Origin of the sequence: Roseobacter sp. HKCC-CH-9208, assembly GCF_037805125.1 — a bacterium.
GTDB lineage: Bacteria > Pseudomonadota > Alphaproteobacteria > Rhodobacterales > Rhodobacteraceae > M30B80.
The window spans coordinates 514,274-570,800 of sequence record NZ_JBBLYK010000001.1 but is presented as its reverse complement, the minus strand read 5'-3'; the positions used below and the strand labels follow the sequence as shown (position 1 = coordinate 570,800).

At 55.9% G+C, this 56,527-nt stretch carries 56 protein-coding genes and 1 riboswitch (2 of these 57 cut by a window edge); of the genes, 35 read left to right on the top strand and 21 right to left on the bottom strand.

Annotation, left to right across the window (positions count from 1 at the left end; translation table 11 throughout):
• The 7 genes from glyS to mgtE all read left to right on the top strand — a co-directional run.
• Positions 1-1,070 carry the 3' portion of a glycine--tRNA ligase subunit beta gene (glyS, locus tag AAC621_RS02835; RefSeq protein WP_340252032.1) on the top strand. It extends 1,009 nt beyond the left edge of the window, so the window shows 1,070 of its 2,079 coding nt (coding positions 1,010-2,079); the start codon falls outside the window, past its left edge; its stop codon occupies positions 1,068-1,070.
• Positions 1,071-1,153: 83 nt separating this feature from the next.
• Entirely contained in the window at positions 1,154-3,685 is a 2,532-nt protein-coding gene (locus AAC621_RS02830) for a putative PEP-binding protein (RefSeq protein WP_340252030.1), read from the top strand.
• 179 nt (positions 3,686-3,864) lie between these two features.
• The gene (locus AAC621_RS02825; RefSeq protein ID WP_340252028.1) at positions 3,865-4,569 is read left to right on the top strand and encodes a cell wall hydrolase; all 705 of its coding nucleotides are present in this window, start codon (positions 3,865-3,867) and stop codon (positions 4,567-4,569) included.
• 115 nt (positions 4,570-4,684) lie between these two features.
• Positions 4,685-5,611, top strand: a complete 927-nt coding sequence (locus AAC621_RS02820; protein WP_340252025.1) for a dihydroneopterin aldolase — start codon at positions 4,685-4,687, stop codon at positions 5,609-5,611.
• 50 nt (positions 5,612-5,661) lie between these two features.
• Entirely contained in the window at positions 5,662-6,681 is a 1,020-nt protein-coding gene (gene folP / locus AAC621_RS02815; RefSeq protein ID WP_340252023.1) for a dihydropteroate synthase, read from the top strand.
• Between the two features lie 4 nt (positions 6,682-6,685).
• Positions 6,686-8,029 carry a phosphoglucosamine mutase gene (gene glmM, locus AAC621_RS02810; RefSeq protein ID WP_340252021.1) on the top strand — a complete coding sequence of 448 codons (1,344 nt, stop codon included), beginning with the start codon at positions 6,686-6,688 and terminating at the stop codon, positions 8,027-8,029.
• A 108-nt stretch (positions 8,030-8,137) separates the two neighbouring features.
• Positions 8,138-9,526, top strand: coding sequence for a magnesium transporter (mgtE, locus tag AAC621_RS02805; protein ID WP_340243090.1), 1,389 nt, complete (start codon positions 8,138-8,140; stop codon positions 9,524-9,526).
• Here the strand turns inward: mgtE and AAC621_RS02800 are convergent.
• From AAC621_RS02800 to AAC621_RS02790, 3 genes are all read right to left on the bottom strand, one after another.
• Positions 9,523-11,265: a hypothetical protein gene (locus AAC621_RS02800; protein WP_340252019.1), complete on the bottom strand. Its 1,743-nt coding sequence runs from the start codon at positions 11,263-11,265 to the stop codon at positions 9,523-9,525. The genes mgtE and AAC621_RS02800 overlap by 4 nt on opposite strands.
• Positions 11,266-11,410: 145 nt before the next feature.
• Positions 11,411-11,992, bottom strand: a complete 582-nt coding sequence (locus tag AAC621_RS02795; RefSeq protein ID WP_340252017.1) for a hypothetical protein — start codon at positions 11,990-11,992, stop codon at positions 11,411-11,413.
• A gap of 897 nt (positions 11,993-12,889) precedes the next feature.
• Entirely contained in the window at positions 12,890-14,182 is a 1,293-nt protein-coding gene (locus AAC621_RS02790; protein WP_340252015.1) for an O-acetylhomoserine aminocarboxypropyltransferase/cysteine synthase family protein, read from the bottom strand.
• 161 nt (positions 14,183-14,343) lie between these two features.
• Between AAC621_RS02790 and AAC621_RS02785 the strand changes: the two genes are divergently transcribed.
• Genes AAC621_RS02785 through AAC621_RS02775 form a run of 3 tightly spaced genes read left to right on the top strand, consistent with a single transcriptional unit; the run spans position 14,344 to position 15,892 of the window.
• Positions 14,344-14,721, top strand: coding sequence for an NADH:ubiquinone oxidoreductase subunit NDUFA12 (locus AAC621_RS02785; RefSeq protein WP_445322478.1), 378 nt, complete (start codon positions 14,344-14,346; stop codon positions 14,719-14,721).
• A gap of 39 nt (positions 14,722-14,760) precedes the next feature.
• Complete coding sequence (mlaD, locus tag AAC621_RS02780; protein ID WP_340252013.1) at positions 14,761-15,213, top strand: outer membrane lipid asymmetry maintenance protein MlaD; 453 nt, start codon at positions 14,761-14,763, stop codon at positions 15,211-15,213.
• Between the two features lies 1 nt (position 15,214).
• A complete protein-coding gene (locus AAC621_RS02775; RefSeq protein WP_340252011.1) occupies positions 15,215-15,892 on the top strand; it encodes a DUF2155 domain-containing protein in 678 nt (225 codons plus the stop codon).
• Here AAC621_RS02775 and aat read toward each other — a convergent pair.
• The 3 genes from aat to accB form a co-directional block, all read right to left on the bottom strand.
• Positions 15,856-16,512 carry a leucyl/phenylalanyl-tRNA--protein transferase gene (gene aat, locus AAC621_RS02770; protein WP_340252009.1) on the bottom strand — a complete coding sequence of 219 codons (657 nt, stop codon included), beginning with the start codon at positions 16,510-16,512 and terminating at the stop codon, positions 15,856-15,858. The two genes, AAC621_RS02775 and aat, sit on opposite strands and share 37 nt — an antisense overlap.
• Before the next feature lie 74 nt (positions 16,513-16,586).
• Complete coding sequence (accC, locus tag AAC621_RS02765) at positions 16,587-17,939, bottom strand: acetyl-CoA carboxylase biotin carboxylase subunit (protein WP_340252007.1); 1,353 nt, start codon at positions 17,937-17,939, stop codon at positions 16,587-16,589.
• 13 nt (positions 17,940-17,952) lie between these two features.
• The gene (gene accB, locus AAC621_RS02760) at positions 17,953-18,450 is read right to left on the bottom strand and encodes an acetyl-CoA carboxylase biotin carboxyl carrier protein (protein WP_340243073.1); all 498 of its coding nucleotides are present in this window, start codon (positions 18,448-18,450) and stop codon (positions 17,953-17,955) included.
• Between the two features lie 330 nt (positions 18,451-18,780).
• On the opposite strand from accB, the gene AAC621_RS02755 reads away from it, so the two are divergent.
• From AAC621_RS02755 to AAC621_RS02705, 11 genes are all read left to right on the top strand, one after another.
• The gene (locus AAC621_RS02755; protein ID WP_340252005.1) at positions 18,781-20,106 is read left to right on the top strand and encodes an aspartate aminotransferase family protein; all 1,326 of its coding nucleotides are present in this window, start codon (positions 18,781-18,783) and stop codon (positions 20,104-20,106) included.
• A gap of 77 nt (positions 20,107-20,183) precedes the next feature.
• Complete coding sequence (locus AAC621_RS02750; protein ID WP_445322477.1) at positions 20,184-20,465, top strand: hypothetical protein; 282 nt, start codon at positions 20,184-20,186, stop codon at positions 20,463-20,465.
• A 64-nt stretch (positions 20,466-20,529) separates the two neighbouring features.
• Entirely contained in the window at positions 20,530-21,885 is a 1,356-nt protein-coding gene (locus AAC621_RS02745; protein ID WP_340252003.1) for a short-chain fatty acyl-CoA regulator family protein, read from the top strand.
• A 113-nt stretch (positions 21,886-21,998) separates the two neighbouring features.
• Positions 21,999-22,403 carry a response regulator transcription factor gene (locus tag AAC621_RS02740; protein WP_340252001.1) on the top strand — a complete coding sequence of 135 codons (405 nt, stop codon included), beginning with the start codon at positions 21,999-22,001 and terminating at the stop codon, positions 22,401-22,403.
• Positions 22,404-22,739: a hypothetical protein gene (locus AAC621_RS02735; RefSeq protein ID WP_340251999.1), complete on the top strand. Its 336-nt coding sequence runs from the start codon at positions 22,404-22,406 to the stop codon at positions 22,737-22,739. It begins immediately after the preceding gene.
• On the top strand, positions 22,739-25,423 hold the full coding sequence (locus AAC621_RS02730) for an ATP-binding protein (RefSeq protein ID WP_340251997.1): 2,685 nt from the start codon (positions 22,739-22,741) through the stop codon (positions 25,421-25,423). The genes AAC621_RS02735 and AAC621_RS02730 overlap by 1 nt, the downstream gene beginning before the upstream one ends.
• A gap of 288 nt (positions 25,424-25,711) precedes the next feature.
• Positions 25,712-26,239, top strand: coding sequence for a FliM/FliN family flagellar motor switch protein (locus tag AAC621_RS02725; RefSeq protein WP_340251996.1), 528 nt, complete (start codon positions 25,712-25,714; stop codon positions 26,237-26,239).
• Between the two features lie 158 nt (positions 26,240-26,397).
• Positions 26,398-26,571 (top strand): RSP_7527 family protein, encoded by a 174-nt coding sequence (locus AAC621_RS02720; protein WP_317655971.1) that lies wholly within the window; start codon positions 26,398-26,400, stop codon positions 26,569-26,571.
• Positions 26,572-26,946: 375 nt separating this feature from the next.
• Positions 26,947-27,441, top strand: coding sequence for a DUF6778 family protein (locus AAC621_RS02715; RefSeq protein ID WP_340251995.1), 495 nt, complete (start codon positions 26,947-26,949; stop codon positions 27,439-27,441).
• A 47-nt stretch (positions 27,442-27,488) separates the two neighbouring features.
• Positions 27,489-28,697: an RSP_2647 family RNA methyltransferase gene (locus tag AAC621_RS02710; protein WP_340251993.1), complete on the top strand. Its 1,209-nt coding sequence runs from the start codon at positions 27,489-27,491 to the stop codon at positions 28,695-28,697.
• Positions 28,694-29,239 (top strand): RSP_2648 family PIN domain-containing protein, encoded by a 546-nt coding sequence (locus AAC621_RS02705; RefSeq protein ID WP_340251990.1) that lies wholly within the window; start codon positions 28,694-28,696, stop codon positions 29,237-29,239. Before AAC621_RS02710 ends, AAC621_RS02705 begins: the two co-directional genes overlap by 4 nt.
• Here AAC621_RS02705 and AAC621_RS02700 read toward each other — a convergent pair.
• Genes AAC621_RS02700 through AAC621_RS02680 form a run of 5 tightly spaced genes read right to left on the bottom strand, consistent with a single transcriptional unit; the run spans position 29,236 to position 32,031 of the window.
• A complete protein-coding gene (locus AAC621_RS02700) occupies positions 29,236-29,934 on the bottom strand; it encodes a M48 family metallopeptidase (RefSeq protein ID WP_340256269.1) in 699 nt (232 codons plus the stop codon). The two genes, AAC621_RS02705 and AAC621_RS02700, sit on opposite strands and share 4 nt — an antisense overlap.
• Before the next feature lie 57 nt (positions 29,935-29,991).
• Positions 29,992-30,165, bottom strand: coding sequence for a hypothetical protein (locus AAC621_RS02695; protein ID WP_340251987.1), 174 nt, complete (start codon positions 30,163-30,165; stop codon positions 29,992-29,994).
• Positions 30,166-30,187: 22 nt separating this feature from the next.
• Positions 30,188-31,393 (bottom strand): DUF2927 domain-containing protein, encoded by a 1,206-nt coding sequence (locus AAC621_RS02690; RefSeq protein WP_340251984.1) that lies wholly within the window; start codon positions 31,391-31,393, stop codon positions 30,188-30,190.
• A gap of 7 nt (positions 31,394-31,400) precedes the next feature.
• A complete protein-coding gene (locus AAC621_RS02685) occupies positions 31,401-31,595 on the bottom strand; it encodes a hypothetical protein (protein ID WP_340251982.1) in 195 nt (64 codons plus the stop codon).
• Entirely contained in the window at positions 31,585-32,031 is a 447-nt protein-coding gene (locus tag AAC621_RS02680; protein ID WP_340251980.1) for a GNAT family N-acetyltransferase, read from the bottom strand. Before AAC621_RS02680 ends, AAC621_RS02685 begins: the two co-directional genes overlap by 11 nt.
• Before the next feature lie 356 nt (positions 32,032-32,387).
• Between AAC621_RS02680 and dksA the strand changes: the two genes are divergently transcribed.
• The gene (dksA, locus tag AAC621_RS02675) at positions 32,388-32,810 is read left to right on the top strand and encodes an RNA polymerase-binding protein DksA (RefSeq protein ID WP_317656682.1); all 423 of its coding nucleotides are present in this window, start codon (positions 32,388-32,390) and stop codon (positions 32,808-32,810) included.
• Between the two features lie 78 nt (positions 32,811-32,888).
• Positions 32,889-34,046, top strand: coding sequence for an FAD-dependent monooxygenase (locus AAC621_RS02670; protein ID WP_340251978.1), 1,158 nt, complete (start codon positions 32,889-32,891; stop codon positions 34,044-34,046).
• On the opposite strand, the gene AAC621_RS02665 is transcribed toward AAC621_RS02670, so the two are convergent.
• The 3 genes from AAC621_RS02665 to AAC621_RS02655 are packed head-to-tail and all read right to left on the bottom strand — an operon-like array spanning position 34,036 to position 35,776.
• Positions 34,036-34,458, bottom strand: coding sequence for a hypothetical protein (locus tag AAC621_RS02665; RefSeq protein ID WP_340251975.1), 423 nt, complete (start codon positions 34,456-34,458; stop codon positions 34,036-34,038). The genes AAC621_RS02670 and AAC621_RS02665 overlap by 11 nt on opposite strands.
• 52 nt (positions 34,459-34,510) lie before the next feature.
• Positions 34,511-35,476, bottom strand: coding sequence for a DUF2927 domain-containing protein (locus AAC621_RS02660; protein WP_340251973.1), 966 nt, complete (start codon positions 35,474-35,476; stop codon positions 34,511-34,513).
• Between the two features lie 9 nt (positions 35,477-35,485).
• A complete protein-coding gene (locus AAC621_RS02655; protein ID WP_340251971.1) occupies positions 35,486-35,776 on the bottom strand; it encodes a hypothetical protein in 291 nt (96 codons plus the stop codon).
• A gap of 240 nt (positions 35,777-36,016) precedes the next feature.
• Positions 36,017-36,095: riboswitch (SAM riboswitch) on the top strand.
• Positions 36,096-36,132: 37 nt separating this feature from the next.
• On the opposite strand from AAC621_RS02655, the gene metZ reads away from it, so the two are divergent.
• The 3 genes from metZ (at position 36,133) to AAC621_RS02640 (ending at position 40,313) form a co-directional block, all read left to right on the top strand.
• Positions 36,133-37,371, top strand: coding sequence for an O-succinylhomoserine sulfhydrylase (gene metZ / locus AAC621_RS02650; RefSeq protein ID WP_445322476.1), 1,239 nt, complete (start codon positions 36,133-36,135; stop codon positions 37,369-37,371).
• A 168-nt stretch (positions 37,372-37,539) separates the two neighbouring features.
• Positions 37,540-38,637 carry a GTP cyclohydrolase FolE2 gene (folE2, locus tag AAC621_RS02645; RefSeq protein ID WP_340251969.1) on the top strand — a complete coding sequence of 366 codons (1,098 nt, stop codon included), beginning with the start codon at positions 37,540-37,542 and terminating at the stop codon, positions 38,635-38,637.
• A 227-nt stretch (positions 38,638-38,864) separates the two neighbouring features.
• The gene (locus AAC621_RS02640) at positions 38,865-40,313 is read left to right on the top strand and encodes a TrkH family potassium uptake protein (RefSeq protein WP_340251967.1); all 1,449 of its coding nucleotides are present in this window, start codon (positions 38,865-38,867) and stop codon (positions 40,311-40,313) included.
• Here the strand turns inward: AAC621_RS02640 and AAC621_RS02635 are convergent.
• Both AAC621_RS02635 and AAC621_RS02630 read right to left on the bottom strand, forming a co-directional pair.
• Positions 40,288-41,502: a BaiN/RdsA family NAD(P)/FAD-dependent oxidoreductase gene (locus AAC621_RS02635; RefSeq protein WP_340251965.1), complete on the bottom strand. Its 1,215-nt coding sequence runs from the start codon at positions 41,500-41,502 to the stop codon at positions 40,288-40,290. The genes AAC621_RS02640 and AAC621_RS02635 overlap by 26 nt on opposite strands.
• The gene (locus AAC621_RS02630; protein ID WP_340251963.1) at positions 41,503-42,138 is read right to left on the bottom strand and encodes a DnaJ domain-containing protein; all 636 of its coding nucleotides are present in this window, start codon (positions 42,136-42,138) and stop codon (positions 41,503-41,505) included.
• Between the two features lie 77 nt (positions 42,139-42,215).
• Here AAC621_RS02630 and AAC621_RS02625 point away from each other — a divergent pair, with 77 nt between their 5' ends.
• Positions 42,216-42,488: a BolA family protein gene (locus AAC621_RS02625; RefSeq protein ID WP_340251961.1), complete on the top strand. Its 273-nt coding sequence runs from the start codon at positions 42,216-42,218 to the stop codon at positions 42,486-42,488.
• Between the two features lie 6 nt (positions 42,489-42,494).
• On the opposite strand, the gene gatB is transcribed toward AAC621_RS02625, so the two are convergent.
• On the bottom strand, positions 42,495-44,009 hold the full coding sequence (gene gatB, locus AAC621_RS02620) for an Asp-tRNA(Asn)/Glu-tRNA(Gln) amidotransferase subunit GatB (RefSeq protein ID WP_340251959.1): 1,515 nt from the start codon (positions 44,007-44,009) through the stop codon (positions 42,495-42,497).
• 133 nt (positions 44,010-44,142) lie between these two features.
• On the opposite strand from gatB, the gene AAC621_RS02615 reads away from it, so the two are divergent.
• Both AAC621_RS02615 and AAC621_RS02610 read left to right on the top strand, forming a co-directional pair.
• Positions 44,143-44,760 (top strand): transglycosylase SLT domain-containing protein, encoded by a 618-nt coding sequence (locus tag AAC621_RS02615; protein WP_340251957.1) that lies wholly within the window; start codon positions 44,143-44,145, stop codon positions 44,758-44,760.
• On the top strand, positions 44,757-45,488 hold the full coding sequence (locus tag AAC621_RS02610; RefSeq protein ID WP_340251955.1) for a heparan-alpha-glucosaminide N-acetyltransferase: 732 nt from the start codon (positions 44,757-44,759) through the stop codon (positions 45,486-45,488). Before AAC621_RS02615 ends, AAC621_RS02610 begins: the two co-directional genes overlap by 4 nt.
• Here AAC621_RS02610 and pepN read toward each other — a convergent pair.
• From pepN to AAC621_RS02590, 4 genes are all read right to left on the bottom strand, one after another.
• Complete coding sequence (gene pepN / locus AAC621_RS02605) at positions 45,476-48,103, bottom strand: aminopeptidase N (RefSeq protein ID WP_340251953.1); 2,628 nt, start codon at positions 48,101-48,103, stop codon at positions 45,476-45,478. The two genes, AAC621_RS02610 and pepN, sit on opposite strands and share 13 nt — an antisense overlap.
• A gap of 79 nt (positions 48,104-48,182) precedes the next feature.
• Positions 48,183-48,797, bottom strand: a complete 615-nt coding sequence (locus AAC621_RS02600) for an NUDIX hydrolase (protein WP_340251950.1) — start codon at positions 48,795-48,797, stop codon at positions 48,183-48,185.
• Positions 48,787-49,218: a DUF983 domain-containing protein gene (locus AAC621_RS02595; protein WP_340251948.1), complete on the bottom strand. Its 432-nt coding sequence runs from the start codon at positions 49,216-49,218 to the stop codon at positions 48,787-48,789. The genes AAC621_RS02600 and AAC621_RS02595 overlap by 11 nt, the downstream gene beginning before the upstream one ends.
• Before the next feature lie 33 nt (positions 49,219-49,251).
• Complete coding sequence (locus tag AAC621_RS02590; RefSeq protein ID WP_340251946.1) at positions 49,252-49,626, bottom strand: hypothetical protein; 375 nt, start codon at positions 49,624-49,626, stop codon at positions 49,252-49,254.
• Positions 49,627-49,890: 264 nt separating this feature from the next.
• On the opposite strand from AAC621_RS02590, the gene AAC621_RS02585 reads away from it, so the two are divergent.
• The 6 genes from AAC621_RS02585 to AAC621_RS02560 form a co-directional block, all read left to right on the top strand.
• Positions 49,891-50,988 carry an ABC transporter ATP-binding protein gene (locus AAC621_RS02585; protein WP_340251944.1) on the top strand — a complete coding sequence of 366 codons (1,098 nt, stop codon included), beginning with the start codon at positions 49,891-49,893 and terminating at the stop codon, positions 50,986-50,988.
• A gap of 80 nt (positions 50,989-51,068) precedes the next feature.
• On the top strand, positions 51,069-52,190 hold the full coding sequence (locus AAC621_RS02580) for an extracellular solute-binding protein (RefSeq protein ID WP_340251941.1): 1,122 nt from the start codon (positions 51,069-51,071) through the stop codon (positions 52,188-52,190).
• A gap of 165 nt (positions 52,191-52,355) precedes the next feature.
• Positions 52,356-54,023 (top strand): ABC transporter permease, encoded by a 1,668-nt coding sequence (locus tag AAC621_RS02575; RefSeq protein ID WP_340251938.1) that lies wholly within the window; start codon positions 52,356-52,358, stop codon positions 54,021-54,023.
• A 4-nt stretch (positions 54,024-54,027) separates the two neighbouring features.
• Entirely contained in the window at positions 54,028-55,248 is a 1,221-nt protein-coding gene (locus AAC621_RS02570) for an ABC transporter permease (RefSeq protein ID WP_340251935.1), read from the top strand.
• A 103-nt stretch (positions 55,249-55,351) separates the two neighbouring features.
• The gene (locus AAC621_RS02565; RefSeq protein WP_340251932.1) at positions 55,352-56,242 is read left to right on the top strand and encodes a LysR family transcriptional regulator; all 891 of its coding nucleotides are present in this window, start codon (positions 55,352-55,354) and stop codon (positions 56,240-56,242) included.
• Positions 56,243-56,369: 127 nt separating this feature from the next.
• A protein-coding gene (locus AAC621_RS02560; protein WP_340251930.1) for a formate dehydrogenase subunit gamma crosses the window boundary here: on the top strand, positions 56,370-56,527 show its 5' end (the start). The gene runs 319 nt beyond the window's last position; only the first 158 of its 477 coding nucleotides appear in the window; it begins with the start codon at positions 56,370-56,372; the stop codon falls past the right edge of the window.

Genomic DNA, 56,527 nt, shown 5'->3' with positions numbered 1-56,527 from the left:
AAACGGATATCACCCAATGGACGCAAAGCCTTGAGAATGTGACCTTTCAGGCGAAACTTGGCTCGCAGGCCGCGCGGATCGAACGGATCGCGGATTTGGCGGCGGAACTGGCCCCAATTGTGGGGGCGGACGCAGATCAGGCGCGCCAAGCGGCAAAGATCGCCAAGGCGGATTTGTCCTCTGAGATGGTCTATGAATTCCCTGAATTGCAGGGCTTGATGGGCCGCTATTACGCCGCTGAGGCAGGCTATGCGCCTGAAATTGCGAAGGTTGCGCAGGAACATTACCAACCCCTTGGCCCGTCAGATGATGTGCCAAACGCGCCTCTCTCGGTCGCCGTGGCTTTGGCCGATAAGATCGACACGCTGACGGGCTTCTGGGCGATTGATGAGAAACCAACAGGCAGCAAAGACCCCTACGCGCTGCGCCGTGCGGCCTTGGGGGTGATCAGGTTGATTTTGGACAATGGGGTGCGCTTGAACTTATCCGCCCCCTTCGTTTCGCGTGGTGCGGCTTTTGGGTCTGATGCACCTGAGGCTGTAGCCGCAGACCTCCTTTCGTTCTTTCATGACCGCCTTAAGGTGCATTTGCGCGATGAGGGCATTCGCCATGATGTGATTGATGCCTGCCTGTCGATGGCCGGCAATGATGATTTGGCCTTGGTCGTGGCGCGGGCGCGCGCCGTGCAGGCGGTGCTGTCGACCGATGATGGTGAAAATCTGATCCAAGGTTATCGCCGTGCCAACAACATCCTGACGCAAGCAGAGGCCAAGGATGGGGTGGAATATCGGTTTGGCGCAGATATGAAATTTGCAGAAACCGATGAAGAACGCGCGCTTTTCGCGGCCCTTGCCGCCGCGCGGGAGGCGGCCAACCCCGCCCTAGCCTCAGAGGATTTTGCGGCCGCCATGGCCGCTTTGGCCGCGCTGCGCGGGCCGATTGATGCCTTTTTCGAAAAGGTGCAGGTCAATGCGGATAGCGAAATTGTGCGGCGCAATCGTCTGAACTTGCTGCATGAAATCGTGGAAACTTGTGGCAAGGTCGCCGATTTGTCGCGCATCGAGGGGTAATGCTGCATCGCGGCGCTTTACAGATAGCGTTATGATTGTATCTTAGTGTCTTGGCCAGTTTCGGCTAAGAGTAAGAATTGCAAATGAAAAATCGCCCCGACTATATGCTGATCACCGCCACGGCGGATATGCACACAGCCACCCATGGCAATCGCGCCAAATGCTTGCAGCGTTTGGTGCGCTTGGGCTTGCCCGTGCCTTTGACAGCGGCCTTGTCCTTTGACGCTGTGCGCCAAATCGCGCAAGGGGTGGTTCCTGATCTGGCCCCGCTTTGGGCCGAGTTTGGCCCTCATGCCTTGGTTTCTGTGCGCTCCAGCAGCCAAGCTGCGGATTGGGGCGGGCCTGGCACGGTGCTGAATATCGGGATGAATGACGAATTGGCCGAACATTTGGCCAAGGTTCATGGGCGCAGCGCGGCAGATCAGCTTTATGTCAATTTCATCCGCGCCTATGCGGTGGATGTCTTGCGTCTGGATGCCGATGAATTTGAGGGGCCGCTGACCCCACGGATTGCCAAAGACCATTTCGAGGATGAAGCGGAGGAGGCCTTTCCCCAAGACCCTGCAGTGCAGTTGCGCGAGGTTCTGCGCTCTATGGCGCGGGCGTGGGAGGGGACAACCGCGCGGCTGTTGCGGCAGGCGCAAGGCGCACCTGCTGATGCGGGGCTTGGTCTTGTGGTGCAGCGCATGGCACTGGGTGTCGGTGAGGGTGTTTCGGGCTCTGGCATCGTTCAGATGATTGACCCTGACACGGGAGACGCCGATGTGATCGGTCGTTTCGTGCCGCAGGCGCAGGGTCGAGTGGCATTGCGTGATGATGATGCGCTCTACATCCGCAGTGATGCGCGTGGCCATTCCCTTCAAGATGCAGCGGCAGAGGCTTATCATGACCTGATCGCTGCGGGCGCTTTGATGCGCGAGAAATTGCGCGAAGAAATGCAGATTGAATTCACCTTGATGAATGGTCAGCTGAACATTCTTGACGCAGTGCGTGCGCCCCGGTCTGCACGCGCGGCTGTCGCAACAGTGGTCAATTTGGCCAATGATGGCGTTATTTCGCGCGGCGAGGCTTTGTCGCGGATACCGCCCTTTTCTTTGGGGCAATTGTTGCACCGTCAGGTGGATGCAGAGGCCGCCCGTGATGTTTTGGGGCGCGGTATTGCCGCCGCACCTGGGGCTGCGACTGGCAAGATTGTCTTTTCGTCTACCGCGGCCCAGGCCTTGGCCGCGCAAGGCGAGGCCACAATTTTGGTCAAGCGCGAAACCAGTTCAGAAGATGTGCGTGGGATGCACGCCGCGCAGGCCGTTTTGACCGAGCGGGGTGGTATGACCAGCCATGCCGCCGTGATTGCCCGCGGGCTTGGTTTGCCCTGTGTGACGGGGGCAAGCAGCCTGCAACTGGATATGCGTAAGAAAACGCTCACCACCGCAGGGCGGCGCGTGTTCCACGAGGGGGATGTGATTACTGTTGACGGCTCCTCTGGTGATATTTTGGTGGGGGCTGCCAAGATGATCGAGCCTGCTGTTGGCGGGGCCTTTGCCACGCTGATCCACTGGGCTGATGAAATTCGTGATATCGGCATTCGCGTCAACGCGGACACAGTCGAGGATGTCGAAACCGCGCAGCAATTCGGTGTTGACGGGATCGGATTGTGCCGCACAGAGCATATGTTCTTTGATCCAAATCGCCTGACTTTGATGCGCGAAATGATCTTTGCCGAAACCGAAAGCGACCGCGCGGCAGCCTTGGATCGATTATTGCCAATGCAACGGGGTGATTTCACCGAGCTGTTTAAACGGATGCAAGGCAAGCCTGTGTGTATCCGACTTTTTGATCCGCCTTTGCACGAATTCTTGCCCTCAGATCGCGATGGCATTCGTGCCTTGGCCGAAGCGTTAGATTTGCCTGTAAGCCGCGTGGCCGCGCGCATTGAATCGCTGCAAGAATATAACCCAATGCTGGGGATGCGCGGCGTGCGTCTTGGGATCACCGTTCCTGAGATTTATGACATGCAGGCCCGTGCGATTTTTGAGGCAACCATTGCCGCAAGCGAGGGGAAAAACCCCGTTGTTCCCGAAATCATGATCCCGCTTGTTTCGGCCAAGCGTGAGGTTGAGTTGGTAAAATCAAGGGTGGATGCGGTGGCCGCGGCCGTTGCCGCGCAAAATGGCAAAAGTTTCACCTATCGCCTTGGGGTGATGGTTGAGACGCCGCGCGCAGCGTTGCGGGCGGGCGAGATTGCGGAATCTTCCTCCTTTTTGTCATTTGGCACCAATGACTTAACCCAAATGACCTATGGTTTGTCGCGCGATGATGCGGGGCGCTTTATGTCGGCCTATGTTCAGCAAGGTGTGTTTGTGGAAGACCCGTTCACCCGCTTGGACACGGAAGGGGTGGGTGAATTGCTGCTCATTGGCGCAGAACGTGGGCGCGCTGTCCGCCCCGAAGTGACCCTCTCCATCTGTGGGGAGCATGGCGGTGATCCAGATTCGATCCGCTTTTCGCGGATCGCTGGTTTCGACTATGTGTCCTGTTCACCATTCCGTGTTCCTTTGGCCAAGCTATCGGCGGCACAATGGGTTTTGGAGGAAGAGACTCTCTCTGCAAAGCGTTGATATTGCGTTGAGTCTGCCATCTGATTTGCCAAGGCCTACGTCTAAATGATGCGGTGCGCTGCGCGTCAAACACAAAAACGCGGGTCAAGTTGTCGGTTTTAGAAAACCGTGCTAATGACTCTGTCGCAATCTGAACAACGGATTGCGACATTGGGGATCAACCCCAAGGAGCAGAGGCAATGGGTTTCAAACAGGCATGTGCTGCGATTGCGGCCTCCTTGTTATTTATGTCAAATGCCGCCTTGGCAGAAACGTCCTCAATCTATGATGGGGATTATCCCGTTGTGATGTCATCTTCGCAGCCGCAAGCCGGTTCGATGGAATTGCGCCTATCGTCTTTAATGTTTGATGAGCGCGCTGCGTTGCGGGGCATCAGCCCCTCACAAGTCGCCCGTTTGGGTGCGCCTGTGCGCTCCCCCTTTGGTCGAAATGGGGCGCCGCGTCAGATTTATAACGAAGCCCAATTGATGTCTTTGCCCCGTCCACGCAGTAACGCGCAGCATCGATGCCTCACCGAGGCGCTTTATTTCGAGGCGCGCGGCGAGCCGATCCGCGGTCAATATGCCGTGGCCGAAGTGATTTTGAACCGCGTGGATAACGACAATTATCCAGATAACATTTGCGATGTCGTCTACCAAAACGCGCATCGGCATTTGGCCTGCCAATTCACCTATGCCTGTGATGGCATCCCCGAGAATGTGACGGATCGTGCCATATGGGACCGCCTGTCGCGCATCGCCCGTTTGATGATGGATGGCGCGCCGCGCACCCTCACCTCAGGGGCCACGCATTATCATGCGGATTATGTCCATCCTGACTGGGCGCGGGTTTATCCGCGCACTGCCACGATTGGGCAGCATCTGTTCTATCGTCAGCAATATTAAGCGCGGCGCAGCAGCGGGTCGCTGATAGCGCGGGTTGCGGCGGTTTTGACGCCTGTCTTTTGGAGTCTTTTGGGCTATGCAACCTGCAAAAAGACGATCACGAAAGCCTACGCCGATGACGGATGATATTCGACTTGCTTTTGCCCACCCGTCCGAGCGGGCCAAGGCGACCGCCACAGATGCCCCGCTTGATCGTATTTCGATGTCCAATCATGAGCGGGATGTTGAAATCGGTGCCTTTCAGGCCGAGCGCGGGATTTTGCAGCGTATCCGTTTTAATGTGGTCGTAGAGGTGCGCTCTCAGGCGGAAAGCGCCGAGGATGATGTGGACCGCATTTTGTCCTATGACCGCATTGTCGAGGCGATTGATGCCGAGCTTGCGCAGGGCCGTGTCAATTTGCTGGAAACGCTATCGGTGCGAATTGCAGAGCGGGTCTTGAGCCACCCGTTGGCTGCGCGCTGTTTCGTGCGAATTGAGAAATTGGATCGCGGGCCCTATGGTTTGGGGGTCGAGATTATGCGCGAAGCAGAGGCCAATCAGCGCCTTAGTCTTCTTGCGGATGATGGCCCGCATCCTTTGATCGTGTATTTGGCCAATGATGCAATAGCGCGCCCTGATTTGGCGCAGCTCCTAGATCACCTTGAGCAGGCAGGTGCCCCTGTCATTTTGTGCGTGGGCAGCACGGGCTTGGCGCAGCCTCAAGCCCGCCATGGCCTGCCGCAGCGGCGGATTGATCTGTTGGATATGGAAAAGAACGCTTGGGTCTTGGCCTCTTGCGATGATCGCTGTGTGGTGGTGGACAGTCGCACAGAATTGGACTGGGCCATGCGGCAGGGGCAAATTTCGGTTTGGGCCCCTTCAAAACTGGTTTTGGACAGTGCCGAACCACCCAAAGGGGCAAAAGTGACGGGGGAGCAATTGGCGCTGTGGTTGGCCGAGCAATTTGAGGCGCAGCGTATTGTTTATTTGGGCGGCCACCCGCCGTTGAAATCATCTATCCCTGTGCAGGCATGGCCGTTTGACGTGATGCCTGATCTTTAATTTGGCCAGTAAACTTGATGGACGCTGAGCCACAGGGTAGGGCTAGTCCTATGACTGATTATTATCGCCCCATACCCGTTACGGGCCCCGCGATCGGGCCTGATGCCGTGCCCCTTGCAAGGGGCTGGTGCCATTTCACGCATGTTGAGCGGTTAAACCGCACGGGCGCGCGCGAGATTTTACCCGCCGCAGACTTGCCCGCGGCATGGCGCGCGCCGTTGACGGCAGCGCGTGGTGATTTTGCCACTGTGCCTATGGGGCGCCCAAGCCTTATGGGAATTTTAAACCTCACCCCAGACAGCTTTTCCGATGGTGGGCGGCATGAGGACATCCAAGCCGCGCTGGAGCAAGCCCATCGTCTTGTGGCGGAAGGCGCAGATATTTTGGATTTGGGCGCAGAAAGCACCCGGCCAGGCGCCAAAGAAGTGCCGCAACAACAAGAAATCGCGCGCCTGATGCCTGCGCTAGAGGCCTTGCGCGGCTCTGGGGTGATCTCGCTTGACACGCGCAAGGCCGATGTGGCGCGTGCGGGCCTTGCTGCGGGCGCGCAGGTGATCAACGATGTTTCAGGGTTGCGCTTTGATGCAACTATGATTGAGGTTCTGCGCGAGAGCCGCGCGCCCTTGATCTTGATGCATTCGCTTGGCACGCCTGAAACCATGCAAGATTTGGCCCCCGATGCCTATCAAGATGTCGTTCTCGATATCTACGATGGGCTTGCTGCGATGCGCGATCAGGCGCTTTCTGTGGGGCTGACGCATGACCAAATCTTGCTTGATATTGGGGCGGGCTTTGGCAAGACCTTTGCGCAAACCCGCGCGTTGTTGCGTGACATCAGCCTGTTCCATGGGCTTGGCTGTGGGTTGCTTTTGGGGGTATCGCGCAAAGGGTTTGTGGGCCATGTGACGGGGATCAAACAGGCAGATCAGCGTGATGCTGCATCGGCGGCAATCGGCCTATGGGCCATATCGCAGGGGGTTCAGATGCTGCGTGTCCATGATATAGCCGTGCATCAAGCGATGATTTCTGCCTATATGGCAGCAAGCGGTTTGACCCTTGGGGAGGGGTAATAAAATGGCACGAAAATTATTTGGCACGGATGGGGTGCGGGGTCAGGCAAACAGCTATCCCATGACCGCCGATATGGCGCTGAAATTGGGGGCGGCGGCGGGGCGCTATTTCCGCCGCGATATGGAGCGTGGCCATCGTGTTGTGATCGGGAAAGACACGCGCCTGTCGGGCTATATGTTGGAAAATGCGCTGACGGCGGGCTTCACCTCCACGGGCATGGATGTGCTGTTGCTGGGGCCTGTGCCAACCCCTGCTGTGGGCCTTTTGACCCCCTCCATGCGGGCCGATGTTGGTGTGATGATATCCGCAAGCCACAACCCCGCCTCAGATAATGGGATTAAGTTTTTTGGCCCTGACGGATTTAAACTGTCAGACGAGGCAGAGGCCGAGATCGAAGCCCTTGTGTTTGGGGATATTCAACCTGCACAAGCGGGCAATATCGGGCGCGCACGGCGCATTGATGATGGTCGTTTCCGCTATGTCGAACGCGTCAAAGGCACATTCCCCCAAGGTCTGAGCCTTGAAGGTTTGAAGGTTGTCATCGATTGCGCCAATGGTGCCGCATATCGCGCCGCCCCCGAAGTGCTGTGGGAATTGGGTGCCGAAGTCGTGGCGATTGGCGTGAGCCCAGATGGGTTCAATATCAACGAAAATGTCGGCTCAACAAAGCCGCAAGCCGCGATTGCCAAGATCAAGGAAACAGGGGCCGATGTGGCCTTGTGCCTTGATGGCGATGCTGATCGCATTGTGATCATTGATGAGGCGGGCCAAGTCGCGGATGGGGATCAGATCATGGCGCTGTTGGCGGCGCGATGGGCGGATGAGAACCGTCTCAAAGGTGGCGCCTTGGTGAGCACTGTGATGTCGAATTTGGGATTGGAGCGGTTCCTGAGCGGGCGCGGGATTGGCCTACACCGCACGGCCGTTGGGGATCGCTATGTTGTCGAGGCGATGCGCGCAGGTGGTTACAATCTTGGCGGTGAGCAATCGGGCCATATCGTCATGAGCGACCATGCCACCACGGGTGATGGGTTGATGGCAGGTTTGCAATTCTTGGCTGAAATGGTGCGCCAGAACAAACCTGCAAGCGCGCTTGCCCGCAGCTTTGATCCTGTTCCGCAGATGTTAGAGAATCTGCGCTTTTCACCTGACAAAGCCCCGTTAGAGGCAGCATCAGTCAAGGCCGCCATCGCCGAGGCAGAGGCCCGATTGGGGCAGGCGGGGCGTATTTTGATCCGCAAGTCAGGCACAGAACCCCTCATTCGCGTTATGGCCGAAGCCGAGGATGAGGGGCTCATGGCGGCTGTGGTTGGGGATATTGCGGCGGCCATTCGCGCCGAGCTGTAACCCCGTGCTGACTGTCCCTTTTGGGATTTTTCGCAAAACCACCTTTTCAGATCGGCTTTGCAATGTCATACCCCGCGCAAGGCCTGATCTTGTTGCGCGAGGTGGATCATGTTGGACGAACAAGACCTCCATCTAGATGATGATCGTGACGCTTATGCGTTGGACGATAGTCTGCGCGCGCAATTGCGGCGTGCGGTCAGCGCAGAGGATGTAGATGCCATCGATGCGTTGATGGAGCCGCTACACCCTGCTGATATCGCTGATATTCTCGAACAAATCTCCAGCGGCGAGCGTGCAGCCCTTCTGGCGCTTTGGTCGCGTGGGATTGATGGTGAGGTTCTCTCTGAACTTGATTGGTCAATCCGCGAAGACATTCTGCCGCTTTTGCCAAGCGATGTTCTGGCCGATGCTGTGCGCGAGTTGGACTCGGATGATGTTGTTGATCTGGTCGAAGACCTAGAAGAAGATCAGCAAGGGGCCATTCTTGGCGCGCTTGACGATGCCGATCGGGTCGCGGTTGAACAAGCGCTGAGTTTTCCAGAAGGGTCTGCTGGGCGTCTTATGCAGCGCGAGGTGGTGCGCGCGCCTGAACATTGGAATGTCGGGCAGATGATTGACTATCTGCGTTCCGAAAAAGCGGAATTGCCCGAACAATTCTATCACATCATTCTCGTGACCCCTGCAATGAAACCTGTGGGTTATGTCTCGCTTGGGCGGCTGTTGTCGAGCGCGCGGGCAACATCATTGAAGGACATTCTGGAAGACAGCTTTCGCACTATCCCTGCCAAGCAGGATGAAGATGATGTCGCCTACGCCTTTAACCAGTATCACCTGATCTCTGCGCCCGTTGTCGATGATGATGGGCGATTGGTGGGCGTGATCACCATTGATGACGCGATGAGCGTTCTTGATGAAGTCAATGAAGAGGATTTGCGCCGCCTTGCAGGTTTGGGCGTGGATGAAAGCCTCAGCGACACGACCTTTGAAACTGTGCGTCAACGCTTTCCTTGGTTGTTTGTCAATTTGGGCACAGCGATTTTGGCCTCGGTGGTGATTGCTCAATTCGAAGCGGTGATTGCGCAATTGGTGGCCTTGGCCGTGTTGATGCCGATTGTGGCCTCTATGGGGGGCAATGCGGGAACGCAAAGCCTTGCCTTGGCTGTGCGTGGGCTTGCAACGCGCGACCTCACCTCCGCCAACCTGTGGCGCGTTGTGATGCGTGAGGCGGGCGTGGGGGCTTTGAACGGTTTGGCCTTTGCCCTTGTGATGGGCGTTGTGGGTTATGTTTGGTTCGATTCCGTTCTCTTGGGCGGCGTGATTGCAGGCGCTATGGTGGTTAATCTTGTTGTGGCGGGATTGGCGGGGATATTGATCCCCGTTGCGTTGGAACGCTTTGGCGCAGATCCTGCGCTCGCCTCAGGCACATTCGTGACCACGGTCACCGATGTTGTGGGCTTCTTCGCCTTTCTTGGCCTCGCAGCACTTGTCCTGATTTAGCCGTTTGGCACTTCTAGCGTGATGTTTTCGCCGTCCTTGATGTATTGAAGGCTGTCATCGCCAATCGCGGCGACACGCCCCCCGTCAAGACGATCTCCAACTTCGACCGTAACAAACCGACCCGAAGGCAGGCGCACCAAGGCGCGGCGGCTGCTCGAAGGGCCAGTGACACCAATCAAATTCGTGTCGCGCAAATTTATGGCATTGCGATTGGTCGCGGCGCGGGTCACCCGTTCGCCGGATGGGGTGTCGGTGCTGACGGCGGCGATTTCCGCCTCAATTTCCTCATCTGCGCCTGATTGTGCGGCGGCCTCTGCGGCAACACCATTTGGTGCAGCGGCGCTTGCGGGTGTTGCAGCGGCCACCACCGCCTCAAAGCCCGAGGGGCGGGCCTGTGGCAAAAGCGAACGTGAGACAGCCAAGTCGCTGATCAAGGCCTGATTGGCGCTGCGTCCTTCACTGACGGCGAGGGCTGCTGCCTCGGCGGCGCGGGCTGCTTCGGCAATTTCTTGAAGCGAGGCGGGGCGCAGTTGCGGCGTGATGCTGCTCAATTCGCTGCGCGTAAAGCCGTTTAATTGCTGGCGCTCAAGGATTTCTGCGAAGTTCTCAGGTCTGAGGCGTGGCAGCGTGCCTGCCAATGTTTCGATTTGCTCAAGCCGTGCCGCACGGGCCGCCTCTAGGATGGCATCAGGGCGCGGGATTGCCGCAACCGGGGGCGCCGCATCAAAGACCAATACGCCATCGGGGCTCAACGCCCCCTCAGGGGTTGGATCAACAAGACCTGCGCTGTTCAAAACGCTGCCTGTGCCAAAGGGGATCGGCGAGAGGATTGGCGGCGGGGCATCATCGCCGATGCCGCCCAAGGGTGGGCGTAGGGCCAGCGCATCTTGTTGGGTCAAGATCGGGTCAATCGCGGCAAGGATGGTGCCGTCACGCCGTGGCCTTGGCGCAGTAAGGGTAGGCGGTGTCGCCATAAGTGCCACATCGGGCGCAGGCAGGCCGCTTGCCACAGGCGCGCTTGGGGCAGGTTCGGCAACTGTGGGCGTTGCCGCGACAATTGCGGGGGCTTCAGGCGTCACATCTTGCTCTGGGGCAGAAGGCATTAGGAGAAATGCCGTAACAATCACGGCAATCCCCCCTCCAAGACCAAGGGCCATTCCTTTGCGAAAACGCGGCACGAAGAGCGCGATATCCTCTAGTCGAATTTTGCGCTTGGGGGGGGGGATGGTTGCAAGGTTTTGCACATAAGGTGTCGGCTTGAGGCGCTTTGCCAAACGAAAGATGGGCGTTCCATCATAATCATCTGGCAGTGTTTCCACGGTCAACGCCACAGCCGTGATCCCGTAGGATTTTATAAACTCTTGCGCGGCTTGGATGGTTTCCGCAGCAATGGCGGCGATTTGGATCACGGAATCCGTGCGCAGCCAATCATATTGCAATTCTGACAATTCATAGGGGGTGAGGCCATCCAATTTTGCCTCTACTGCGCGCCGCGCAGCGGTGGGGGTGGCCTCATCAGGGGCTTCGCAGCTTGTAAACAGAACTTGCTCACGCGGTACAATCACCAAAACTTGGGCGTTGTCTTTCGCCTCAATCAGAGATTTCATCTGCGCAAAAGCGGCGCTGAGATCCTCCGCATCTGGCGCGGTGCGAACGACAACCTCCCACGCATCATCAGAGCGGCGTGATGCAAGGCTAATGGCCTTGGGCGACAGGTGTAGCGTGAACTCCGTGCTCAAAATACCGATGCGCTTCTCGTTAAGTGGGCCAAAGGGGGGGGCGAATTTTTCTCCTCCTTGCGCCCAACTCTATACGATAGTTGCAGGGGGCATAAACCAGATAAGCGCGATATTTATAAAAATTTGAACGAGATCAGCGCCATTACTAGTAGTCGCGCGTCAGGGCCACGGCGATCAACAGCACACCAATCAGCAGGCATGCATCAAACAGTACGACAGCCGCCAATTCAAACAGCTCTGAAAGCCCAAATTCTGCATTGGGCGCCATCACCCATGCACAGATCATCAAAATTGCACTACTTGCGATAGTGACGGGTGGTAACACCCGCCATGACTGGCGCTGTGCAACTGTGGTGTAGTGCCCCAAGAAAGCCAGCAGTTTGAATGCGAGAACGGGCAGCGTGAGCCCGATCATGCCCAGTAAGAAAAGATGGGCATCATTTTCGGTGTCGTAGATATATACAGTCAGCGCGATACCTGGCAGGCCGTAGAGAAGCCCAGAGTGTGAATAAAGCCAAGCGGTCAGCACTTTGGCAATGGTTGCAAAGCCAAAGAAGATCAAAACGGACTCCGTGGCATGATGGAGGGTCGCATTGGTTTGGCCCACCAAGCCATGATTAATCGCCGCAGCAGCCAACAGGCCTGCGGACACGAAAAACGCGGTTTTCAAATGTGAAACAGTGCGCAGGAACGCAGGTCCCGCAAGACATCTAAACCATTTAACCACGCGGTTAACTCCTTCGGAGGTAAGAGCCCGCTCCGAACTACAATAACCAACCTTAAAGTCTTGTTGTGAATCAAGACCTATTACTCATGCCTAAATATTGCAAATACTTATATTTGACTGATGTCAATCGTCACGCTGCAAAAGACGGGGCCAATGCTCTGTCTTGCGATAGTGTTTGGCGCGACTGTCAGGATTCAACTGTATAAACCCCTTTTTCATAGGGGATTTCAGCGCACGATTGAAGGTGGCTGTGGGGACGTCTCGCATCAACGGATGATTGTGGATCTCTGCGGATGTTAAAATCTCATCTGGATTTTCAGCCTAAAGGTCGATCGCGTGTAGAAGATCAAGTTCTACTTTGGGCAGTGAGACAAGGCCCAAGTCCCGCTCAAGCGACGCCAGAAGCTGGCGCATGCGCGACAACACATTGAGCGAGCTTTGATCCACGCTTAAACTCCGTACTAACCGACCGCGCGTTTATACCAATCTCGCCGCCAAGCCGCTCATATCTCACATCTATATGTAACTATAATTCATATATGTTTCTCAAGTACAACGCCTTCTTTGAATTGAAATTAATGAAAATAATCAAAATGATTGAAAACGAGCGCCCAATGTGTCACATGCGATTCACGGGGAAATCTCAGACCTGGAGTCTTGATGCAAGCGCTTTAGTCGGGCGTATCAATTTGGGACTTTTCCGCAGATATTCGAACACCCCTCCTGCAGCTGGCCAATCTTGCAGGTTGGGTGCGGGCTACTCCGTAACCCCATCGTAGCCCGGGGCAGAGGCCAGTCCCCAGTTTAGCAGCCGACACTGGCCTCTGCCCGAACCTATCAAAAACCCCCATCCAAATCTGTTTGGACGGGGGTTTTTCTTTTTCAGTGGTGCAAGGTTTACGCGGTTGCTTTGGCCAAGGCCTGATCAAGATCGGCAATCAGGTCATCTGCATCTTCAATCCCAATGGACACACGCACCACATTGGGTGCGGCCCCCGCTGCTTGTTGCTGTTCTGGGGTCAGCTGGCGGTGGGTGGTTGATGCTGAATGAATGATCAGCGAACGCGTATCGCCCAAATTTGCGACATGGCTGAACAGCTCAAGACTATCTACCAGTTTCACACAAGCCTCATATCCGCCTTTCACAGCAAAGGTGAACAATGCGCCTGCACCCTTGGGGCAGATATCCTTGACCCGCCCATGATAGGGGGAGGATGGCAGACCCGCATAGGTCACGAAATCAACGCGGGGATCCTTTTCAAGCCATGCAGCGATTTTCGCAGCATTCTCAACATGGCGCTGCATCCGAAGCGACAATGTCTCAATCCCCATCAGCGTGTAATGCGCGGCTTGCGGGTTCATGGTCATCCCTAAATCGCGCAAGCCAATCGCGATTGAATGGAAGGTAAAGGCCATCGACCCCAACGCCTCGTGGAATTTTAGGCCGTGATAGGCGGGTTCAGGTGCCGAGAGCGAAGGAAATTTATCACTGGCTGACCAGTCAAATTTGCCGCTATCAACCACGCAGCCGCCTGTGACAGTGCCATTGCCCGTGAGATATTTTGTGGTGGAATGCACAACCAAGGTCGCGCCATGTTCAATTGGGCGGCAGAGATAAGGTGTCGCGGAGGTGTTATCCACAATCAAAGGGATATCTGCGCCATCGGCGATATTCGCAATGCTGCGCAGATCGGTGATATAGCCACCAGGGTTTGCGATGGCCTCGCAGAACACGGCGCGGGTGTTGTCGTCAATCGCGGCTTTCACCGCGTCAAGATCATCGAAATCAACAAATTTTGCAGACCACCCAAAGCGTTTGATGGTCTGGCTGAATTGGGTGACTGTGCCACCATAAAGGCGCGTAGAGGCCACGATGTTGCAGCCTGGCCCCATGAGCGGAAACAGGGCCATGATCTGCGCCGCATGACCAGACGAGCAACAAACCGCACCAACACCGCCCTCTAGGGTCGCGATCCGCTCTTGGAGCACAGCGACTGTGGGGTTGGTCAGGCGCGAGTAAATAAAGCCAACCTCTTGCAAGTTAAACAGACGCGCCGCGTGATCAGCATCTTTGAACACATAGGCCGTGGTTTGGTAGATCGGCGTTTGGCGTGCGCCGGTTGCAGGGTCTGGATGCGCACCTGCATGAATCTGCAGCGTGTCAAATTTTAGGCTTTTGGGGTCGGACATGGTGTTTTTCTCCTCGCGTGTTTCCCTGAAGGTTATGTTTAGGGCGCTGGCGTGTGCAAAACAACATCTGTCGCAGTTGTTATTGGCATTGCCCCTAGACCTTAGCGGCGCGTTGCGGCATTAGAAGACAAAACGACACGCGATTTAGTTTGGAGATTGTCATGCTCTCATTCCTGCTGCGCCTTGTGACTTGGTGGAATGGTCAGACGGTTGGAACGCAACTCTACACTTGGCGGAAGGGCCAGAAGGTGGGTGAGGATGCGCAGGGCAATGTGTTCTACCAATCCCGCGATGGCAAACGCCGTTGGGTGATTTTCAATGGCGAGGCCGAAGCCAGCCGCATCAGCCCCGATTGGCATGGCTGGTTGCATCACACATGGGATAAATCCCCTGCCGATGCGCCGATTGCGCGCAAGTCATGGGAAAAAGAGCACGAAATGAATCTGACGGGGTCAGAGGCGGCCTATGCGCCTGCGGGTTCTTTGCGTCAGGCCGCACCAGTCGCGCGCAAGGATTACGAGGCATGGAGCCCCGAATAAGCCTGTGCGCTTTTTTGGCAGCATGAGAGGGGTTCCGTGATGGCCGAAAATAGATTGAGCGAAATTTTGGTTGGCGGCGCGGTCTTGGCCGTAGCTGCGGGCTTTCTGCTCTATGCCGCTGAAATCGGCGGGATCGGGCGCAGCACGGGGTCGAGCTACGAGGTGTCGGCGCTGTTCCGCTCTGCAGAAGGGATCGGAATTGGCACAGATGTGCGCCTTGCGGGCGTTCGAGTTGGCACCGTCAGCAGCCTTAGTCTTGACCCTGCCACCTTCCGCGCAGAAGCGACCTTGAATATCCGTGACGATATTCTGTTGCCTGATGACAGCATTGTCAGCATCGCCTCAGAGGGGCTTTTGGGTGGGTCATTCGTTGACATCCAACCGGGTGGTTCGCTGTTTAACTTGGCCGCTGGGGATGAGGTGTTAAACACACAAAGTTCGGTCAGCCTTGTGACCTTGCTGATGCGCGCCTTCTCGGGGTCTGGGCAGTAACATGTGGGCGCGTCTGGCGGGATTGGCGTTGCTATCAGCCTTTTGTGTGGGCCCTGTGGGCGCGCAAGATCAATCCTTGGATTTGAATGGGCAAATGTCGGCCGATGGCATTGTTGTGATCCCGATTGATCCTTTGCCGCTTGATACTGGCGCAGAGACAAGCCGCCCGCAAACCTTTGGTGAAGGCAGCCTTCCGTTTGGCAGCGGCACAGTCATCGCGCCTGCCCCCGTTATGGGGGAGGTGGCGCCTGTGATCGTGCCGCAAGAGGAAAACGGGGATATGACCCAGACCGATGATGGCGGTGCGGGCCAATCGGGTGTCCTCTTGGAAACAAGCCCCGCTGAACCTGATTTGGGCGGCGTGACGTCCATCACAGAAATCGCAACAGAAACTGGGTCGGGGGCGCTGTTGCGCGCCTTGGACAAAACCTTGGCGCAATCGCGTGATTTGGAATTGGCGACTGGGGCCGCGGCGCGGCTTGGCCGTATCACGGTTGAAATGGTTGCGTGCCGTTATCCTGAGGGTGACGCCAATTCAGATGCTTTCGCCCATATGCGCATCACCGATACCGATGGGCGGGCCTTGTTTGATGGATGGATGGTGGCCTCCAGCCCCGCGCTGATCGCCTTTGATCACCCGCGCTATGATGTATGGGTGTTGCGCTGTAGCACATCCTGAGGGGTGAATAGGCCCCCGCACGCTATGAAATCTGCATGTTTCTCAAGCGCCGCATCAAGCCGCTTGCGATAGTCGATGCGCGAGATCTCGATAGCACCTAAGCGGATCAAATGGGGCGTGGTAAATTGCACATCAAAGAGCGTGAACCCGCCTGCATTGAGGCGCGCGACCAAATAGGCGAGCGCAATTTTCGAGGCATCACGCGCCCGCGAAAACATACTTTCCCCAAAAAACGCAGCCCCAAGCGCCACCCCATAGACACCACCCACCAGATCACGCCCTTGCCACAGCTCAAGGGAATGGGCGAATCCTTTCTCATGCAGTGCGCTGTATAAAGCGGTTATTTCCGCATTGATCCATGTTTCGTCCCGATCCGCACAGGCGGCCACAACACCTGCAAAATCGCTATTGATCCTAATCTCAAATGGGTTTTGGCGGATCCTGCGGGCAAGGCTGCGGGATATGTGAAAGCCGTCTAGGGGAATGATCCCGCGCCGTTTTGGCTCAACCCAAAATAGGTTTGGGTCATCGCGGCCCTCGGACATTGGAAATATGCCCGCTGCATAGGCTTGCAACAGAAGTTGCGGGGTAATTTCAAGGGCGGCTTGGGTGTCGGGCATGAGTGAAATTTAGCATGATAAAGGCCAAAATGCTTCACGCATTTTGGCCTGTGATCTTTGATTTTGTGCCAGAATTAGGCCTTGCCGAAGGTTTCTTCCAGCCAATGTTCTAGCCAGTGGATGTTATATTGGCCTGTTTGCACCGCCTCTTGGTCGAGCAAATCGTGAAACAAGGGCACCGTGGTGTCGACACCATCCACGATCAATTCTGACAAGGCGCGCTTGAGGCGGGCAAGCGCCTCGGGTCGGTCACGGCCATGAACGATCAGCTTGGCAATCAAGCTGTCATAATAAGGAGGGATGCGGTAGCCATCATAAAGCGCGCTATCCATCCTTACACCCAAGCCACCTGGGGCGTGGTATTGCGTGATCTTGCCGGGGCAGGGGGAGAATTGTGGCACTTTTTCCGCGTTGACCCGCACCTCAATGGCATGGCCGTTGATCTGCAAATCTTCCTGCGCAAAGCTGAGCGGCAGGCCCGCTGCCACGCGAATTTGCTCGCGCACCAAATCCACCCCGAAAATCCCTTCGGTCACGGGATGCTCCACCTGCAAGCGGGTGTTCATTTCGATGAAATAAAACGCGCCTTTCTCGTAGAGAAATTCAATGGTGCCAGCACCCTCATATCCCATTTTGGCAATCGCATTGGCACAGATCGCCCCGATCTCGGCGCGTTCCTTTTCGCTTATGCAGGGGCCTGGGGCCTCTTCGAAGACCTTTTGGTGACGGCGCTGCAGAGAACAATCCCGCTCGCCCAAATGAACTGCATTGCCCTTACCATCGCCAAATACCTGCACCTCAATATGGCGCGGCGTGGTGAGGTATTTCTCAATATAAACCGCGTCATTGCCAAAGGCAGATTTAGCCTCGCTGCGCGCCGTGCGGAATGCGTTTTCCAAGTCCTTGGCGCTTTGCGCCACTTTCATGCCGCGACCGCCGCCCCCTGCAGTGGCTTTGATAATGACGGGGTAGCCCATATCGGTGGCGACTTTCTTGGCCGCGTCCAGATCGGGAACGCCCCCCTCAGAGCCGGGGACGCAAGGAATACCAAGCGCCTTTGCCGTTTCCTTAGCGGTGATTTTATCGCCCATGATGCGGATATGCTCGGCAGAGGGGCCAATGAATTTGATCCCGTGATCCTCTACGATTTGCACGAAATTCGCGTTCTCGGAGAGAAACCCATAGCCAGGGTGAATCGCTTCGGCCCCCGTGATCTCGCATGCCGAGATGATCGAAGGGATCGACAGATAGCTGTTGGTGCTGGTGGGCGGGCCGATACAGACACTTTCATCGGCCATGCGCACATGCATCGCATCAGCATCGGCGGTGGAATGCACGGCGACTGTCTCAATACCCATTTCGCGCGCGGCGCGGATCACGCGCAGCGCGATTTCCCCGCGATTGGCGATGAGAATTTTTTTGAACATCGGGGCAGCCATCTTATTCGATGATCATCAATGGCGCGCCGAATTCCACGGGTGAGCCATCTTCCACCAAAATTCGCTTCACCGTGCCTGCGCGCGGGCTTGGGATTTGGTTCATGGTTTTCATTGCTTCGATGATCAAAACGGGCTGACCTTCAGTGACTTTATCGCCCACCGAGACAAATGCCGCCGCGCCAGGTTCTGGTGCGAGATATGCGGTGCCCACCATTGGAGAGGTCAGCGCATTTGGGCTTTGGGTTGGGTCTTCGGCGGCGGCAGGGGCCGCTGCGGGTGCGGCGGCGGCAACGGGGGCCGCTGCAGAAGGGGCTGCTGCAACTGGGGCAGGGGCCATCGCAACTGGGGCCGCATGGATTTGCCGCGCCACGCGCACATTCAGGCTGTCATCTTCGCCATACTCGCGGATAACTTCCAATTCGGTCAGATCGTTTTCGCGCAGCAACTCAGCCAAGGCTTTGATAAAGCCAACGTCACCGTCATGCGTATTCTTGCTCATGGATCCCTCGCAGATTATTCGCCCGCCTTTGGCTGAGCCCTTCGCTTATGTTTGCGCCCTAAATTGCCGCAAAATCAGAAGTTCTATATGCCACCTCGGCCAGAGTGGAAAGCACCAGATGGTCAAAAAATTATGCTTCTTTTGCAACGAATGCGCATTTCTTCCCTTATCTGTATTTGCATCTTCTGTGATAGGCCAGAACGATTGCGCATGCAATGATTGAGGATATGCGCATAGATCTGCCCTGTTCCCTCTTGCGCGACTGTCAATAAAGGCGTTCATATTCTTGGAAATGGAATTAGAGCGCTTTTGCCACGGGAGAGATGCATCATGGCTTTGGATCGGTCGAACACACCCAATGATCTTTCGGCATTTTGGATGCCATTTACCGCCAATCGGCAGTTCAAGAAAGCGCCTCGGATGCTCGTCTCAGCCGATGGGATGTTCTACAAAACTGCGGATGGCCGTGATGTTTTGGATGGCACGGCAGGGTTGTGGTGCTGCAATGCAGGGCATAATCGTCCCAAAATTGTCGAAGCCATCCGCAAACAGGCAGGCGAATTAGATTATGCGCCTGCGTTCCAGATGGGGCATCCGGTGGCGTTTGAATTGGCCTCTCGTCTGCGGGATATGGCGCCTGCGCCTTTTGAGCATGTGTTCTTTACGAATTCGGGCTCTGAGTCTGTTGAAACGGCTTTGAAAATTGCGCTGGCCTATCAGCGGGCCATCGGCCAAGGCAGCCGCACCCGCCTGATTGGACGCGAGCGCGGCTATCACGGTGTGAATTTCGGCGGGATTTCTGTGGGTGGCATCGTCAATAACCGCAAATTCTTCGGCAGTTTGCTGACAGGTGTTGATCACCTGCCGCATACGCATTTGGCCGAAAACGCTTATAGCAAAGGTCAGCCTGAGCATGGCGCGCATCTTGCCGATGATCTGGAGAGGATCGTGGCCCTGCATGGGCCTGAAACCATTGCTGCCGTGATTGTCGAGCCTATGGCGGGCTCAACGGGTGTGCTTCTGCCGCCCAAGGGATATCTTGAGCGCCTGCGCGAGATCACCCGAAAACATGGCATTTTGCTGATTTTTGACGAGGTGATCACAGGGTTTGGTCGTCTGGGCTCGTCCTTTGCTGCGGAACATTTCGGGGTCATGCCTGATCTGATCACCTGTGCCAAAGGCTTGACCAATGGCGTGATCCCCATGGGGGCGGTTCTGGCCACAAAAGAAATTCACGATGCCTTTATGCAAGGCCCAGAACATATGATTGAGCTCTTCCATGGCTACACCTATTCAGGCAGCCCGATTGCCTCTGCGGCAGGGATTGCTACGCTTGAAACCTACAAAGAAGAGGGCCTTTTTGAGCGTGCAGCCGAACTTGCCCCGTATTGGCAAGAGGCGCTGCATAGCCTGAATGGCCTGCCGCATGTCAAAGACATCCGCAATATGGGTTTGATTGGTGCGGTCGAGCTAGAGCCGATTGCAGGCGAGCCAGCCAAGCGCGCCTTTGCAGCCTTCCTTGACGCTTATGAAAAAGGCATCTTGATCCGCACCACAGGCGATATTATCGCCATGTCACCGCCGTTGATCATTGAGAAATCGCATATTGATCAATTGATCGGAACATTGGCAGATGTGTTGAAAAAACTGCATTGATCTGATTTGACGAACAGCGGGGTGCGGCTGAGTGCTTGCCCACATAAAAACCAAATGCGCCATAGGGGGCCTCTGTCGTGATGATACTGAACTTCACCGGATCAAATCTGCGATTTGCAGCAGGGGCTGTGGCGATGGCCGCGTTTTTGTCAGGGTGCGTCACAAGCCCGCCTGTGGATGACGAGGGCTATTTGGTTGAATTGCCAGAGGCTTTGGTCGAGTTGGCGGCGGATGGGCAAGACATTGCCCGCGTGCGTCTGATGGAAGATAACTGTTACTGGTATCTCTATAACGGCGTGGTTGAAACCACTTTGCTGCCAATCCTCACCGAAGAAGGGCGCATGATCTGCAACCAGTAGGGCAGGCAAGAGGTGGTTAGTAAATTCTTTTACAAGGCCGCCTAACTTGCGATAAGCAGGGATCATGAGCCATGCTGACCTGCCCCCTAACACGAAAAACGCCGCCCTGCCTTCAAGCAGCGCGCTGACAGGCAGTCGCATTCGCCAACGCCGCAGTGCTTTGGGGATGCGGCAGGCTGATTTGGCGAAGGCGGTCGAGATTTCGCCCAGTTATCTCAATCTGATTGAGCATGGCCGCCGCCGAATTGGCGGTAAATTATTGGTCGATATTGCCCGCGCCCTATCGGTCGAGCCGACCGCCCTGTCATCAGGCGCGGACGCAACGGTTTTTGACGCGCTGCACAAGGCCGCGACAGATTTGCGCCCGAACCTTTTGGCCGAGCCAGAATTGGATCGCATAGATGAATTGTCTGGCCGCTTTCCTGGATGGTCGGGGGTTTTGACCCAACAGCAAAAACGGATCACCGCACTTGAGGCGATGATTGACAGTTTGCAGGATCGATTGGCCAATGACCCCGTTTTGGCTGAAGCCATGCATGAAATTCTTTCAAGCGTTGCCGCCATCCGTTCAACCGCTGACATTTTGGTGCGCGAACCTGATCTCGAAACGCAATGGCGTGCCCGCTTTCATCGTAACCTAAACGAGGAGGCAGAACGCCTATCGTTGCGGGCCACGCAAATGCTCAGCCATTTCGAGCAACAAGGTGATACAAATGATGGCGCAAGCTCAACAGCGCAAGAAACGGTTGAGGCCATGTTTGACGCGGCAGGGCATTATTTCGCGGCGATTGAGGCGCATGGCGTGGACGCGATAGACGCGGTGATTGCGCGCGCTGCTGGGATGGAGGATCGCACAGCGCGGGATTTGGCGCGTGCTATGTTGCAGGCCTATGCGCAAGATGCAGCGCGACTTCCCTTGGGGCAGTTTCAATCAGCCGCCAAATCCGCGGGCTATAACCCGTCTCAATTGTTGCATCTGGGGCAGGGGGATGTGGCCTTGATCTTGCGCCGCTTGGCCACGCTTCCGCCTGACCCTGATGTGCCTGAATTTGGACTTGCGATTTGCGATGCTTCGGGCGCGCTGATGTTCCGCAAACGTATCACGGGGTTTTCGATTCCGCGCTTTGGGGCGGGCTGCCCCTTATGGCCGCTATATACCGCGCTGTCGCGTCCGATGATGCCAACGGATGGGGTTTTGGAATTGCCCAATGGTTTGGCCTATCACGCATGGGCGGTGGCGCAACCACGCGGCGGTGCGGGGTTTGCAGCCGCGCCAATTTTGAATGCAACGATGCTTCTACGTCCTTTGCAGGACGCCGAGAATGCCCTGCCGCAAACCGCGCTTCCCATCGGGTCGGGTTGCCATGTTTGCCCGCGTGACGCCTGTGCCGCGCGCCGCGTGCCTTCTGTTCTGGCCTAGCGTCTTGATGCAGAACGATTGACAAAAGCGGTGTCGCGGGGATTCCATAGGAAAAGCAGCGTGGGACAGAAGGCGCAAATGCCAAGCCCATATCTGCTTTGGGGAGGGACATCATGACGAACCGCATTTTGCTGGTTGAGGATGAGGCCAATATTCTTGAGGCCATCACGTTCATCCTCTCGCGTGCTGGAATGGAGGTGCGCAGCCACGGCAATGGGGCCACCGCCGTGGATGAGGTCAAACGCTATGGCCCTGATCTGATCGTATTAGATGTCATGCTGCCTGGCAGATCGGGCTTGGATATTCTGCGTGACCTGCGCGCTGATCCGAGCACGGAGGCATTGCCTGTGGTCATGCTGACCGCAAAAGGCCAAGCCAAGGATCGCGAGACGGCGCTTGGGTTAGGGGCAGATGCCTATTTGACCAAACCCTTTTCCAATTCCGAAATGTTGCAGCTTTTGACCCAAATTTTGGACGAACGCGGGGCAAAATCAGCCGCGCAAAAGGGATCGGCCTAAATGAGCCCCCCACGCGACACGTCCCGCGCGGCGCCCCCTGCGCGCAGGCATTTGTTTCTTGAGCGCGAAAGCTATCGCAAGAATCGCCTACGCGATGCGGCTGCCTTGATGCCTGTCTTTGGGGGGTTGTTGTTCTTTGGCCCCGCCTTCATCCTGACCCCGCGCGAGCAACTGGCAGGGGGGATATCATTCTGGCTTGTCTATTTTTTTGCGGTTTGGACAATCTTGATTGTGATCACCTATATTCTGTCGCGCGCGCTGCCCCAGATTGAGCGCGAAGATGCCACCGCAGACCTCCTAGACCCTGCGGCCGATCCAGTATCGGGGGAGGGGTGATGCTGTCCTTTGACGGGTTGGTCGCGGTTGCGGTTCTGTATGTGGTGGGGCTTTTTGGCGCGGCTTTTTGGGCGGAGAAACGCGCAGCCGAGGGCAAAGCGCGTTGGCTGCAATCTCCTGTGACCTACACGCTGTCATTGTCGATCTACACCACCGCATGGACATTTTACGGCGCGGTCGGGTCTGCCGCGCGATCAGGGCTTGAGTTTATCACGATCTATCTTGGCCCGACCTTGGTCTTCATCGGATGGTTCTGGATCTTGCGAAAATTGGTGCGCATCGGGCGCACGCAAAGGATCACATCTATCGCGGATATGATCTCGTCTCGATATGGGAAATCGGGGGGATTGGCTGCGATTGTGACCATCCTCATGGTGATCGGGGCCACGCCCTATATCGCCTTGCAGATGCAATCGGTGACGCTGTCTTTCTCTGCCTTTATCACGCCAAATTCAGGTCGTGAGATGGATACAGGCCTGATGGCCATATGGGTCGCGGGGGGGCTTGCACTCTTTACCATTGTGTTTGGGACGCGCTCTTTGGATGTGAATGAGCGTCACCCGGGTCTGGTTTCGGCAATTGCCCTAGAGGCCATCGTCAAGTTGTTCGCTCTGATCGCCGTGGGTGTATTCGTGGTCTGGGGTGTGGCCTCTGGCCCGATGGATATGTTGGTGCGGATAGATGCAAGCCCGCTTGCCTCGATTTCGTCCAATGGCGCGCGTTGGGTCGGTTTAACACTGTTATCGGGGGCCGCGATTTTGTGCCTGCCGCGGATGTTTCAGGTTTTGGTCGTAGAAAACTCTGACGAGCGGCATCTGGCAACGGCGGCTTGGGCCTTCCCGCTGTATATGCTGCTGATTTCGATTTTTGTGGTGCCAATTGCCGTGGTTGGTCTGCAAGAAATGCCGCAAGGCGCGAACCCTGATTTGTTCGTTCTGACCCTGCCTTTGTCGCAGGGGCGAGAATTTCTAGCCCTGCTTGCGTTTTTGGGCGGGTTTTCTGCCGCCACCTCAATGGTCATTGTGGCGGCCTTGGCCTTGGCTACGATGTTGTCGAATCATATTATCATGCCTGTCTGGCTGCGCGCCACGCGCCATGATGATCCGATGTCTGGCGATATGCGCCGCGTGGCCCTCATGGCGCGGCGGTTTTCGATCCTTGGGATCATGGCGCTAGGCCTTGCCTATTACCGCCTCTCAGGTGGAACCGAGGCTTTGGCCGCAATGGGATTGATTGCCTTTTTGGGTGTGGCGCAGGTTTTGCCTGCGCTTGCAGGGGGCATATTCTGGCGCGGGGCCACGCGGCTTGGGGCAGGGGTAGGCATTTTGACGGGCTTTGCCGTTTGGGCGTGGCTGCTGTTGCTGCCAAATGCCTTTGCGGGTGAATTGCTACATGATGTGCTAACTTTGGGGCCAATGGGGGTGCAATGGCTGCGCCCCAATAATTTCCTTGGCATGGCTGGAACAGACCCGCTTTTGACGGCGATGGTGCTGTCTTTGGGGCTGAACACGGTTGTGTTTATCGTGGTGTCTTTGGCAAGCTTTCCATCCCCACTAGAGCGCTTGCAGGGCGCGCAATTTGTCAAAGTGTTTGACTATACCCATGCACCATCGGGGTGGCAGGCGGCGCAGGGCACGGCTGATGATCTTTTAATCATGGCACGGCGTATTTTAGGGGCAGGGCGTGCTGCGCGTCTCTTTGGGCAGGCGGCCCGCGCGCAGGGGCGGGACAGTGAATTACCCGATCCAACCCCCGATTTTCTGGAGCGCCTTGAACGCGAATTGGCGGGGTCTGTCGGTGCTGCAACAGCCCATGCGATGGTCGGGCAAATTACGGGCGGCGCAGGCGTGTCGGTGCAAGACCTTCTAGCGGTGGCGGATGAGACCGCGCAGATCATGGAATATTCATCGAAACTTGAGGCGCAATCGGCGGAATTGGCCCGCACCGCGGCGCGCTTGCGCGAGGTGAACCAAAAGCTGACGGAACTGTCCGTGCAAAAAGATGCGTTTCTATCCCAGATCAGCCATGAATTGCGCACGCCTATGACCTCTATTCGCGCGTTTTCTGAAATCCTGATGCAATCTGAGGGTTTGGATGATGCGGCGCGGGCGCGGTTCTCGAAGATCATCCATGATGAAAGTCGCCGTCTGACACGGCTTTTGGATGATCTGCTGGATTTATCCGTTCTCGAGAATGGCCATGTCTCTCTGAACCCCAGTGAGGTGCATCTCGCGCGGGTCTTAGAGCGGGCGATCAATGCCACCGCCGCCCTTGAGGAAAGCCATCGCCTTGAGATTATTTACAACGGGACGGAGGAGGCGGGCTTTCGTCTGAACACGGACGCAGATCGTTTGGCTCAGGTCTTTATCAATTTGATTTCGAACGCCCAGAAATATTGCGAGGCCGAGGCCCCGCGCCTCACCATAACCCTGCGCGAGACAGCACGACATCTTGAGGTGGAATTTGCCGATAATGGCGCAGGCATCCCTGAACGTCAGAGAAGTTTGATTTTCGAGAAATTCGTGCGCCTTGATGGCACGCGCCCCGCGCAAGGCGCGGGGCTTGGTCTGGCCATCAGCCGCGAGATCATGCAGCGCCTTGGCGGGGGTCTGCACTATGTGCCTTCAGAGGGCGGAGCCGTGTTTTTGGTGCGCCTTCCCAAAGCGGAGGCGCGCGCGGCTTAAACTTTGCTCAACCTTTGCGCGGCTATGATCCCCGAAAGGCCGATGAATTTGGGGGCAGAAAGCGCGCAGGATGACAGAGGGCATTTCAAAAAATCGATCCGATCATACGCGGATCCTGTCCAAAATGCTGGGCCGTGATCTGCCGCGGCAGGCCAGTGCCACGACCCCGCCCGCCCCGTGACGCGGGTTGATATCGTGTTGGTGCGCGATTTTATCGACCTGCTTTTGGCAGGCTGCGCGCGGGAATTCGGTGATTTCTAAGCCTGCGATTGGCGGTTGCGTCTGTCTTTGGGGGAACCTGTCGAAGAACGTCATCGTTTGCCCTTGATTTTGGAGGAGCGGGATTATCACATTTGGAAATTAAGCCTTGAGTTGGGCGGCGGGGTGAAATCGGGGCAGATCGCGTTGATCCTGCCTGTCATTGGGCGCGCCGATGCCGTGGCCCAAGCCCCCAAAAAGCTGCACAAATTCACCGAGGCAGAGCGGCAGAGATGGCGCGCTACATGGGGCGCTGCAATTGGCGAGGCCAGCGTTTCGCTTGAGGCCATTTTGATGCGCCGCAAACTGCCCTTTGTTGAGGTTGAGGGGCTGTCTGTCGGCACTGTGCTGCCGTTTACGGATGCAACATTGACCGAGATACGGCTTGAGGATGTGACAGGGCGGGCCGTGTTCCGCGGTCGGTTGGGGCAAAAGTCTGGCATGCGCGCTGTGCGCCTTGGAAAAGAAATTACGATGCGTGCGACTGGCGGGCTTGCGCCTCAGCCTGCAGCAGCACCCCTGCAGTTGATCTGCCTGAGATGCCTGCACCGCTTGTAGTGGAAGCCGCACCTTTGCCGCCAGGCGCATAGGCTTTTGAATGAGCTATGCGTCTGGCGCATGGCGGGATGATCAAATCGGCAGTGGTAAGTCACCCATGCTGTCCCATATGCTGCATAGCAGAAAGGCTGATTTGACAGCCATATAGGAGAAATGAAATGACAACTGCTTCTGTTTATTCTTTCGCTGATGTTCGCCGTGTAGAGCTTGAAGCCCGCCGTTTGCGCGCTGAAGCGATGAAAGAAATCTTTGGCGCACTCTTTAACGCACTCGGCGCCCCCTTCCGCGCTGTCGCAAAATTGGGTGGCAAACAAGCGGCGCATTTGGCCTAATTTTACGGCCCTCGCCTCGTGCGGCCCTTGCGCGCAGGGGTTTGAGATCAAGAATAGCCTCGGCAATGTGCCGGGGCTTTCTTATTTCCGCCTCATTTATGGGTCATTGGTGCTGAAAACGAGCACAATTCTTGAGTCGCATCTGCGCCTATTCTGGCCACTGCGATAGGGAATAACCCCAGAATGGGGGAAGATATGTCAAGATTGACTACCGCATTAGGCCTTGTTGCCGTGGCGCTCTCGGCTTCGGCCTGTGTCTCGAACGGGACACTAACCCGTTAAGCGACCAACGCCTTTGACACATCCACCTTTTTCGATGTTTCTGGGAATGTTTTAAACCCATCGGCACAAACCCAACCCGCCCTTGCGGCGTTGATGCGCGAGCGGGGCTGGCGGATCACGCATGTGCGTGTGAATGTGCCGCGCAGCCTCAGCACCTCTGAAGCAAATACCATGAAACCCAATGTCGAACTTTTGTGGCAGGATGAGCCCTATGGGGATCGCTATGCCCAAGTGCGTGACATTCTAGAGCGGCCTATGCGCGGGCTTCTGCCTGCATTTGAGGGCAGCCGTGACGTGGTTTTGCAACTCAACGTATCGTTATTTCATGCCCAAACACCCTTGGTGCGCAGCACCTTTGGCGGTGAGCATGAGATCGAATTCACCTTTTCGCTCTATGACGCAACAACGGGTGCATTGGTCTATGGCCCCGCATCACGTGACTTGACCTTTGCCGCTTATGGCGGGCGGCGCGCCGTAGAAGCCGAAGCCATGGGTCTGACCCAGCGTGCGCGCATCGAGGCGCGGATGCATGATTGGATGATTTCCGAATTCCGACTGCCTGTGGCCCCATCGGGCGTTACATTCTAATCTCGCGCCCTCTTTCAGGGCGCGGTATTCTGAGCTAAAGGCGGGGCATGACACATAATCCTTCGCCCCTTCCCGTTTTGCGTCTGCGTCCCAAGGCCGATGCGCGTGCCATCCGCTTTGGTCATCCTTGGGCTTGGGCCGATGATCTGGTGCTTGATCGCCGCAGCCGCGCGATTGCGGCAGGCAGTCTTGCCATTTTAGAGGATGCCGAGCGCAATCCGCTGGCCCTTGGCATCGTGACACCTGAGGCGAAGATTGCTTTTCGGGTTTTGGAGCGCCGCGTGGATGTCGTGATAGATTCTGCGTGGCTGCAGGCAAAGATCCAAGCAGCCCATGACCTGCGCCACAAGATCTATCCCGCCCCCTATTACCGCCTGATCCATGCTGAGGGGGATGGGTTGCCAGGTCTGATCGTTGATCGCTTTGGCGACTGTTTGGTGATCCAACCCAATGCGATTTGGCTAGAAGATCGGATTGAGGAGATCGCCACCGCTTTGCGCCATGTGACGGGCGCTGAAACGCTTATCAAGAACGGCACGTCCCGCGCGCGCGCCGCGGAAAGCCTCCCCGAGGAGATGGTGCAGCTTTCTGGCGCGCCGATTTCCGGGCCATTGCCCGTGGTCATGAACGGGGCTACCTATATGGCCGATGTGATGGGGGGGCAAAAGACTGGTCTCTTTTACGACCAACGCCCCAACCATGCCTTTGCTGCGCAATTGGCCAAGGATGCACGGGTTTTGGATGTATTCTCGCACGTTGGCGGGTTTGCCTTGGCAAGTCTGGCTGCGGGTGCGCGCTCGGCCCTGGCGGTTGATGCCTCACAAGCGGCGCTTGATCTGGCAACGCAAGGGGCTAAGGCCATGGGGGCCGAGGCGCGATTTTCCACCCGCCAAGGGGATGCTTTTGACGTTCTTGAGGTCTTGGCAGGCGAGGCTACGCAGTTTGATCTTGTCGTGGCCGATCCACCCGCATTTGCGCCGTCCAAGCCCGCTTTGGAAAAAGGCCTGCGCGCCTATGAACGTGTTGCACGTTTGTCAGCCCCCTTGGTGGCTGAGGGGGGTATGCTCATCCTATGCTCTTGTTCGCACGCGGCGGATCTTGAAAAGTTCCGCGCCGCGTGTTTGCGCGGCATCGGGCGCGCGGGGCGTGAGGCGCGATTGATCTATACGGGCTTCGTGGGGCCTGATCATCCGCAACATCCAAGTTTGACTGCAACAGGCTATCTGAAGGCTTTGGCCTTCCGCCTGGTGCCATGAGGCTTTGTCTTGATGCCTGTGTGCTATACCCCACGGTTCTGCGCGACTGTTTGATGGGGCTTGCGCAGGTAGGGCAGATGACGCCGCTTTGGTCCGATCGCATTCTCGAGGAATGGGCCCGTGCTGCAGAGCGTAATCTTGGGCCTGAGGGCGGTATGATTGCACGCGGCGAAATTGCGCTGCTGCGAGCCAATTTCCCCACTGCCGTCATCGAGGCGGATTCTGAGATAGAAGCGCGCCTTTACCTGCCTGATTGTGCTGATATTCATGTGTTGGCCACCGCTATCGCGGGAAAGGCCAAAGCCATTTTGACTTTCAACCTACGCGATTTTCCGCGGGCTGAATTGGCGGGCCATGATATCGTGGCCCTCCATCCTGACAGCTACCTGTGCGATATCTGGGCTCAGGAACCTGACTTGGTGGCCAAAATTTGCGCGGGCGTTCTGGCGCGCATGAATGATTTGCGCGAGGCGCCATCTGATCTGCGCAAAATGCTAAAGCGAGCGCGCCTGCCAAAATTGGCGAAACGCCTTGCAGATTAGCGGATTTGCCCGCGCCACTTATCTTCGAGGGTTTCGATGGCTTTGATCCGATCAGCCGTGCTTGGATGGCTCATCAGCCACGCCGCCCCCCCGCGCAATCCTCCGCCAGACAGGGCTTCAAGTTTCCGAAAGAGCGATTTTTGCGGCTCTGTCCCGATGCCGCTGGCCGTCAATAATGAGGCGGCATAGGCATCCGCCTCGTATTCATCGGCACGGCTTAGTCGCGCTGCCAAAAGAGAGGTCAGGATATTGGCCAGCCAAATCCCCACCACCGCAACGGGGATCAACCGCCCTAGAAGGCTGCTAAGGGCCATACGGATTGCATTTTGACCCGAAAAATCAATCATCCGCCGCTTGGTGTGACCCAGTGAGACATGGCCCAATTCATGCGCGATCACCGAGGCCAGCTCTTCGGCGGTGACCTCCCCCGCGCGATATTTTTGATAAAAACCACGGGTAATGAAAATGCGCCCATCTGGTGCTGCAAGCCCATTGATGGCCTCAACTTCGTAGAGATGGACGGGAATATCTTCAAGGTCGAGCACCTTGGCCATCCGTTTAGAGATTTCGCGCAGTCGCGGATCGGCCAAATGGGTTGAGCGTTCGTCAAGCTCTCGCTTCAGTCGCCAGCTTGAGAACTGGCAACTGAGCAGCGCATAGCCAATGGCCAAAAGGATCGGGGTCAGCTTCAACATAAGGCTGATATGGCGCGGCACTGCGCCTCGGACAAGGGGTGCTTATGCAAGGGTTGCCTAAACGGGGGCAGGCACGAGCAACATCACAAAATAGCCCAAAGTGAACCCGATCAGCCCGCAGACCGCGCCATAATGCAACAGGTCTAGCTTATTGCCCTTTTTGCGAAAGGCCATAAAGAGGCCGAGGGCAATGCCGCCCAAAAGGCCAAGAAGTGCGGGCAAGGGGATCATGCGAAGCTGTCCTTTTCTCGTCTTAATTGCGCGCGGCTTGAGTTGCGTTTGGAGCGAGATTTGCAATTTCGCCCAAACGAATTTGCATCAGGCTGCGATCCGCAAACCCATAGCGGCCCCATGCGTAGGCTTCAAGCCGTGATCTCTGTGCCTCAGACCCCCGCCCCAATCCTTCGAGTGCTGTTGCGCGCAGCATTGAAAGGCTTGCCAAGAGATGGGCATTTTCACTGCGCCGCGCAATCGGAAGGGCGGTTGTGCTTTGCAAAAGCGCTGCGGTCATATCCCCACGCGCAAGGGCCAAGGCCCCGATTTGCATCTCGATATGGGCGCGCTGCACATCGGTATTGGGCAGGCGTTGATATATATCTTGCGCCGATGCAAAGGCCGCTGCGGCACGATCAGGGTCGCGGGCCAAGGCAATCCGGCCCAAGGCATAATAGCTAAATCCCAGACGCGCATCGCGCATGTTTGAGCGTTGCGCAATGTTGAGTGCCGTTTGCGCGTGTTCAAGGCGCTGTCCTTCGGGCATATTCGGGCTATGCGCGCGGCCAATGGCATTTGACCATGCCCGATTGTCGCGGTTGGCAAGATTGATGCTGGAAACAACACCACCTGTCGGGTTGATCCGCCCCAAAATCGCGGGCAGGCGCACGGCGATATCGGCCTGACCCATGCCGCTTTGCGGGGACGGGTCATTGAAGATCCGCAGCAACATCATATCAGTCGTGGTGAGCACCGCATGAAAATTGTCATCGTTAAAGACACTGTCGGTCAGGTCATATAGGTCGTTCAATGGCCTCAAAGCCTGCCCCAATTCTTCGTGGAGGCAATCACGCATTTCTTGCTGGCTAGCATCGGCGGGCAGAAAAATACCCGCGTGGCTTCGGGTGGTGAGGCTCGCCCAATCGGAGGTCACGCGCCCTCTTTGGCGGATGAATTCTTGCCATGTGCTGGCATTGGGCACGACAAAACAGGCCGCTTGAGGCACGGCAGCCGCAATGCGTTCGGCGGGCAGGGCCTCGATTGTGATTTTTGCGGGGCTGTTCGTGCGGTAGGCGGTTGCGCTGATCGCAATCCCCGCTTCGGTGGGCAGAGGGGTCAGCAGGCGCGACAGATCCCCCTCCAATGCAGGTGGGGCGGAAGGGGCAAGGGCCACCGTAATCGGCCCTTCAAAACGGCTGATCCGTGGGATTTGCCGACCCGATTCCAGCACAAAACTGAGGGCCATGAAATCTTCAGCTAAGGGTTGGTTGCTGCGCGAAAAAAAAACTGATTGGATTTGGCGCACCAAAACTTGGCAGATCAGATGTGGATGTGTCCATAGCAGGCGCAAGACGCGCCGCCGCATCATCGCGCGGTATATCGGCCATGCAGGCGCACAGCGTGAGCAGCGCCAAAAGGCCAAAAGCGCGGTGTAATTTATTTCGCATATTTAACAAAGCCCGTATCCGTTGCCACGCGATCATAAATCCGCCGCGCGGTCGCATTGTGGCTTTGTGTCAGCCAATATACCGAAGGCCGCCCTGCCGCTGCGGCATCGGCGCAGACATGATCAATCAAAGCGGCCCCGATACCCTGCCCGCGTGCATCAGGGGCGACAAACAGATCTTGCAGATATGTTACGGGTTCGGCCTTCCACCCATGAGCGTGAGAGATGACATGAACCAAACCAATCGCGCGCCCATCCTGCCATGCCAACCATGCCATCATATCGCTATGCGCAGGGGTGCTGTAGCGGGTAAAGCTGAGATCAATCACCGCCTCTGCGAGGGTGGTTTCGTAGAATGCGAGATAGGCCTTCCACAGCCCCTCCCACGCGCTCCGATCCTCTGGGCGCAAGGGCAAAATATCGATTGATCTGGGCATATGTTACTCCGACTACCAATTGCTGTTGTGGATGTATCCACAGATTCTGTCGCAAATTTGGCGAAAACTGGTGTTGTTCTGGGTGATATTCTCTGAGGCATTATAGCCGCGACAAATTGCGCGGGCCAAGCCGAATTGGGGCCATTCGCCAGTCCAAAGCGACTTGAGGCGCAGTCAGAAACGGGGTTCTCTATGGGGCCTAGGCGCGAGCCGATCCGTTCAGGTGATTTTGAGTGGAAAAACCGTCTTTAGGTGGGTGACATTACCCACGCCATCCTGTAAGCGGAGCCCGAGGTGGTAAAATGAAGTCTGATGCAAAATCAAAAATCGGGTCAGCCGCCGCTGAGGGGAACGAGATGAAAGCTGAGACCTTTCTTCCAGAAGACTATCGTCCCGCCGAGGACGAGCCGTTTATGAATGAGCGACAGTTAGAGTATTTCCGCAGGAAACTGCTCAACTGGAAAGCTGATCTGCTTGATGAAAGCCGCACAACTGTCACCGCGCTGCAAGATGGCACGCGCAGCATCCCTGATGTTGCGGATCGTGCGAGTGAGGAAACAGACCGCGCGCTTGAATTGCGCACCCGCGATCGTCAGCGCAAGCTGATCACCAAGATTGACGCTGCTTTGCGCCGTATCGAAGAGGGCGAATATGGCTATTGCGAGGTCACAGGCGACCCGATCAGCCTTAAACGTCTGGATGCGCGCCCGATTGCGACCATGACGCTTGAAGCACAAGAGCGCCATGAGCGCCGCGAAAAAGTCCATCGGGACGATTGATTGCGCGCAGCGAGTTTATAAGATTAAAAAAGGCATCTTTTCGGATGCCTTTTTTCTTTGACGGGTGCGAGGCTGAGCATGCTTATTGGGCGCAATATTTTGGTGATTGGGGCAGGTATTGGTGGCTTGGCTGCGGCCTGCTGCCTTGCGCAACGCGGCGCTTCGGTGCGCGTGCTAGAACAGGCCGAGGAAATCCGCGCCTTTGGGGCAGGGCTTCAACTTAGCCCCAATGGGATGGCCACGTTAGCAGGCCTTGGGCTGGCCGAAGAGATCAGCGCGATATCCCCCCGCGCCAATGCCGTATATCTGCGCGATTTTCGCAAAGGGGCGGCGGTGGCGCGTGTGCCCTTATCCCGTCAAACACGCCCATATCACTATGTCCATCGGGCGGATTTGATCGAGATTTTGGCCAGTCGTGCCCGTGATCTTGGAGTTGAGATTACCCTTGGCGCGGCTGTGACAGGGGTCGAAGGGCGTGATGTGATTTTGGCCGATGGTCAGCGCGAAAGTGCGGATGTGATTATCGGGGCAGACGGATTGCATTCCCGCATCCGCACCCATCTTGAGCCGCGTGGGCATCCGTTTTTCACGGGCCAAGTTGCGTGGCGCGCCGTGATTGAGGCGCAACAGGGTGATGCGTTGCGCGATGTGCAGGTGTTTATGGGGCCTGCCCGCCATATGGTGATCTATCCGCTTCGAGGCGGGGCATTGATCAATATCGTGGCGGTTGAGGAATATGACCAGTGGGTTAAGGACTCGTGGTCGGAGCGGGGCGATCCTGCACAGCTGACGGGCCGATTTGGTGATTTTTGCCCCGAGGCGCGTGCCTATATAGGCCGCGTGACGGAATGCTATCAATGGGGGTTGTTTCGGCATCCGGTCGCGCTTAACTGGCAAAATGGCCAGTTTGTGCTTTTGGGGGATGCAGCGCATCCAACGCTTCCTTTCCTCGCGCAAGGGGCCAATATGGCGTTGGAGGATGCTTGGATCTTGGCAGCGCGCCTTTCGGATACACATGATCTATCAAGGGCCTTGGCTGAATATGAGGCGCTGCGCCGCCCCCGCACCGCGCGGATTGTTCAAGCGGCCTCGGACAATGCAGACCATTATCATATGCGGCCAAGCCTGTTTCGGGTGGCCGCGCACACAGGGTTACGCATGGTAGCGCGCTACGCGCCGCATCTGCTGGCGCAACGCTTTGAGTGGATTTACGGATTTGATCCGACTAAGTCGTAAAGCTATAGGGGGGTAGGCTGTTAAACGCATGCTTTAGCGCATCCCCCCAAACCATTGAAATTAAGTTGAAATACGGATAATTTTTTTCGATCCGCGTCATTGTTCCATGCTTCAAGCTGTCTGCAGCATAAACATGAAGATCAAGCGGCAGGTTGACCGAAAGATTGGCCTTAATGGTCGAGTCAAAACTCACCATCAAAAGCTTGACCGCATCCTCAAAACTCATTTCGAGGTCACAGGCACGCACCAAAATGGGGCGGCCATATTGCATCGCGCTAATCTGAAAGAGTGGCGTGTCATCGCTGGCCTCTGCGAAATTGCCCTCACGATAAATTGGGAGCAGGCGCGTGGAGGTGCCTTTGATCTGGCCACCCAATATCATGGTTGCTGAAAACGTCGCCTCAACGATCACTGTTCCAGTCTACCCATTCAATGAAATCAAAAATGAACGTGAGCAGTCGTCGTTATCTAGAAGTGTCAATTAATTCCGCAGCAATCGCATCGACAATGGGGCGTGCCTCATCGGGAGTCATGCCAATCTCCAGGCGCGGATCATACAGCACGCGCAACAGCAATTCGTCATGCGCGGTCAAAAGGGCGAATTCTTCATCATCATTAAAAATCGAGGGGCGCGCCGTGGGGCTGTCATTGGGCAATCCCAACCCTTGGGCGATTTCCTCATGAATGCAGGATGTGCGCATCAAATCCGGATGCTCGGTGCGGATTACGGCAATAGCGCTTCGATATTCTGGCCGCGCATTTGAACGCGCAAATGCATAGACCGAGCAGAACGTATGGCGCGGCAGGTTCTCAATTTCGCGGATGATTGAGGTATCAATACTAGGCTCGATACTGCGCAGATAGGGGCTGATTTCTGCCTGCTCATCGCGGCTGATGAACAGCACATGGAAATTTCCACCCGACCCAACTAAATCAATCGAATGCCCCGCGGCGCGGCTGAGTTGTCGGGCGTAATCGGTCAGAATTTGACGATCCCTTGCCATTTTTTGCGGGTCGGTTGCTGGCCCAAAATGTGCTTCGATACGGACAGGATCAATCCATCGTCGCAGCCGCGAGGGGGTTTGACGGGCGACAAAGCGACCGTTTTCCATTGCATATTCATCATATAGCGCAATGGCTTCGAAATTGCGCGCCAAAGCACGGCGCGAGACAGGGGCATCCGAGGGAGTGGTGGATTGGCGCAATAACCCCTCACGCAGAAGCCGTGCCTCGGTTTGGGCATAATATTGCGCGTAAAGTGCGCTTTCGGCAGAGGGGGTGGTTACAGGTATGCTGCTTGATACTCCGTTCTGGTCCGTGGCGGCTGGCCCCATGGCCTGACAGCCCACCAAAATGCCAAGCGCCGCTCCCATCCATAGACCGCGCCAAAAGTTGCGCCCTAAAAACATCGCGTTTTTCATAAAATGCATAATGTCGCCTTACATATCAGCGCCCAGGATGCGTTGCATATGGATTTTGTCTTTGTCAGCGGCCAACGTGTTGCGCAATTTCGCGTCCATCTTGAAGGTGTCTTCATCAGTTGCAGAGCGGAGCATCCGTCTTGTGTCTGCACTTGCAAGATTATCTTTGATGTTTGCAACCAATTTCTTATTAGCGCGTTTCACCGTCTCAATTAAATAACGCCACGCTCGACTTCTTTGTGGAAAATACTGTCCGACGATCACGACATGCGCCAATTCGGCAACCCCGAGTGGCCAAATATCAACCACGGTTGGGTCGATTTTGAGGACTTAGGATCGATCATTTTTTCACCCTTGCATTGGATTTCACCGTTGCAACCCTTTGTGGTAATGAATTTTTAAAAATTTATACATATATTTTTATTTAATCAGCTTTGCGGTGGTTTGGCTGGTAAAGATTTGGAATGTATCTGTCATGGTTGCAATCTCACAGCGTGGCGGCGGGTGTTGTATTGCAGCCCCTTGACCCTAATTATGGCAAGGCGTAATGCCCTGTCGCGTGGCGATTTGTTTACCGGATTGCGGGCCACAAAAAAAATGCCGCTAAAGAGGTCGAGGCCTGCTTGCCGCATGATGCCCGACCGTTCAGATGGAAGGGATATGAAATGTCAGACACAGGCGCCAAGAAATCCGTAGGTTTGAAATCCTTGCCCGATACTGTTTCGGCGCAGACACGCGCAGTGCATTCTGGCACCCGCCGCAGCCAATATGGCGAAGTGTCTGAGGCAATCTTTATGACCCAAGGTTTTGTCTATGACAGCGCCGAGGCAGCCGAGGCCCGCTTTATCGAAGCGGGGCGTGAGGAATTTATCTATGCCCGCTACGGCAACCCGACTGTCGCAATGTTCGAGGATCGAATTGCGGCGATTGAGGGCACCGAAGACGCTTTTGCAACCGCATCTGGAATGGCGGCGGTGAATGGCGCGCTGATGTCCATGTTGCGCGCGGGGGATCATGTGGTGTCTGCGCGCGCCTTGTTCGGGTCTTGTCTCTACATTCTTGAGGAGATTTTGACCCGTTACGGGGTTGAGGTCACGTTTGTGGATGGCGATGACCTGACGCAATGGGAAGCCGCAATCATCAAGGGCAAAACCCGTGCTGTATTCTTTGAAAGTGTTTCGAACCCCACGTTGCAGGTTGTCGATATCGCCGCTGTTGCGCGTCTGGCCCATGATGCAGGCGCTTTAGTGGTAGTGGACAACGTGTTTGCCTCTCCCTTGTTCCAAGACAATCGTAAACTGGGCGTTGATGTCGTGATCTATTCCACGACCAAGCATATTGACGGGCAGGGGCGGTGTTTGGGCGGGGTGATTTGTGGCACCCGCGCGTTCATTCGAAAAACTGTGGAGCCCTATCTCAAACATACAGGCGCGGCGATGTCGCCCTTTAACGCATGGGTTATGCTCAAGGGGTTGGAAACGCTCCACCTGCGGGTTAACGCCCAAGCCGACACTGCTCTTGCCATTGCGCAAGGGCTAGAGGGGGAGGCGGGTGTGGCGCGGGTGCTCTATCCGCATCTCGACAGCCACCCGCAAGCCATGCTTGCCCGCACGCAAATGCAAAAAGGCGGCACAGTGATCGCGATTGAACTGGAGGGCGGGCGCGATGCGGCGTTTCGGTTCCTCAACGCGTTAGAGATCATTACAATCTCAAATAATTTGGGCGATGCAAAATCTATTGTTACCCATCCTGCCACAACGACCCACCAGCGTTTGCCTGAGGATCAAAAGCAACATCTGGGCATTACATCTGGTCTTGTGCGCCTGTCAGTGGGGCTTGAGGACGTTGACGACCTGTTAAGGGATTTGAAACACGCGCTCGGTACTGCGCGTGCTGCAAATTAACCCTTATTTTTGGGATTTTGTCGGAAACTCAAGGAATTGGGCGATATTTGTCGGGCCAATATTGATCCGTTCGGAGTTCATAATCGTAAATTATTCACAAAACAAGTTTGGATTCCGCGCACCAACACCCATATGATGGTAAGGTCGCGTGGCCGAAGGGGTGATGAGATGAACGTCCATATTGGTGCAGTTGCGAGTGAACCGACCCAAGACGAGGCCCGTGCGGCCTTGGCGCTTTTGAAACAGTGGGCGGAAAGCGCAAGCATGGCGGAGCGTGCCGCCCTTGATCCTGCTGTCTCCAAACTTTTGACCCCCTCCCAAGATTACCCCGAATTTTCGCGCAGCTATCCGCAGGATTTTAAAGTGGACGCAGCCTATAAAGAGGGTCTTCCTGATCTTCAAAATGGCCCTGCCTCGCTGATTAAAGGGGCCAAGCGTCAAATCCAACATGTGGGGATTTCCAATTTCCGCCTGCCTATTCGCTATCACACCCGCGACAATGGCGATGTGATGCTGGAAACTTCGGTGACGGGTACCGTCAGCCTAGAGGCGGGCAAAAAGGGCATCAATATGAGCCGCATCATGCGCAGCTTCTATGCCCATGCCGAAAAGACGTTCAGCTTTGAGGTGATCGAAGCCGCGCTTGATGATTACAAATCTCACCTCGAAAGTTTTGATGCGCGTATCCAAATGCGCCTTTCCTTCCCAATGAAGTTGCAGAGCCTGCGGTCTGGCCTGTCGGGTTACCAATATTATGACATTGCGCTGGAACTGGTCGAGCGCGATGGGGTGCGCCAGAAATTGGTGCATCTGGATTACGTTTATTCTTCGACCTGCCCCTGCTCGCTTGAATTGAGCGAACATGCGCGCGCCACGCGTGGGCAATTGGCGACCCCGCATTCGCAGCGATCTGTTGCGCGGATTTCTGTCGAGATTGCCCCTGACGCAGGGTGTTTGTGGTTTGAAGACCTGATTGAGATGGCGCGCCGCGCTGTGCCAACAGAAACGCAGGTCATGGTGAAACGCGAGGATGAACAAGCCTTCGCAGAATTAAACGCTGCAAACCCGATCTTTGTGGAAGATGCGGCCCGCCTTTTCGCGGGCGAGTTGCAAGCCGATCCACGGGTGGGCGATTTCCGCGTTTTGGCAAGCCACCAAGAAAGCTTGCACAGCCATGATGCGGTCAGCCTCTTGACCGAAGGCTCCACGTTTGAGCAGGCCAGCCTTGACCCCCGCCTGTTCCAAAGCTTGTTCCATATCGGCTAAGGGCCAAGACCCCATACGAAAAAAGCCCCAAGACGCGGGTCACGGATATGACGCTGTCTTGAGGCTTTGCTCGGTCTGACGAAGCAGTCCGGTCGTATACTAACGTGCAGAGTAAACTGCGGGCGTGGTGTTTGCAAATGAAATGAAGCCCCAGATCAAAGCTTTGGAGGGGTTTTAGGCCCTTCCATGCTTGACACTGCCTAAGTCAGAGGCCAACGCTCTGCCTCATGTTTGATATACGCCCCGTTGGATATGTCATTGGCCTGATCGTTACCTTTCTTGGGGTGTCGATGCTTGTGCCTATGGGGGTGGATCTTGCCATGGCCAATGGCGAATGGGGTGTCTTTGCCGAGTCTGCCGCAATTTCGGTGTTTATCGGCCTTGCTTTGGTGTTTTCTTGCGCCAATGGGGTGCAGCAGGGCCTGAGCCTACAACAGACCTTTCTTCTGACAACCGCAATTTGGGCGATTTTGCCGATCTTTGCGGCGCTTCCCTTTGTGTTCGGCGCAACAGATGCACGGATTGTTGATGCAGTGTTTGAGGCGATGTCAGGTCTGACGACAACAGGCTCAACAGTTTTCACAGGCTTGGAATATTTGCCCCACGGGCTGAACCTTTGGCGGGCGATGATCCAATGGTTTGGCGGGGTAGGTATCATCGTGGTCGCGATGGTGTTTTTGCCCGAATTGCGGGTGGGGGGGATGCAAATTTTCCGCTCCGAGGCATTTGAAACAATGGGAAAAATCTTGCCCCGCGCAACCGAAATTGCGGCGCGTATTTCGGTGATCTATGTGGCGCTCACCTTCCTGTGCTTTCTGGCTTATTGGGCCTTAGGCATGACCTTTTACAACGCGATCTTACACGCCTTTACCACGCTGTCCACGGGTGGGTTTTCGAACACGGATGCCTCCTTTGGGGTTTATCAAGGCCCGCTTGAATATGTTTCGGCGGTGTTCATGATTTTGGCAAGCCTGCCCTTTGTGCGCTTTGTGCAGCTTTTGGCGGGCACGGCAGAACCGCTTTATCGTGACAGCCAAGTGCGCGCTTATCTTGGGGTCATCACGGCCCTTGTGCTGATCATGACAGTGTATCGGATTATCGCAAATGGCGATCATCTCGAGCATGGGATCCGCGAAGGGCTGTTCAACGTTACCTCCATCATATCTGGCACAGGCTATTCTTCGGTGGATTACCAACTTTGGGGGCCTTTGCCCGTGGTGGTGTTCTTCTTTGTCGGCTTGATTGGGGGATGTGCGGGTTCGACCTCCTGTTCCATCAAAATATTCCGCTATCAGATCTTGCTCGAATCCATCTCCACCCAAGTGCGCCGCTTATCGGCCCCCCATGGTGTATTTGAACCGCGGTTTGAGGGGCGGCCTGTTTCGGCAGATGTCCTCTCCTCCGTCATGGGGTTCTTTGTGCTGTTCTTCGTGTTGTTGGGGATTTTCGCGGTGGGTTTGGGACTGACGGGGCTAGATTTCGTCACCTCTGTGTCTGGGGCTGCCACCGCCTTGGCTAATATCGGGCCAGGATTGGGGGATGTGATTGGCCCCTCTGGCAATTTCGCGCCGCTCAATGATGCGGCGAAGTGGATTTTGACGCTGGGCATGTTGCTTGGCCGCCTTGAATTGTTGGCGGTTTTGGTGCTGTTCATGCCTGCCTTTTGGCGCGGATAGCCGCCCCTGCCGCAACGGCCGAGGCCCATGCCCATTGAAAATTATATCCGCCCAACCAACCCGTCACATCCACGGCTTCACCAATGAAATAGAGGTTGGGGATATGCGTGGATTGCATGGTTTTGGAACTTAAGCCATCGGTCGCGACACCGCCCAAGGTCACTTCGGCGGTGCGATACCCTTCGGTGGCTGTGGGCCGCAGTCGCCAATCCTGCAATGCCTCGACAATCTCGTGAAGGCGCGCATCGCTGCAATCGGCGATATTGCCCGCAAGGCTTTGGGTTTGCCCAAAATCCGCAACAAAGGCTTTGGGCAGATAATCGGACAGCATCCCTTGCAGGCTGCGTTTGCCCGATTGACCCCGCGCTTCGCGCAGGACAGCGAAAAAATCGGTTTCGGGGTCAATATGCAGCGTGATCTCGTGCCCTTCGCGCCAATAGGATGAAATTTGCAAAATGGCTGGGCCAGACAGGCCGCGATGGGTGAAAAGCATGGCTTCGTCAAATTCTGCATCGGCCGCCTTGGCGCGCACAGGCAGGGAGAGCCCAGCCAGCGCCGCGAACCGCGCGCGTTGCCCCTCGTCAAACGTAAAGGGCACAAGGGCAGGGCGGGTGTCGGTGACGCGGTGGCCGAAGGTTTCTGCAATCTGATAGGCCAAGCTTGTAGCGCCCATTTTGGGGATGGATTTTCCGCCCGTGGCCACGATGAGATGATCGGCATATATCTCGCGCGCTTGGCCCTGTCTTTCGACTAATACGCAAAATTTATCCCCGCTCTGCCGGACGGAAGAAATGCTTGTTTCTAGCCAAAGTTCGGCACCAACCGCCGCCATCTCGGCCCGCAGCATGGCGATGATCTCTTTGGCAGAGGTGTCGCAGAAAAGCTGCCCCAAGGTTTTCTCATGCCATGAAATGCGGTGGCGATTGACCAAATCTAGAAAATCATAGGGGCTGTATCGCGACAGGGCAGATTTGGCGAAATGCGGATTTTCGGACAAAAACGCGGAAGGTTCGCAGTAAATATTGGTAAAGTTACATCGCCCGCCGCCTGAGATGCGGATTTTCTCACCCGCGGCTTTTGCGTGATCTATCACCAAAACGCCCGCGCCCGAATGGGCCGCGGCCATCAGTCCTGCTGCACCCGCGCCAAGGATTAGGGCGCTGACATGATGCTGCGGCAGCTGTGCCATTTAATCTACGAAATGACGGCTGATCTTGATTTGATCCCAAGCCCAGACCACCTCTTGGAGGCGTTCCTCATCCGAGCGGTCACCGCCATTCATATCGGGATGCAGAACCTTGATCAGCGCTTTGTAGCATTTGCGAATTTCGGTCTTGTTCATCGTGTCGCGTGCTTCCAAGATCTCAAGCGCACGCCGTTCTGTGGGCGGCAGTTTGCGCCCCGATTGTGCCCCACCTGCATGCCCTGGATTACGGGTGGCATTGCCGCCCAAAACCTGATGCGGGTCATCCACGCCTAGCCGCGCCCATGCTTTTTCCTCAACCGATTTTTTGAAGGGCTTAGTGGGCCTGTCCCAGACGCGATCGCGGTCAAGCTGCGCTTCCATCTCGGCCTCGGTCGTACCCTCAAAGAAATTCCATTTGAGATTATATTCGCGCACATGTTCGCGACAGAACCAGAAGAAATCCTCAAGATTGTCGGGGGATTTGGGCGCACGATACTGCCCCGCCTCTTCGCAGGCGGGGTGCTCGCATTTGCGCTGCGAGGTTTCAAATGCCCCAGACATGCCACGCCGGCCCGTCTTGCGTTTCTTCTTGTCGGTCGAAACGCGAAGGTCAAAATTAAATGGATCTTTGTCGGTCATGGGCCTGTCCTTCTCGACTCGGAACGGGCAGTCTAAGCTATTGGTGGCGAAGGTGAAGGGCTAGGGTGAAGATTTTCATGACAAGAACCGAAAAAATTCGTGATGCATTAGAAAAAGCATTCAATCCCAAAGTGTTGGATGTTCACGATGAAAGTGAGGCCCATCGTGGCCATAGCGGCTATCAAGAGGGGGGCGAAAGTCATTTTCGTGTGGTGATCCGCGCCGATGGATTGGCGGGGTTGTCGCGCATTGCGCGGCATCGTGCCGTGCATGATGCCATCGGAAAGCCTTTGATGGGCGAAATTCACGCTTTGGCCATTGATGCAGACGGGCCTGAGCGGCCCGGCTGAGAAAAGTTACAGCCCCAGTTTCTGGCTCACCAACTGGTTCACAGCGGCAGGGTTTGCCTTGCCGCCTGTGGCCTTCATCACCTGACCCACGAACCATCCCGCAAGTTTCGGGTTCTGCTTGGCCTTTTCCACTTGGGCAGGATTGGCGGCAATGATCTCGTCCAACGCTGCTTCAATCGCGCCTGTATCCGTGACCTGTTTCATGCCGCGCGCTTCAACAATCTGCGCGGGGTCGCCGCCTTCGGTATAGACGATTTCGAACAGGTCTTTCGCGATTTTGCCCGAAATATCCCCCACCTTAATCAGCGCGATAATGCCTGCAAGCTGTGCAGGTGAGACAGGGCTGTCACTGATATCGCGCTCGTCTTTCTTTAGGCGGCCAAAGAGTTCGTTGATGACCCAATTCGCGGCCAGTTTCCCGTCTTTGGCGGTGGCCGCGACCTCTTCGAAAAACGCGCTGGCAGTGACATCGGCGGTCAAAACGCTGGCATCATAATCCGAAAGGCCAAAATCGCCGATAAAGCGCGCCTTTTTGGCATCGGGCAATTCGGGCAGGTTCGCGCGAATGTCATCCACCCATGCCTGCTCAATCTCAAGCGGCAAAAGGTCGGGATCTGGGAAGTAGCGATAATCATGCGCCTCTTCTTTCGACCGCATTGAACGCGTTTCGCCCTTATCAGGATCATAAAGTCGTGTTTCCTGATCCACAGTGCCGCCATTTTCGATAATGGCGATTTGGCGGCGTGCCTCATATTCGATGGCCTGTTGAATGAACCGCAGCGAATTCATGTTCTTGATCTCGCAGCGCGTGCCAAGATGGCTGAAATCGCCCGTTTCACGGAATTTTTCATAGGCCCCCGGTGCGCAGACAGACACGTTTACATCCGCACGCAGATTGCCGTTTTGCATATTCCCGTCACACGTACCCAAATAGAGCATGATTTGGCGCAATTTAGAGACATAGGCCGCTGCCTCCTCTGGGCCGCGAATATCGGGGCGCGAGACGATCTCCATCAACGCCACACCTGTGCGGTTGAGATCCACGAAAGACAGGGCGGGATCCATATCATGGATGGATTTGCCTGCGTCTTGTTCCAAATGGATACGTTCAATGCGCACAATCCGTGCCGTGCCATCGCCAAGCTCGACCAAAACCTCGCCTTCGCCGACGATGGGGTGATACAATTGGCTGATCTGATAGCCTTGCGGAAGGTCAGGGTAGAAATAGTTTTTGCGATCAAAGGCCGAAAACAAATTTATTTCCGCCTTCAGGCCCAATCCTGTGCGCACCGCTTGGGCCACGCAGGCCTCGTTGATCACAGGCAGCATTCCTGGCATGCCAGCATCCACAAAGGCCACATTAGAATTGGGTTCTGCTCCAAATTTCGTTGAGGCCCCCGAAAAGAGTTTCGCACGGGTTGCGACCTGCGCGTGCACTTCCATCCCAATCACAAGTTCCCAATCGGATTTGGCACCCGCGATCACTTTGGGTTTTGGGGCTTCATAACTGAGGTCAAGCATGGCGCATCTCTCCAACAGGCGGTTTCCCGCCGTTTACTAGGCCAGCGCGTAGGGCGCGGCAAGGGCAGGACTTGCATTTTGAGGCAAAATAAGGGCAAAGGGCGAGCATATATTGGCCACCTGAGGGAATTGCATGTTTTCATTCAAAAGGAATGAACGCGATCTGGCGCATCATGCGCGGAAATTCGGCAAATGTGCTGCAACCTTTTTGGGCGCGGCGGTTTTGATGGGATGTGTCGGCGCGCAGGCTGATTTGCCCACCGCACGTTGGGATGAAACCCCACAGGCCCAAGATTGGACAAAGGCAAGCCTCTCGATGTTGGAGGAGGACGCGGCCGTTTTGGTTGAGACAACCCCTGCGGATATCGAGGCATGGTGTCCCGCCTATGATGAGGCGAACCCAGAACAGCGTGCTGCGTTCTGGAACGGGCTTTTGTCCAGTTTGGCCTATCGTGAAAGCACCTTCCGCGAAGATGCGATTTCGTCAAATGGTAAGTGGCATGGTCTTTTGCAAATCTCGCCCGCAACGGCGCGCGGCTATGGCTGTGCTGCTGGCACAAGCGAGGCTTTGCGCGAGGGCGAGGCGAATTTGCGCTGCGCTTTGCGCATTTGGTCATCAACTGTCGTGCGCGATGGGGTCATTGCCGCAGATCAAGGCGGGGTTGCGGCCGATTGGGGGCCATTGCAACGCGAAGCCTTGCGCAATGATATTCGCGGTTGGGTGTCGGAGCAGGATTACTGCCAGTCATGACGGCGCGCTTGTCGGGTTTGGATCAGGTGCGCGGTGTCGCGCTTGTGGCAATGGCAAGCTATCATTTCATCTTTGATCTTGATTTATTCGGCCTTTTGCCTTCTGGCACGGCCCTACACCCCTATGTGCGCGGCTATGCTATCGCTATTGCGGGCAGCTTTCTGTTCCTGTCGGGCCTCAGCATGGTCTTGGCCCATGGGGTGGGGCGGCGGTGGCCCGCCTTTTGGCGGCGGTGGGGCATTTTGGTCGCTGCTGCGGCGGCGGTAAGCGTTACGACCTATTTTGCCTTTGGGGCGCAATTTGTCTTTTGGGGCATTTTGCACATGATGGCTGCTGCAAGCCTAGTGGGAATTGTCCTCTTGGGGCGGGTGCCCGCTTGGGGCTTGGCCGTGCTTGGTATCTTGGCCCTTGGTCCAGGTATTTGGCTGCGCCTGCCTGCGCTTGAGCATCCGATATTTTGGATCACAGGCGCACAGGCGGCGCGGCCTGTGACAGTGGATTATTTGCCAATCTTGCCATGGATCGGCCCCTATCTTTTGGGCATGGCTTGGGCGCAATTTGCCCGTGATCTGTGCAGGCCGATCATGCCACAAAAGATATGCGGTGGTGCGCTTGGGGCGGGTTTGGCCCTTTTGGGGCGCAATTCCCTTGCGTTTTATCTCATCCACCAACCCGTGCTGCTGGCATTGGTCTGTGGATATGTTTGGCTGCTGGATTATGCGTTTTGATAACCCGCACGCATTCTTGCCACCATCTCGCTCATATCGTGGCTGAGGTTCGGGGTGTCAGAAATACGCTTTAGCGCCTCTTGGATCAGGGCCTGACGATCAACATCATAGCGCGCCCATGTCTCAAAGGCGGTGGACATCCGTGCCGCGGTTTGCGGGTTTTTGCCGTCCATTCGGATTAGCCAATCCGCGACGAACTGATAGCCCGTGCCTGAGGGCGCATGAAAGCCCGCAGGGTTGGCTGAAGTCAGACCTGCAATCACTGCGCGGAAGCGATTGGGGTTCTTCCAATCAAAATCTGCGTGCTCGGTCAGGCGATGTGCAACTTGCGCGGCCTCATCAGGGGCGGCATGGGCGATTTGCAGCATGAACCATTTATCCATCACGATGCGGTTTTCATGCCATTGGTCGTAGAAGGCCATGCTTGCCTGCTGTGCAACATCACCCCCATGATCCAACAGCGCACCGAACGCGGCTAATTGATCGGTCATATTGGTGGCCGTCTCGAATTGCGTCTGCGCGAGGTTTGGGCCATGCACACGGGTCAAGGCGCGCAGGGCCACGTTGCGCAAACTGCGCCGGCCTGCAGAGGCCGCATCAGGGCTATAGCCGTCTTCATCGGTCAGTGTTTCGAACAGCCGCGCGTAAATCGGCGCAAGTACAGCTGCGATGGACTGTTCCAAAGCGCGGCGCTTTTCGTGGATGGTGCTTGGATCAGGCACCACGCCTGCTTCGGCCAAATCATTGGCCAGCGCATCTTCGCTTGGCAGGCTTGCGCATAGCGCACGAAACTCGGGGTCGAGCGTGTCATCCTGCACCACCGCAGCGAGGGCTGCGATATAGTCAGGGTTCGGGGCTGTCCCATCGGTGATCATTGCGCACAGAACCTCACGCGACAGGCTGCGGCCCGCTTCCCATCGGTTGAACGGGTCTGTGTCATGGGCAAAGAGGGTCGCGCGCGCAGCAAAATCTTGCTCGATTTCTAAAATCACAGGGGCCGAGAATTCGCGCAAGACCGACAGGACAGGGGCCTCAGGCAGATCGTCAAACACCAATTCCATCTCAGGATCCGCCATTTCGACAATTTGCGTGGGCCGCAATTCGCGCCCGTCCTGACCCAATAGGCCAAGCGCCACGGGGAACAACAATGGCTCTTTGAGCGGTTGTTTGGGGGTGGGTTCGGTGCGCTGTGCCAATTTAAGCACCATGCGTCCATCTTGATAGGTGGAGGCGACCGTCAAACGCGGCGTTCCTGCCTGTTCATACCAGCGTTTGAATTGCGATATATCGCGCAAAGTGGTGTCTCGGAACACCTGCAACCAATCCTCGATGGTGCAGGCCTGCCCATCATGGCGGTCGAAATATAGATCAAGCGCCGCGCGATAAGCCCCTTCGCCCACCAAAAGCCGCAGCATGCGGATCAGCTCCGCCCCTTTTTCGTAAACAGTGGCCGTGTAGAAATTGTTGATCTCGACAAAACTTGCAGGGCGCACGGGATGCGCCAATGGGCCTGCATCCTCGCGGAATTGGCGCGCGCGCAGATTCAGCACATCACCAATTCGCTGCACAGGCGCGGATCGGGCATCTGCGCTGAACTGTTGATCGCGAAAGACGGTTAAGCCCTCTTTGAGGCAGAGTTGAAACCAATCGCGGCAAGTGATGCGATTGCCTGTCCAATTGTGGAAATATTCATGCGCGATGATCCGCTCTATAAAGGCATAATCTTGATCCGTTGCGGTTTCAGGGCTGGCCAGCACATATTTGGAGTTGAAGATATTCAGCCCCTTGTTCTCCATCGCGCCCATGTTGAAATCATCGACCGCCACGATGTTAAACAGATCAAGGTCATATTCGCGGCCATAAACCTGTTCATCCCAGATCATTGACCGCTTGAGCGCGTCCATCGCATAGGCGCAATACCCCTCATCACCGGGGCGGACATAGATATTGAGATCAACCTCGCGTCCCGAGGCCGTGGTGAACTGATCGCTATAGGCGCGCAAATCGCCCGCCACCAAAGCAAAGAGATAAGCAGGTTTGGGCCAAGGGTCATGCCATTCTGCATAGCCTGCGCCTGTCTCGCCCCGATTGCCATTGGACAGTAGGATCGGTGCATCCCCCTCAATGCGCACATCAAAGGGTGCCATGACATCGGGGCGGTCGGGGTAATAGGTTATTTTGCGAAACCCTTCCGCCTCGCATTGGGTGCAATACATGCCCTTGGACATATAAAGCCCCTCAAGGGCTGTGTTATCCTGTGGTGCGATTTCGACTTCGGCCTCCCAAACAAAGCCGCCCTCTGGCAGGCGTGCGGCAGGCACAGTCAGGGCTGTTTCGTTGAGGCGATAATCGGCCTCACTTAGCGCTGTTCCATCTATCTTTGCCCAGATCAGACGCAGATCCTCGCCATCAAGCACAAGCGCCCCTTCGCCCAAACCTTGCGCCTCGGGGTTGGGGCGAAAGGTGATCTGTGAAATGACGCGCGTGGCCTTTGGTGCAAGGCGAAAGGTAAGATGCACATGGTCAATCAAATACTCGGGCGGGGTGTAGTCACTGAGCCAAATAGTGCGGGGTGTGGCAGTGGCAGATGTTGCATCAAGGGGCAGGGCGGACACGGGGCAGGCCTCATTATATCGGGGAAGGGTTGACCTTAGGCTATGCGCGCCGGTGACAGGCTGCAACCAGATAGGTGGGTTAGAGCCAGTAAAACCGCGATATATCTGTGCGATTGTCAAAGAACGCCACCGCCTCAGGCCGAAATCCATAGCCGTGCCGCGCCACCGCTTGGGATAATTCTGCGAGGATCACATGGGTGATAAAGGGGATGTCCAAGCTTTGCGCCTCTGCCAGATCAAGCCATGTCAGATGAGACAACTCGCCATCGCCTTTGGTGAAATCCTGCGCAACGCCCTTCAGATCGTCAGCGCGCGCCAAAAAGAAACGCGCGTCAAAGCGGCGTGGGCGGCCTGTGGGGGTGACGGCACGAAAAAAGAAATCAACCCTTCGCGGATCGTATGGGCCAAGGCTGAGTCCTGTTTCTTCGTGCAACTCGCGAAAGGCTGCGTTGATCAAGGCCTCGGGTGAACAGGCGCTGTCATGGCCGAGGCGCGCTGCAAGCGCATCAGGGATTGCGTGCGCAAGCGGGGTGTCGTGATCCACCGCATCCACCGCCCCGCCGGGGAATACAAATTTTCGCGGCATGAACGCGGCAGATGCCCCGCGTTGGCCCATTAAGACCTGCGCGCCTTTTGTGCTGTCGCGCAATAAGATGATGCTTGCGGCATCCCGAATGGGAGGATCAGAAACCATGCATCCGCTTGGCCCATTGGATGCCCACAATCAGCCCCTTAAAGCGGGGCAAGAGGAACAGTGCCACCAGAAAGGCCCCAAGCGAAAACCCGCCTGCCATAACCCATGGGCTTGGTTGATAGGCCGTATAAACCCAGAGCATTAAGGTGCCCAAGATTTTCGCTGTGACGAGGATCGTCAAATAGGCAGGCCCATCATCCGCGCGGGCGTGGCTCAGATCTTCTCCACAGCTGCCACAGGTTTTTACAAGGTTCAGATAGCCGCTAAACAGTGCGCCCTCACCACAGCACGGGCAGCGGCCGCGCATGGCTTTGGCAATCGCGGGCCATGTTGGGCGTTCCTGCGGAACATGATCGAAAACACCATCCGCCAAGGCAGTGATTGGATCGATTTCAGCCGCTTCTGTGCTGGGGTTTGCCATGGCGCGCATCCTTTTCTTATCTCGACCTTAGCCCTAGCGCAAAGCGCAATCATTGGCAAAGGGGCGGGCCGTTTTGACGCGCTGCACAAAGCCCGCAACGGCGCGGAACAGGAACAAAAACCCGATGACCGTGACGACTTTCCAAAGCCCATCCAAGGATTGTGCAGCAAAAAGTTCATCGAAGAGAGGGCGCACCATCCATGCAAATGCACCAAGTGCGGCGCCTTCAAGGCTCATCAAGATCAGCGGGAATGTCAGGGCGGGCCAATATTTGAGGACATGCTCGCGCCACAGGCGGATCACAAGTCGAGACGAGCGCAGGTCAACCCCATTTGGGGCCTTGGTCTGCGAATCTGATGCGGGGCTTGGGTCTGATATGCGTCTCCAAATCTGCGAAAAATTACGCATTCTGCTAAAGAATGCTTAGCAAATCATCATCCGCCCTGATTAGGCTATGCCGCCCTTGCAAACAAGCACCCGCTATGTATGGGGTCAGATTTCCTGAATCCGCCATTGTTTTCGGGTCGATGTCTTTTCTGAGGTGCAAAGCGGCGCTTTCAGGACGGTTTTACACTAATTTCTGTTAATTGGTTGTCATCTAAGGCTCAGGCTGTTTAGCTTAGGGCAATTGAATGCGGGGCAACACCGCAACCACAATGGGAGTTCGACACTTTGTTCGACACAGCAAAAGACGCGTTTGTCGCTTTTGAGCATGTCCAGAAAAGTTACGATGGCGAAGCGCTGGTCGTAAAAGACCTTAACCTTCAGATCGGTCAGGGCGAATTTCTAACGATGCTTGGGCCTTCGGGGTCGGGCAAAACGACCTGCCTGATGATGCTTGCAGGTTTCGAGACAGCCACACATGGCGAGATCCTGTTGCAGGGTCGTCCGATCAACAACATTCCGCCCCATAAGCGCGGGATTGGGATGGTGTTCCAGAACTACGCTTTGTTCCCGCATATGTCGGTTGCAGAAAACCTTGCCTTCCCTTTGGAAGTGCGCGGCATGGGTAAATCAGAGCGCGAAGGAAAGATCAAACGCGCGCTTGATATGGTGCAGATGGGGGGTTTTGGCGGTCGCCGTCCCGCGCAGCTTTCGGGTGGGCAGCAACAGCGTATCGCCTTGGCGCGGGCCTTGGTGTTCGAGCCTGAGCTTGTTTTGATGGACGAACCTTTGGGGGCGCTCGACAAGCAATTGCGCGAACATATGCAATTTGAAATCACCAATCTAGCGCATCAGTTGGGCATCACTACAGTTTATGTGACCCATGACCAAACCGAAGCCTTGACCATGTCGGATCGTGTCGCGGTGTTTGATGATGGCCGTATTCAACAGCTTGATCCGCCTGATGTTCTCTATGAACAGCCGCAAAACAGCTTTGTGGCGCAGTTTATTGGCGAAAATAACACGCTTTCGGGTGTGGTGACGAAAATCTCAGGCGATCGCTGCGTTGTGAAGCTGGACAGCGGTGACGAAATTGACGCGCGTCCTGTAAACGTCTCGGCCGTGGGGGATCGCACCACTGTTTCCATCCGTCCCGAGCGGGTGGAAATGGACAAGCGCCGTCTCTCGCCTGACGCGCATACGCTGAAAGGCGAGGTTCTCGAATTTATTTACATGGGCGACATTTTCCGCACGCGCCTGCGCGTGGCAGGTTCGGATGACTTCATCATCAAGACCCGCAACGCCCCCGATCAAAAACGACTCACACCTGGCACCCAGATTGAAATAGGATGGTTGCCTGACGATTGCCGTGCGCTTGATGCTTAAGCGCATGGCCTAAGCTGCCACCTTCGCCTGGAGGGTGGCTATGCATAAGACCATACCAGGTAACAACACGGGAGACTGACATGAAACTGTCAAAAACACTTCTGGCAACTTCTGCAATCGGCGTCGCCGCAGCAGGTTTGGCCTATGCGGGCGGCCACATGGCCACTGGCTCATTCACTTTGGTTAGCTGGGGCGGGGCGTATCAAGCCAGCCAAACCAACGCGTATACAAATCCTTACTCCGCCAATAACCCAGATGTTGAATTCGTTTGGGACGAAAGCTCAGCCGAAGCTGTCGCAAAACTCCGTGCCATGAACGAAGCGGGTAACTTGACATGGGACTTGGTTGACGTTGTGGCATCTGATGCGCTGCGTCTTTGTGACGAAGGCCTCGCAATGGAAATCGATGCTGACGAGATGTTAGCGCCTGCTCCTGATGGAACATCAGCGAGCGACGACTTTGGTGATCTCTTGGTTGGTGATTGCTTTATCCCACAGATCGTTTACTCCACCACCTTCGGCTATCGCACCGACATGGTGCCTGATGGTGTAGAGCCTCCAAATGACATCTGTGATGTGTTCGATCTCGAAACATATCCTGGCATGCGTTCGCTTGAGAGCCGCCCAATTAACAACATGGAATGGGCTTTGCTTTGTGACGGCGTTGCAAAAGCAGACGTCTATGACGTGCTGGCCACTGATGAAGGCCAAGAGCAGGCTTTGGCCAAGCTCGACACCATCCGCGACAGCGTGATCTGGTGGAACGCAGGCGCCGATACGCCACAGCTTTTGGCGGATGGCGAAATCTTTATCGGTTCGACCTATAATGGTCGTCTGTTCTCGGCCATCGTTGAGCAGAACCAGCCAATCGGCATGATGTGGGACGCGCAGGTATTCGACCTTGATGGTTGGATCATCCCAGCAGGTCTGCCTGAGGATCGTCTAGCCCGCGTTATGGACTTCGTCAATTTTGCGACGGACACCCAGCGTCTGGCAGATCAGGCGGCCTACATTTCTTACGGCCCTGCACGTCTGTCCTCTGCGCCACTGGTTGGCAACCATGCAGAGCTTGGCATCGAAATGGCACCACATATGCCAACCGATCCAAACAACGCACGGAACACGTTCCTCTATAACTACGAGTTCTGGGCGGATTATCGCGATGATATTGACGCGAAATTCCAAGCATGGCTGGCTCAGTAATCTGAGCTGAATTTGGGGCGGGGCCGCGATTGAACGCGGCCCCCTCTCAACCATCGGGTGGCCCTATGAGGGCAGGGGTCTAGGCAGACCTAACGCGCGTGAAACCGCGGCACGGCCCGACCAAATTCATGACGATTGAAGATAGAAACGACTGACGGGGACAGGATGAGCGACACCACCAATTCAGGCCCGATGCTGGCGGCGGATGGAACCCCCCTCAAGACGAGCCTCGCCCGTGCCCTCAGACGCCAAAAGCTGCGTGCGCTGATGTTGATTGCGCCCCTTTTGGCCTTTGTTGTTTTGACATTTGTTGTCCCGATCGGATCGATGTTGTTTCGATCGGTGGAAAACCAAATTGTATCTGGCACGCTTCCCGAAACGGTTGAAGCGCTTGACGCTTGGGATGGCCAAGACGGCACCTTGCCAGATGAGACCGTGTTTCAAGCCCTATTTTTCGACATTTTCCGCGCTGCCGAGGCAAAGGAACATACCAAACTTGGCTCGCGCCTGAATTATGAACGCACGGGCCTTTCTTCGATGTTCCGCACCACAGGGCGGGGCATTGATGATATTGGCGAGGTGTTTCAAGATTGGCTTGAAGATGCAGATCCTGCCTTCAAGGACGGGATCACATGGTATGAGATGCTGTCTGGCACAGGCGGCGAAGATGTGATCGAAGCCCGCCGCGCCCTTTGGGCGAATATGGTGGGCGAGGGGTTTGCAGGCGATATTGGTTTTACCCTATCGGGCGAGATGGCAGCACTTCTGCCCCAAACCGCCGCCGCTTATAGTGACTGGGCCATCTATACCGCCATCGCGGATGAGGATGTGGTTTCCGAAGAAGACCCATGGGAGGCGGTATATGCGGCCTTGGCCCTTGATCTGGCGCGCGCTGATACAGCGGCCGCTCTAGCCTCATACACAGGGGCGGGCGCAGGCCCATTGGCCAATGTGATTGCAGCCCTGCCAACCCTGCCGCAAATTGATTTCCGCGCCGCATTCATCGAAGAAAATGATGGATGGGGCGATACGGAAAACTGGCAAACGATCAAGATTTACAGCCCTGATTACACCACAGGCTATTTCCTCAACGCGATTGATATGGAAAAGGGGCTTGAGGGTGTGAATGCTCGCCCTGAAAGCCAGCAGCTTTACATCAAACTGTTCATTCGCACGATGATTATGTCCTTGATCATCACAGGTTCCTGTATCCTGTTGGGCTATCCCGTGGCGTGGCTTTTGGCCAACCTACCTGTGCGCAGCGCCAATGTTTTGATGATCCTTGTTCTTCTGCCGTTCTGGACATCGCTCTTGGTGCGCACCAGTGCATGGAAAGTGCTGCTGCAACAGCAAGGCGTGATTAATGAAATCTTTGTCTGGCTTGGATTTGTCGATGATGCAAACCGCCTGATTTTGATGAATAACTCGACAGGCACGATTATTGCGATGACGCATATCTTGCTGCCCTTTATGATTTTGCCGCTTTATTCGGTGATGAAAACCATTCCGCCGTCTTACCTTCGCGCCGCCAAAAGTCTTGGCGCGACCAATTGGACAGCGTTCTGGCGGGTCTATTTCCCACAATCTGTTCCAGGGATTGGGGCGGGGTCGATTCTCGTGTTCATCTTGGCGATTGGCTATTACATCACGCCTGAAATCGTGGGCGGCACAGATGGTGTCTTTATCTCGAACCGCATTGCCTACCATATTTCATCCTCGCTCAACTGGGGCTTGGCGGCGGCTTTGGGCTCGATCCTTCTGGCCTTGGTCTTGGCGCTGTATTGGCTTTATGACCGCATTGTCGGCATTGATAACGTGAAATTGGGGGGCTGAGATTATGGCTCAATCGCTGAAACTTACGCTCAAGCGCCCCTCCCTTTGGGGGTTCACGGCACCCCTGACTGCGGCTGTGTCAGCGGCCTTTGGCTATATCGCAGGCACATCCTTTGGAAATCCGCTCACGGGGATTGTTGCGGGCGCTTTCATTGGGGGCATATTGGCGGCCTTGATGCACCCCATGGCTGAAAAGCGGATGATGGCGCGCCTTGGTGTGATTGCGATCTTCTTTGCCGCGGGTCTTTTCGCCACCAATTTGGGCGGCGGAATCGCAGCAGGCCTTGTGGGCGCGGTGCTGTCGTGGTTCGTCTTCTGGATCGACACGGGCGATTATCGCAAAGGCGTGCCGATTTATTATACAGGCGGGCAGACCCTTTGGCATAACAGTTTCCTGTTTATCTGTGGACTGATCTTCTTCTTTCTGATTGCCCCGCTTTTCCCCGTGATGTGGCTGTCGTTTAACGCGCAGGATTTCTTTACCTTCACGCCCGAGATGCTGGCTTTTGACCCCGAGGGGTATTCGCTGAAGCATTACCGCGATTTCCTGACCACGGATGAGTGGATGCAGCCGCTGAAAAACTCGCTGATCATTGCGCCGATTGCGACTGTGATCTCGGTTAGTCTTGGCACGTTGGCGGCCATCGGTTTGTCGCAATCCCATGTGCCTGGACGTCAAACCATCATGGCGGTTTTGATCTCGCCCATGATTGTGCCTTTGATCATCTCAGCGACAGGGATGTTCTTTTTCTACGCCCCTCTTGGTAATTGGTTGGAACTGACCTTGGGTCTGAACAAATCCTTCGTGGGTTATGTGAAGGTGATCTTGGCGCATGCCGTGTTGGGCGTGCCTTTTGTAATCATCACAGTGACCGCCACGCTTGTTGGCTTTGATCGGTCGCTGACGCGGGCGGCGGCGAATATGGGCGCAAACCCTGTGACCACCTTCTTCCGTGTGCAGATGCCGCTGATTTTGCCGGGTGTTATCTCAGGCGGTCTGTTCGCCTTTATCACCTCGTTTGACGAGGTTGTCGTGGTACTGTTTGTTGGTTCAGCGCAGCAGCAGACCCTGCCTTGGCAGATGTTCACGGGCCTCCGCGAACAAATCTCGCCAACGATTTTGGCGGCGGCCACGATCCTTGTGACCATCTCTATCCTGCTTTTGACCACAGTTGAACTTCTGCGCCGCAGATCAGAGCGACTGAGGGGCCTAAGCCCAAGCTGATTGGCGCAAGATCACATCATTAAGGCCGCATTGGGTATGCCGATGCGGCCTTTTTTTGATCTGATGTTATGATAGAATTTGTGGAAATTGATAGGAAATGTCTATGATCCAAAAATTGGAAATGCTGCTTGCTTTGGCTAAAACCCAGCACTTTGGCCGTGCGGCTGAATTGTTGGGGGTTACTCAGCCAAGCCTGTCCTCAGGGATCAAGCAACTGGAAGACCAGCTTGGGGTGAAGCTGGTGCAGCGCGGGTCACGCTTTGGCGGTCTGACTCCTGAGGGGCAACGCGCATTGGAGTGGGCGCGGCGTATCGTGGGCGATAGCCGCCAGTTGTGTGAAGAAATGCGTTATAGCCGCGAGGGGTTATCGGGCCATTTGCGCCTTGCGGTGATCCCAACCGCATTGACCGAAGCCGCGCGTCTCGTCAGCCGCTTTTCGCGCGCGCATCCCAATGTCAGTTTTTCTATTCTGTCTCGTTCGTCCGCCGAAATCCTCAAGCTGTTGGAAAATCTCGATGCAGATGCGGGTGTGACCTATTTGGACAATGAGCCTTTGGGACGCATGGTTAGCACGGGGCTCTATCGGGAAAATTACGCGGTTCTGTGCCGATCAGATCATCCTTTTGCGGCACAGACCCGAGTGGCATGGGCCGCGCTCGAGGGGATGAGCCTGAGCCTCCTAACCCCTGATATGCAAAATCGGCGGATCTTGAACCGCAATTTCGCGGCGCATGGTCTCGAGCCAAAATCGGTTGTCGAAAGCAATTCGACCATTGTTCTGGTGAGCCATGTGATTGAGGCAGGTGCGCTGACAGTTTTGCCGCAACCCATGGCGCAGTTCCTTGCCATTGGCCATGATCTGCGGGTGATCCCGTTGGAAGATGGGGCGCTGCGCCCTGAGGTGGGTTTGATCGCCCCCCATCAAGAGCCTTATACCCCCGTTTTCCGAAGCCTTTTACGCGTTGCGCGCGAGATGGCGGGCGAGGTAAATTGATAGATTTTGTCTATCGTTTAACGAAATTTTGATATTGAAACGGAATTAAGCCTCGGGCATTAGTCGGGCATCGCGCGCGCGTTCAGGCGTGGATGCGCGCGATCCTCACGACCAAAGGATTACGGCCATGCCCCGCGACCATGCTGATGCGAATGATCAAGACATCACGGCGATTGTGATGCGCCACATGGGGATGGAGGGGCCTCTGCTGCCCATGCTGCATGCCTTACAAGAGGAATTTGGGTATATTCCTGAAGCGGCCCGCCCGATCATTTGTGATGCGCT

What these genes read in the sequence shown, in the direction of transcription:
- AAC621_RS02830 (WP_340252030.1), top strand. Translation starts at nt 1,154, where the DNA reads ATGAAAAATCGCCCCGACTATATGCTGATCACCGCCACGGCGGATATG.
- AAC621_RS02825 (WP_340252028.1), top strand. Translation starts at nt 3,865, where the DNA reads ATGGGTTTCAAACAGGCATGTGCTGCGATTGCGGCCTCCTTGTTATTT.
- AAC621_RS02820 (WP_340252025.1), top strand. Translation starts at nt 4,685, where the DNA reads ATGACGGATGATATTCGACTTGCTTTTGCCCACCCGTCCGAGCGGGCC.
- folP (WP_340252023.1), top strand. Translation starts at nt 5,662, where the DNA reads ATGACTGATTATTATCGCCCCATACCCGTTACGGGCCCCGCGATCGGG.
- glmM (WP_340252021.1), top strand. Translation starts at nt 6,686, where the DNA reads ATGGCACGAAAATTATTTGGCACGGATGGGGTGCGGGGTCAGGCAAAC.
- mgtE (WP_340243090.1), top strand. Translation starts at nt 8,138, where the DNA reads ATGTTGGACGAACAAGACCTCCATCTAGATGATGATCGTGACGCTTAT.
- AAC621_RS02790 (WP_340252015.1), bottom strand. Translation starts at nt 14,182, where the DNA reads ATGTCCGACCCCAAAAGCCTAAAATTTGACACGCTGCAGATTCATGCA.
- AAC621_RS02785 (WP_445322478.1), top strand. Translation starts at nt 14,344, where the DNA reads ATGCTCTCATTCCTGCTGCGCCTTGTGACTTGGTGGAATGGTCAGACG.
- mlaD (WP_340252013.1), top strand. Translation starts at nt 14,761, where the DNA reads ATGGCCGAAAATAGATTGAGCGAAATTTTGGTTGGCGGCGCGGTCTTG.
- AAC621_RS02775 (WP_340252011.1), top strand. Translation starts at nt 15,215, where the DNA reads ATGTGGGCGCGTCTGGCGGGATTGGCGTTGCTATCAGCCTTTTGTGTG.
- aat (WP_340252009.1), bottom strand. Translation starts at nt 16,512, where the DNA reads ATGCCCGACACCCAAGCCGCCCTTGAAATTACCCCGCAACTTCTGTTG.
- accC (WP_340252007.1), bottom strand. Translation starts at nt 17,939, where the DNA reads ATGTTCAAAAAAATTCTCATCGCCAATCGCGGGGAAATCGCGCTGCGC.
- accB (WP_340243073.1), bottom strand. Translation starts at nt 18,450, where the DNA reads ATGAGCAAGAATACGCATGACGGTGACGTTGGCTTTATCAAAGCCTTG.
- AAC621_RS02755 (WP_340252005.1), top strand. Translation starts at nt 18,781, where the DNA reads ATGGCTTTGGATCGGTCGAACACACCCAATGATCTTTCGGCATTTTGG.
- AAC621_RS02745 (WP_340252003.1), top strand. Translation starts at nt 20,530, where the DNA reads ATGAGCCATGCTGACCTGCCCCCTAACACGAAAAACGCCGCCCTGCCT.
- AAC621_RS02740 (WP_340252001.1), top strand. Translation starts at nt 21,999, where the DNA reads ATGACGAACCGCATTTTGCTGGTTGAGGATGAGGCCAATATTCTTGAG.
- AAC621_RS02735 (WP_340251999.1), top strand. Translation starts at nt 22,404, where the DNA reads ATGAGCCCCCCACGCGACACGTCCCGCGCGGCGCCCCCTGCGCGCAGG.
- AAC621_RS02730 (WP_340251997.1), top strand. Translation starts at nt 22,739, where the DNA reads ATGCTGTCCTTTGACGGGTTGGTCGCGGTTGCGGTTCTGTATGTGGTG.
- AAC621_RS02720 (WP_317655971.1), top strand. Translation starts at nt 26,398, where the DNA reads ATGACAACTGCTTCTGTTTATTCTTTCGCTGATGTTCGCCGTGTAGAG.
- AAC621_RS02715 (WP_340251995.1), top strand. Translation starts at nt 26,947, where the DNA reads ATGCGCGAGCGGGGCTGGCGGATCACGCATGTGCGTGTGAATGTGCCG.
- AAC621_RS02710 (WP_340251993.1), top strand. Translation starts at nt 27,489, where the DNA reads ATGACACATAATCCTTCGCCCCTTCCCGTTTTGCGTCTGCGTCCCAAG.
- AAC621_RS02705 (WP_340251990.1), top strand. Translation starts at nt 28,694, where the DNA reads ATGAGGCTTTGTCTTGATGCCTGTGTGCTATACCCCACGGTTCTGCGC.
- AAC621_RS02700 (WP_340256269.1), bottom strand. Translation starts at nt 29,934, where the DNA reads ATGTTGAAGCTGACCCCGATCCTTTTGGCCATTGGCTATGCGCTGCTC.
- AAC621_RS02695 (WP_340251987.1), bottom strand. Translation starts at nt 30,165, where the DNA reads ATGATCCCCTTGCCCGCACTTCTTGGCCTTTTGGGCGGCATTGCCCTC.
- AAC621_RS02690 (WP_340251984.1), bottom strand. Translation starts at nt 31,393, where the DNA reads ATGGCCCTCAGTTTTGTGCTGGAATCGGGTCGGCAAATCCCACGGATC.
- AAC621_RS02685 (WP_340251982.1), bottom strand. Translation starts at nt 31,595, where the DNA reads ATGCGAAATAAATTACACCGCGCTTTTGGCCTTTTGGCGCTGCTCACG.
- AAC621_RS02680 (WP_340251980.1), bottom strand. Translation starts at nt 32,031, where the DNA reads ATGCCCAGATCAATCGATATTTTGCCCTTGCGCCCAGAGGATCGGAGC.
- dksA (WP_317656682.1), top strand. Translation starts at nt 32,388, where the DNA reads ATGAAAGCTGAGACCTTTCTTCCAGAAGACTATCGTCCCGCCGAGGAC.
- AAC621_RS02670 (WP_340251978.1), top strand. Translation starts at nt 32,889, where the DNA reads ATGCTTATTGGGCGCAATATTTTGGTGATTGGGGCAGGTATTGGTGGC.
- AAC621_RS02660 (WP_340251973.1), bottom strand. Translation starts at nt 35,476, where the DNA reads ATGCATTTTATGAAAAACGCGATGTTTTTAGGGCGCAACTTTTGGCGC.
- metZ (WP_445322476.1), top strand. Translation starts at nt 36,133, where the DNA reads ATGTCAGACACAGGCGCCAAGAAATCCGTAGGTTTGAAATCCTTGCCC.
- folE2 (WP_340251969.1), top strand. Translation starts at nt 37,540, where the DNA reads ATGAACGTCCATATTGGTGCAGTTGCGAGTGAACCGACCCAAGACGAG.
- AAC621_RS02640 (WP_340251967.1), top strand. Translation starts at nt 38,865, where the DNA reads ATGTTTGATATACGCCCCGTTGGATATGTCATTGGCCTGATCGTTACC.
- AAC621_RS02635 (WP_340251965.1), bottom strand. Translation starts at nt 41,502, where the DNA reads ATGGCACAGCTGCCGCAGCATCATGTCAGCGCCCTAATCCTTGGCGCG.
- AAC621_RS02630 (WP_340251963.1), bottom strand. Translation starts at nt 42,138, where the DNA reads ATGACCGACAAAGATCCATTTAATTTTGACCTTCGCGTTTCGACCGAC.
- AAC621_RS02625 (WP_340251961.1), top strand. Translation starts at nt 42,216, where the DNA reads ATGACAAGAACCGAAAAAATTCGTGATGCATTAGAAAAAGCATTCAAT.
- gatB (WP_340251959.1), bottom strand. Translation starts at nt 44,009, where the DNA reads ATGCTTGACCTCAGTTATGAAGCCCCAAAACCCAAAGTGATCGCGGGT.
- AAC621_RS02615 (WP_340251957.1), top strand. Translation starts at nt 44,143, where the DNA reads ATGTTTTCATTCAAAAGGAATGAACGCGATCTGGCGCATCATGCGCGG.
- AAC621_RS02610 (WP_340251955.1), top strand. Translation starts at nt 44,757, where the DNA reads ATGACGGCGCGCTTGTCGGGTTTGGATCAGGTGCGCGGTGTCGCGCTT.
- AAC621_RS02600 (WP_340251950.1), bottom strand. Translation starts at nt 48,797, where the DNA reads ATGGTTTCTGATCCTCCCATTCGGGATGCCGCAAGCATCATCTTATTG.
- AAC621_RS02595 (WP_340251948.1), bottom strand. Translation starts at nt 49,218, where the DNA reads ATGGCAAACCCCAGCACAGAAGCGGCTGAAATCGATCCAATCACTGCC.
- AAC621_RS02590 (WP_340251946.1), bottom strand. Translation starts at nt 49,626, where the DNA reads ATGCGTAATTTTTCGCAGATTTGGAGACGCATATCAGACCCAAGCCCC.
- AAC621_RS02580 (WP_340251941.1), top strand. Translation starts at nt 51,069, where the DNA reads ATGAAACTGTCAAAAACACTTCTGGCAACTTCTGCAATCGGCGTCGCC.
- AAC621_RS02575 (WP_340251938.1), top strand. Translation starts at nt 52,356, where the DNA reads ATGAGCGACACCACCAATTCAGGCCCGATGCTGGCGGCGGATGGAACC.
- AAC621_RS02570 (WP_340251935.1), top strand. Translation starts at nt 54,028, where the DNA reads ATGGCTCAATCGCTGAAACTTACGCTCAAGCGCCCCTCCCTTTGGGGG.
- AAC621_RS02565 (WP_340251932.1), top strand. Translation starts at nt 55,352, where the DNA reads ATGATCCAAAAATTGGAAATGCTGCTTGCTTTGGCTAAAACCCAGCAC.